General features: G+C 46.0%; 38 protein-coding genes and 3 pseudogenes (1 of these 41 running past the window's edge). 9 read left to right on the top strand and 32 right to left on the bottom strand.

Going from position 1 to position 57671, the window contains the following annotated elements; translation table 11 throughout:
* The 3 genes from ligA to Q4Q46_RS18700 form a co-directional block, all read right to left on the bottom strand.
* Positions 1 to 1001: the beginning of an NAD-dependent DNA ligase LigA gene (gene ligA / locus Q4Q46_RS18710; RefSeq protein WP_311906740.1), read on the bottom strand. Its footprint begins 1057 nt before the window's first position; only the first 1001 of its 2058 coding nucleotides appear in the window; its start codon is at positions 999 to 1001; its stop codon lies beyond the left edge, outside the window.
* A gap of 101 nt (positions 1002 to 1102) precedes the next feature.
* Positions 1103 to 2173, bottom strand: coding sequence for a cell division protein ZipA (zipA, locus tag Q4Q46_RS18705; RefSeq protein WP_311906739.1), 1071 nt, complete (start codon positions 2171 to 2173; stop codon positions 1103 to 1105).
* A gap of 23 nt (positions 2174 to 2196) precedes the next feature.
* The gene (locus tag Q4Q46_RS18700) at positions 2197 to 5613 is read right to left on the bottom strand and encodes a chromosome segregation protein SMC (protein ID WP_311906749.1); all 3417 of its coding nucleotides are present in this window, start codon (positions 5611 to 5613) and stop codon (positions 2197 to 2199) included.
* A gap of 221 nt (positions 5614 to 5834) precedes the next feature.
* Here Q4Q46_RS18700 and cysZ point away from each other — a divergent pair, with 221 nt between their 5' ends.
* Complete coding sequence (gene cysZ / locus Q4Q46_RS18695) at positions 5835 to 6614, top strand: sulfate transporter CysZ (RefSeq protein WP_311906738.1); 780 nt, start codon at positions 5835 to 5837, stop codon at positions 6612 to 6614.
* A 459-nt stretch (positions 6615 to 7073) separates the two neighbouring features.
* Here the strand turns inward: cysZ and Q4Q46_RS18690 are convergent, their stop codons facing one another.
* The 8 genes and pseudogenes from Q4Q46_RS18690 to Q4Q46_RS18655 form a co-directional block, all read right to left on the bottom strand.
* Positions 7074 to 8525, bottom strand: coding sequence for a methyl-accepting chemotaxis protein (locus tag Q4Q46_RS18690; protein WP_311906737.1), 1452 nt, complete (start codon positions 8523 to 8525; stop codon positions 7074 to 7076).
* Between the two features lie 104 nt (positions 8526 to 8629).
* On the bottom strand, positions 8630 to 9121 hold the full coding sequence (locus tag Q4Q46_RS18685; protein ID WP_028761013.1) for a DUF1097 domain-containing protein: 492 nt from the start codon (positions 9119 to 9121) through the stop codon (positions 8630 to 8632).
* A gap of 260 nt (positions 9122 to 9381) precedes the next feature.
* The gene (locus tag Q4Q46_RS18680; RefSeq protein WP_311906736.1) at positions 9382 to 11628 is read right to left on the bottom strand and encodes a xanthine dehydrogenase family protein molybdopterin-binding subunit; all 2247 of its coding nucleotides are present in this window, start codon (positions 11626 to 11628) and stop codon (positions 9382 to 9384) included.
* Between the two features lies 1 nt (position 11629).
* Positions 11630 to 12148 (bottom strand): (2Fe-2S)-binding protein, encoded by a 519-nt coding sequence (locus Q4Q46_RS18675; RefSeq protein ID WP_311906735.1) that lies wholly within the window; start codon positions 12146 to 12148, stop codon positions 11630 to 11632.
* Between the two features lie 3 nt (positions 12149 to 12151).
* Positions 12152 to 12889: a nucleotidyltransferase family protein gene (locus tag Q4Q46_RS18670; RefSeq protein ID WP_311906734.1), complete on the bottom strand. Its 738-nt coding sequence runs from the start codon at positions 12887 to 12889 to the stop codon at positions 12152 to 12154.
* A complete protein-coding gene (locus Q4Q46_RS18665; protein ID WP_311906733.1) occupies positions 12889 to 13905 on the bottom strand; it encodes an XdhC family protein in 1017 nt (338 codons plus the stop codon). Before Q4Q46_RS18665 ends, Q4Q46_RS18670 begins: the two co-directional genes overlap by 1 nt.
* 387 nt (positions 13906 to 14292) lie before the next feature.
* Complete coding sequence (locus tag Q4Q46_RS18660; RefSeq protein WP_071939561.1) at positions 14293 to 16032, bottom strand: methyl-accepting chemotaxis protein; 1740 nt, start codon at positions 16030 to 16032, stop codon at positions 14293 to 14295.
* A 146-nt stretch (positions 16033 to 16178) separates the two neighbouring features.
* Positions 16179 to 16797 (bottom strand): annotated as a pseudogene (locus Q4Q46_RS18655) (MBL fold metallo-hydrolase).
* 255 nt (positions 16798 to 17052) lie between these two features.
* Between Q4Q46_RS18655 and Q4Q46_RS18650 the strand changes: the two are divergent.
* Positions 17053 to 18342 carry an alpha/beta fold hydrolase gene (locus tag Q4Q46_RS18650; RefSeq protein WP_311906732.1) on the top strand — a complete coding sequence of 430 codons (1290 nt, stop codon included), beginning with the start codon at positions 17053 to 17055 and terminating at the stop codon, positions 18340 to 18342.
* A 213-nt stretch (positions 18343 to 18555) separates the two neighbouring features.
* Here Q4Q46_RS18650 and Q4Q46_RS18645 read toward each other — a convergent pair whose 3' ends face one another.
* Genes Q4Q46_RS18645 through Q4Q46_RS18635 form a run of 3 tightly spaced genes read right to left on the bottom strand, consistent with a single transcriptional unit; the run spans position 18556 to position 22213 of the window.
* Positions 18556 to 18939, bottom strand: coding sequence for a cytochrome c3 family protein (locus tag Q4Q46_RS18645; protein ID WP_311906748.1), 384 nt, complete (start codon positions 18937 to 18939; stop codon positions 18556 to 18558).
* A 42-nt stretch (positions 18940 to 18981) separates the two neighbouring features.
* The gene (locus Q4Q46_RS18640) at positions 18982 to 20619 is read right to left on the bottom strand and encodes an HAL/PAL/TAL family ammonia-lyase (protein ID WP_261272891.1); all 1638 of its coding nucleotides are present in this window, start codon (positions 20617 to 20619) and stop codon (positions 18982 to 18984) included.
* Positions 20620 to 20659: 40 nt separating this feature from the next.
* On the bottom strand, positions 20660 to 22213 hold the full coding sequence (locus tag Q4Q46_RS18635; RefSeq protein WP_311906731.1) for a flavocytochrome c: 1554 nt from the start codon (positions 22211 to 22213) through the stop codon (positions 20660 to 20662).
* 165 nt (positions 22214 to 22378) lie between these two features.
* On the opposite strand from Q4Q46_RS18635, the gene Q4Q46_RS18630 reads away from it, so the two are divergent.
* On the top strand, positions 22379 to 23905 hold the full coding sequence (locus Q4Q46_RS18630) for a sigma-54 interaction domain-containing protein (protein WP_311906730.1): 1527 nt from the start codon (positions 22379 to 22381) through the stop codon (positions 23903 to 23905).
* A gap of 114 nt (positions 23906 to 24019) precedes the next feature.
* On the opposite strand, the gene Q4Q46_RS18625 is transcribed toward Q4Q46_RS18630, so the two are convergent.
* Both Q4Q46_RS18625 and Q4Q46_RS18620 read right to left on the bottom strand, forming a co-directional pair.
* Positions 24020 to 25189, bottom strand: a complete 1170-nt coding sequence (locus Q4Q46_RS18625; protein WP_311906729.1) for a porin — start codon at positions 25187 to 25189, stop codon at positions 24020 to 24022.
* A 248-nt stretch (positions 25190 to 25437) separates the two neighbouring features.
* Positions 25438 to 27564 (bottom strand): DNA topoisomerase III, encoded by a 2127-nt coding sequence (locus tag Q4Q46_RS18620; protein WP_311906727.1) that lies wholly within the window; start codon positions 27562 to 27564, stop codon positions 25438 to 25440.
* Positions 27565 to 27730: 166 nt separating this feature from the next.
* On the opposite strand from Q4Q46_RS18620, the gene Q4Q46_RS18615 reads away from it, so the two are divergent.
* Positions 27731 to 28018: a hypothetical protein gene (locus Q4Q46_RS18615; protein ID WP_311906726.1), complete on the top strand. Its 288-nt coding sequence runs from the start codon at positions 27731 to 27733 to the stop codon at positions 28016 to 28018.
* Positions 28019 to 28217: 199 nt separating this feature from the next.
* On the opposite strand, the gene purF is transcribed toward Q4Q46_RS18615, so the two are convergent.
* The 9 genes from purF to fabB all read right to left on the bottom strand — a co-directional run bounded on the left by purF (position 28218) and on the right by fabB (position 40591).
* The gene (purF, locus tag Q4Q46_RS18610) at positions 28218 to 29732 is read right to left on the bottom strand and encodes an amidophosphoribosyltransferase (RefSeq protein WP_006085457.1); all 1515 of its coding nucleotides are present in this window, start codon (positions 29730 to 29732) and stop codon (positions 28218 to 28220) included.
* Between the two features lie 57 nt (positions 29733 to 29789).
* Positions 29790 to 30278, bottom strand: coding sequence for a CvpA family protein (locus Q4Q46_RS18605; protein WP_028761030.1), 489 nt, complete (start codon positions 30276 to 30278; stop codon positions 29790 to 29792).
* A 115-nt stretch (positions 30279 to 30393) separates the two neighbouring features.
* Positions 30394 to 31152, bottom strand: coding sequence for a cell division protein DedD (gene dedD, locus Q4Q46_RS18600; protein ID WP_311890751.1), 759 nt, complete (start codon positions 31150 to 31152; stop codon positions 30394 to 30396).
* Entirely contained in the window at positions 31145 to 32416 is a 1272-nt protein-coding gene (gene folC, locus Q4Q46_RS18595) for a bifunctional tetrahydrofolate synthase/dihydrofolate synthase (RefSeq protein WP_311906725.1), read from the bottom strand. The genes dedD and folC overlap by 8 nt, the downstream gene beginning before the upstream one ends.
* 44 nt (positions 32417 to 32460) lie before the next feature.
* Positions 32461 to 33246 (bottom strand): tRNA pseudouridine(38-40) synthase TruA, encoded by a 786-nt coding sequence (truA, locus tag Q4Q46_RS18590; RefSeq protein WP_006085461.1) that lies wholly within the window; start codon positions 33244 to 33246, stop codon positions 32461 to 32463.
* A gap of 102 nt (positions 33247 to 33348) precedes the next feature.
* Complete coding sequence (locus Q4Q46_RS18585) at positions 33349 to 36891, bottom strand: FimV/HubP family polar landmark protein (protein ID WP_311906724.1); 3543 nt, start codon at positions 36889 to 36891, stop codon at positions 33349 to 33351.
* 178 nt (positions 36892 to 37069) lie between these two features.
* Entirely contained in the window at positions 37070 to 38086 is a 1017-nt protein-coding gene (locus Q4Q46_RS18580) for an aspartate-semialdehyde dehydrogenase (protein WP_106650935.1), read from the bottom strand.
* Positions 38087 to 38088: 2 nt separating this feature from the next.
* Positions 38089 to 39219 (bottom strand): 4-phosphoerythronate dehydrogenase, encoded by a 1131-nt coding sequence (locus Q4Q46_RS18575; protein WP_311906723.1) that lies wholly within the window; start codon positions 39217 to 39219, stop codon positions 38089 to 38091.
* Positions 39220 to 39379: 160 nt separating this feature from the next.
* A complete protein-coding gene (gene fabB / locus Q4Q46_RS18570; RefSeq protein WP_311906722.1) occupies positions 39380 to 40591 on the bottom strand; it encodes a beta-ketoacyl-ACP synthase I in 1212 nt (403 codons plus the stop codon).
* A gap of 138 nt (positions 40592 to 40729) precedes the next feature.
* Between fabB and mnmC1 the strand changes: the two genes are divergently transcribed.
* The gene (gene mnmC1 / locus Q4Q46_RS18565) at positions 40730 to 42772 is read left to right on the top strand and encodes an FAD-dependent 5-carboxymethylaminomethyl-2-thiouridine(34) oxidoreductase MnmC1 (RefSeq protein WP_311906721.1); all 2043 of its coding nucleotides are present in this window, start codon (positions 40730 to 40732) and stop codon (positions 42770 to 42772) included.
* 95 nt (positions 42773 to 42867) lie between these two features.
* Here the strand turns inward: mnmC1 and Q4Q46_RS18560 are convergent.
* From Q4Q46_RS18560 to prmB, 6 genes and pseudogenes are all read right to left on the bottom strand, one after another.
* Positions 42868 to 43643 (bottom strand): annotated as a pseudogene (locus Q4Q46_RS18560) (RNA methyltransferase).
* Positions 43633 to 43917, bottom strand: a complete 285-nt coding sequence (locus tag Q4Q46_RS18555) for a YfcL family protein (protein ID WP_006082230.1) — start codon at positions 43915 to 43917, stop codon at positions 43633 to 43635. Before Q4Q46_RS18555 ends, Q4Q46_RS18560 begins: the two are co-directional and overlap by 11 nt.
* 5 nt (positions 43918 to 43922) lie before the next feature.
* Positions 43923 to 45101, bottom strand: a complete 1179-nt coding sequence (locus tag Q4Q46_RS18550; RefSeq protein WP_006085469.1) for an ATP-NAD kinase family protein — start codon at positions 45099 to 45101, stop codon at positions 43923 to 43925.
* A gap of 100 nt (positions 45102 to 45201) precedes the next feature.
* The gene (locus Q4Q46_RS18545) at positions 45202 to 46377 is read right to left on the bottom strand and encodes an MFS transporter (protein ID WP_311906719.1); all 1176 of its coding nucleotides are present in this window, start codon (positions 46375 to 46377) and stop codon (positions 45202 to 45204) included.
* Between the two features lie 104 nt (positions 46378 to 46481).
* A complete protein-coding gene (gene aroC / locus Q4Q46_RS18540; RefSeq protein WP_006082233.1) occupies positions 46482 to 47576 on the bottom strand; it encodes a chorismate synthase in 1095 nt (364 codons plus the stop codon).
* A 124-nt stretch (positions 47577 to 47700) separates the two neighbouring features.
* Positions 47701 to 48645, bottom strand: coding sequence for a 50S ribosomal protein L3 N(5)-glutamine methyltransferase (gene prmB, locus Q4Q46_RS18535; RefSeq protein ID WP_006082234.1), 945 nt, complete (start codon positions 48643 to 48645; stop codon positions 47701 to 47703).
* Positions 48646 to 48725: 80 nt separating this feature from the next.
* On the opposite strand from prmB, the gene smrB reads away from it, so the two are divergent.
* A complete protein-coding gene (gene smrB, locus Q4Q46_RS18530; protein WP_261272875.1) occupies positions 48726 to 49256 on the top strand; it encodes an endonuclease SmrB in 531 nt (176 codons plus the stop codon).
* Positions 49257 to 49370: 114 nt separating this feature from the next.
* Here the strand turns inward: smrB and sixA are convergent, their stop codons facing one another.
* Positions 49371 to 49841 carry a phosphohistidine phosphatase SixA gene (gene sixA / locus Q4Q46_RS18525; RefSeq protein WP_006082236.1) on the bottom strand — a complete coding sequence of 157 codons (471 nt, stop codon included), beginning with the start codon at positions 49839 to 49841 and terminating at the stop codon, positions 49371 to 49373.
* A 169-nt stretch (positions 49842 to 50010) separates the two neighbouring features.
* Between sixA and Q4Q46_RS18520 the strand changes: the two genes are divergently transcribed.
* From Q4Q46_RS18520 to Q4Q46_RS18510, 3 genes and pseudogenes are all read left to right on the top strand, one after another.
* Entirely contained in the window at positions 50011 to 52800 is a 2790-nt protein-coding gene (locus Q4Q46_RS18520; RefSeq protein ID WP_311906718.1) for an insulinase family protein, read from the top strand.
* Positions 52801 to 53083: 283 nt separating this feature from the next.
* Entirely contained in the window at positions 53084 to 57370 is a 4287-nt protein-coding gene (locus tag Q4Q46_RS18515; RefSeq protein WP_311906717.1) for an EAL domain-containing protein, read from the top strand.
* A 107-nt stretch (positions 57371 to 57477) separates the two neighbouring features.
* A pseudogene (locus Q4Q46_RS18510) lies at positions 57478 to 57671 on the top strand (hypothetical protein); the annotation flags it as partial.

Raw genomic sequence — 57671 nt, 5'->3', positions numbered from 1 at the left:
TCTTCCTGTGCGGGGAATTTATAGGCAATCGCCCAGCGGGGAGATTTAGCCACAAAACCTAAACGTTGCTGCTGGGCAATATCGTTAACTTTCATCACGACGCCATCGATTTCAAAGGCTAAATCGCCGCGACGAGTGAGAATGTCTTTATAGTAGTCATAAACTTGGCTTAATTCAGCGCAGACTTTAATTTCGCTACTTACGGGTAAACCCCACGATTTAAGCTGCTGTAACTGCTCGAAATGGGTTTTAGCTAACGGATGAGAATCCGGCTCAACAACCCCTAACGCATAGGCATAAAAAGCCAATGAACGGGCAGCGGTAATTTTACTGTCGAGTTGTCGTAAGCTGCCAGCGGCGGCGTTACGGGGATTAACAAAGAGTTTTTCATCCTTGGCGCGCGCCCTGTCATTCAAAGCCTCAAAGGCCGCTTTTGGCATAAAGGCTTCACCGCGCACTTCGACGAGTTCAGGGAAATCATTCCCGCGCAGTTTAAGCGGTATCGATTTAATGGTTTTAACGTTTTCAGTGATATCTTCACCGACAGAACCATCGCCGCGGGTCGCGGCGCGCTCAAGTACGCCATTTCTATACAAGATACTCACGGCAAGGCCATCGAGTTTAGGCTCGCAGCAAAAACTCACCTCACCCACTTTATCGGTGACACGTTTGTGGAAAGCACTGAAATCCGCTTCATCGAAGGCATTATCTAAGCTCAACATAGGTTTAAGGTGAGTGATTTGATCAAATTTGGCGAGCGCCAATCCGCCCACCCTTTGAGTCGGTGAATCAGCCACAATCAAATGGGGATATAACGCCTCAAGCTTGAGTAAACACTGCATCAACCTGTCGTACTCAGAATCAGTAATGCTCGGCGCATCATCCACATAGTAACGAATGTTGTGCTCGTTCAGTGATTGACTGAGCGCCTGCATCACCTGCGATGCGTTTTCAGGGTTAACGTCTTCTGACACTAGTGTATCGAGTTGAATGTCTTGCATATTCTTTATCCAGAATGCTTTAGATCACAAAAGTAGATCATAAAAAATGAGGCCGCAATCGCGGCCTCATCAATGTATTAACCGCCAAATTGCGGCGTCGGCTAAGCGTTAGCGCGAATACGGTGTAAATAATCTTGCTTAGTAAACTCGCCCCAAGGCAAACGTTGACCGTCGAGCACCACGGCATCGATCTCCTCAGCGAGTTGGCGCGCAGAGTTAAGCATAATCGAGAAGTTCATTAAAGCATCGCCGTAGCAAGGTAACGTCATGAAAAATACCACACCTTGAGTACTGAACTGCTCCATGTTGTCCGGATCAAACACGCCAGGTTTTAGCATGTTAGCAATAGAGAACAAGACTTTACCATTGCCCGCGTTATCCACATGGCGATGGAAAATGTTCATATCGCCATATTTAAAATTCAAAGTTAAGAAACAAGGTAGCAGTTCAGCGCCGTTCAGCTGTTGGCCATCTTTTGCGACCACATGTAAAACCAGCACGTCGCGTGGCTCACCTAACTCATCTTCAGCGGCTTGTTCAACATGCGCTACTTGTTGATGATCTGTTTTATATTCATTCTCTTCAAACAAAGCAGTTTGCTGCGGCGCGGCACGTAGCGCTTGTTCTTGCTCAGCGGCTTTTTGCGCCACAATAGCAGCATGGGATTGACCCATTTGCGGCACTTGCGTGCCCAAGACGGGCTCTTGGCGCGAAACTTTAGGACCGCGGTGTTGCTCTTTTGCAACTGGTGGCTGCAAGCTAAAATCAGGCTGAGCTGGAATAGGTTCGTGTTTCGTTTCTACCTTAAGCTCTGGTTTAAGCCCTTGTTTAAGTTCTGCTTTAATTTCTGGCGATGTCAATTCTTGCGTCTTAGTCTCTAGCTTCACTTCCTGCTTCAAATAAGGATTGGCCGCGAGAGTCTCGTTGTTAGGCGCAAGTTCGCCAGCTTTACGCACTCGCACAGCGCCAATACCGTCGGCATCAAATCCTTCGGCATCAATTCGCTTAGGGATCGACTCACCTTTCTCGGCCTGTTTCTTATAAAAATTGCCCATTGGACTATCTTTCAATGACTTAGGTTGTTGTCTTCTGATAGACCAAAATCCATGCACCAGCACAGCAACTATGGCTATGGCGCCTAAAACAAACAATACTAGTTGCAAATCTTCCATTGGTTACCCTGTCTTTGTTCTAGTTATCCAGCGTCAGCCATCGCCACCGCTTGCTCTATGTCTACCGCGACTATACGAGACACACCGGGCTCGTGCATAGTCACGCCTATAAGTTGATCAGCCATTTCCATGGTTATTTTGTTATGGCTGATATAAATAAACTGTACGCTCTGTGACATTTCTTTCAGTAATCGACAGAAACGTTCTACGTTGGCATCGTCTAATGGCGCATCCACTTCGTCTAGCATACAGAAGGGAGCAGGATTCAGCCTAAAAATTGCGAATACCAATGATAAAGCGGTTAAGGCTTTTTCACCACCCGAAAGAAGATGGATTGTGCTGTTCTTCTTACCTGGCGGCTGCGCCATGATAGTGACGCCAGTTTCTAGTAAATCATCGTCCGTTAACGCTAAGTAAGCTCGACCGCCACCAAACACCTTTGGAAATAAGCGTCCGAGATCTTCATTGACTGAGTCAAATGTCGTCTTAAAACGGCTGCGGGTTTCTTTGTCTATCTTACGGATCGCTTCCTCTAAGGTCGCCAGTCCCTTATTTAAATCGTCATCTTGATGATCAAGATAGGATTTACGCTCACTTTGCTGTTCAAATTCTTCGATAGCCGCCAGGTTAATCGCACCTAAGCGAACAATTTTCTGCCGTATTTGATCTAAATCACTTTGCCACTTATCAGGCATGCCCTCTGCGGGCAAGTTGCCGAGGATTTCAGACAGAACAATTTGCTGTTCCTGTAAGGCTTCCAGCTGACTATTGGCTTGGCCTTTTATTCCTTCACGACGTAACTTTAACGTGCTCAGGCTTTGAGTCAAGCCCTCAAGCTTACCAAGCTCTTGTTTTTGCTTTATTCCTATACTGTTTAATGTCTCTGTGAGCCCACTTTGCTGCTGACGGACGTTTTTTAAGCCCTGTTGTTGCTCATGTTGTTGCTGCAATAACTGCGTTAACTGCTCAGTTAGCTGCACACTATTTTGTACGCCACTCAATTGGGCGACTTTGGCAAGTTCGGCTAACACTAACTCACGGGTGTGGATAAGTTCATTGACACGCACTTGCTGTAATTCAATTTGTTCGGTACTGACGGCCATGCGCATCGTTACAGCTTGTAAGGCCGAAGTCGTGGTCGATAACTGACGTTCAACCTCTGTAATTCGCGCTTTCAATGCTTGATGGCGCACGCTATCGGCCTGCGTGTCTTGGGTGAGTTGCCGCTGAATATCAATACTCGCCTGCAACGCATCATCAAGTTCTGTTTCTTGCTCTGCCAATACTTCGCATTGCTCGCTCAAGCGTTCAAGGTCAATCAAGCTCACGCTTAATGCCGCTTCAAGTTTGCTCTGCTGCTCAGCGCGCGCCTTCAGTTGCTCAGTTAAGCCACTGAGCTGCATAGACTTTGTCGCTTTATCCAACTGTAATTGATGCGATTTTTGCGCGCCAGCAGTCAATTGTTGCCTTTGCTGCTGCAAGATAGCCGCAAGTTCCGCCATTTTATCTTGCTGAACGTGCAGAGATTGCTGTAAATCGAGGATGTTTTGCGCTAGCTGAGCTTGCTCTTTGCTGAGCTGCACCAGTGACTGAGCGCCCTCAGTCTTAGTGATTAAAAAACCTTGACCGAGGAGATATCCGTCGGCGGTGACAATCCGCTCATCACTCTTTAACTGTGGCAGTAGTTGTTTTGCCGCGTGAATATCTTTTGCCCACTTAAGCCCCGCTAACCAAGGGGCAAGATTCACCTCAGCTTGTAAGTACTCACTTTGGGTGGATTGCGACGTTAACGCTTGAAACCCCATTTCGGTTTCAGTGACGCCAACGGGCAAGGTCAACAAGCCATTTAGGGCGAGTTCGGCCGCGGTTTCCCAACCATTTTCAACAGTTAAACTCTGCCATAACTGCGGTTTATCACTTTGCTGTTCCTGCTTAGTCAACCACTGCTCAACCAGCTCATGGCGCGCTTTGGTCGCAGTTAATTGCTGCTGAATCTGCTCGGCACTGTGGCGGGCGTCATCTAAAGCTTGCGTGCTTGCGCTAACCATTTGTTCTTGCTGATGATTAATCTCGGTTTGTAGCCTAGTGGCGTCTGCAAGAGACGCTATTTCTTGTTGCAGTGGCGTGATGTTTGAGGCGAGATCGCTGTCCACTAAAGCGACGAGCTGCGCTTGCTGCTCACTGCTTTGCAGCTGTTTATGCTGCAATAATTGCTGTTGATGCGCTAACTGACTGCGGCGCAGTTCAAGCTGTAACTTATGCTGCGAAACATCCACGGCCTGTTGGCGCGCCACTTCGGCCTGCTGCTGACTGCGCTCTATGCTCATTTCCCATTGGGATTGCAGCTCATCCATGATTTCTTGCTGTTCATCATGCTGCGGCCCAAGCTTGGCAAGCTCAAGTTCTAACGCGCTAAGACTCGCTTTATAGCCGTTGAGCTTATCGGTGTTTTGCAGGATCTGCTCTTTCACTTGCGCCAACTGGGTTTCGAGCTGGGCATCACGCTGCTTTTGATTCTGTAATTGTTGTTCTAACTTAGCGATGTCGGTGCCCGTCAGATAATAGGCTTCGACCGCGCGTTGTTCTTGCTCCGCTAATTGGGCGAGTTGCACTTGCAGTTCAGTGGTTTGCAATTCATCGGTTTGCGCCAGCGACTGCGCCGCAGCTTGCTGCACTTCGATGGCACGGATTTGCTCAGACAGACTCGCCATCTGATCTTGCAACTCTTGATAGCGCATCACGAGGAGTTCAGCATGGGTCTTGCGCTCGGCCTGTTTTAGCTCACGATATTGCTTAGCCGCCTTGGCCTGCTGCGCCAGTTTATCTAACTGTTTGCCGAGTTCACTGCGAATATCGCCTAAACGCTCGAGGTTTTCGCGGGTATGGCGGATACGGTTTTCGGTTTCGCGGCGGCGTTCTTTATAGCGAGAAATCCCTGCGGCTTCTTCAATAAAAGTGCGCAAGTCTTGGGGTTTAGATTCGATAAGGCGGGAAATAGTGCCTTGCTCAATAATGGCGTAACTGCGCGGACCAAGGCCTGTGCCCATAAACAAGTCGGTAATGTCTTTACGGCGACACTTTTGGCCATTGAGAAAATACCAAGACTCACCGTCTCGGCTCACCTGACGCTTAACGGCGATTTCTTCGTAACTGGCATACTGACCCGCGAGGCGACCCTCTTTGTTTTCAAAAATAAGTTCAACACCTGCCACAGACACAGGTTTTCGTGCGCTTGAGCCGTTAAAGATCACGTCGGCCATCGAATCACCGCGCAAGTGTTTCGCCGAACTTTCACCCAATACCCAACGCACGGCATCGATCACATTCGATTTACCGCAGCCATTTGGGCCAATAATGGCGGTTAATGCCTGTAAAAAAGGAATTTTAGTGGGATCGACAAACGACTTAAAGCCGGCAAGTTTTATCTGTTTTAATCTCATGGTGCCAGTTAGCGCGTCTCTGAAGTCTGGCCCGAAAATGAGCCCAGTGGTGCAAATACATTTATCGGCCAACTTTAACAAAGCAGGCTGCATTTTGTAACGCTTTTTATTGAATTCATGCGGCTTTTAGCTTGTCATCTGCCCATGAGTTGATCACAATCGCAGTTATCTTTATATCAGGCTGTCTCTCAAGCTGTAGCCCAACTTTTTGGAAAGACGATATGACACAGAAGAAAACCTTGCCCTTCCCAGCCAAAAGCGGCGTTAATTATTTTCTCGATGGCTTTGGTTTAATTACACGTAAAGGCCTGCGCAGTTTCGTGTTTATTCCCTTGATGATCAACCTGCTGCTGTTTGCGGGCGTCATTTATGTAGCAATAGGCCAGTTAGATACGCTATTCACTTGGATGAATGCCCAGTTGCCTGACTACTTAAGCTGGTTAAACTTTTTACTTTGGCCGCTCGCAGTCACCACTATGCTGGTGATGCTCGCCTTTATATTTAGCTCGGTGATGAACTGGCTCGCCGCCCCCTTTAATGGTCTGTTGGCTGAAAAAGTCGAGCAGCTGTTAACTGGCAAGCCGCTGAATACCGGTTCTGGCATCGATTTAATCAAAGACTTACCGCGTATCCTTGGGCGTGAGTGGATAAAACTCAAATACTATCTGCCCCGCGCATTGGTATTTTTATTGCTGTTTTTAGTGCCTATGGTGGGCCAAACGCTGGCGCCAATCCTATGGTTCCTGTTCAGCGCTTGGATGATGGCGATTCAGTACTGCGATTATCCCTTCGATAACCACAAGGTCAGTTTTAAGGATATGCGCTTTGCCTTGAATCAAACCCGTGGCACCAGTTTTAGCTTTGGTGCCACTGTGACACTGTTTTCGATGATCCCCATCGTCAACTTTATCGTGATGCCTGTGGCGATTTGTGGCGCAACGGCCATGTGGGTCGACAAGTATCGTGAAGCCTACCGCAATCATGCAATCGCACCAGAATAATTAAAGATACCAATACTTATCTAAAAAATATGTTTTTATGACTAAGTTCTATAGTCATTATTAGGTTAAGTTGATCTTTCGAAAGCGATGATTAGACGTTATATGTTGCTTCGACAATGGTTACCATGACATCAATCTATGCCAAGATTGATGTTTACCGTTGCACGCATATTCTATCCATAACACTTTTTAAAATTGATCAATTACCCAATAATTGATAATCAAGACTACCATTATGGTAGAACCTGATCTCAATAAAACCAATTTGTTTTTTCGATAATGACAATTGCTCTATTAACCATAGATAGCCGATTTTGTAGACGTTTTGCAATAATTCGATTAATTCATCCTCAGGCATATTTGCATCATTGATATTTAACATACGATACCAATTAAACTCTTTAAAAGGTGACAGAATTTCAGACTCTTGCACTTAAGGTAACAACAAAGCGTAACATCTTAGTCAGTGCGGTACTGCTTTAAAATGCCATCTAACTCGACCGAAGCATGGTGCAGATCATTGGCTAAGGTCACACTGCGCTGGGCCGTTTGTTTGATAGTTTCCGACTGATGGCGGATTTCATTCAATTGTCCGGCAATATCGCGCGCGGCGACACTCTGCTCTTCCGCCGAGGCGGCAATTTGGCTGCTCATATCAAATACCGCATTGACCGATTGCGCCATGCCTTGGACATCATCACCGACGGCGATGATCGCGCTGCGGCCTTCATCGGCCTGATCGACTATCTCCATGGTAATGCTAGATAAACGACTCGTGCCAGATTGTAAGCCTTCAATCATAGACTGAATTTCTACCGTGGCCTGTTGAGTTCGGCCCGCTAAGGTGCGCACTTCATCGGCGACCACGGCAAAACCACGACCCTGCTCACCGGCACGCGCCGCTTCAATGGCCGCATTTAGGGCTAACAAATTGGTTTGCTGCGAAATACTGTTAATCGTCGTGACCACGGCATCAATACTCGCCGCATCCTTGGACAATTGTTCCACCGATGAAAACGCCGCGCCAATCTTAGTTGAAAGTAAGCCAATACTTTCCACTGTCTGGCTAATTCGCCCTTGGCTAGCCGACATTTGGGTTGAGTTTTCTTTAGTCTGCAGCGAAGTGTTGCTCGCGTTGATAGAAACTTCTTCAATCGCTGAAGTCATTTGCGCCATTGCCACGGCAACGGAATCGAGGAATTGATGTTGGAACCCAATCAGCTCATCACTGGTGGCCGCCTGTTGATTAAATTCATCGGATGCTAATGACAAGGTTTGTGCATTTTTGCCAATCGCCGACACCATTTCACTCATATTATCGGCGCAGCGGTCAATTTCGCGGGCAATCAAACTGAAATCGTCAGTGCCAAAAAAGTTTAATCTAAAGCTCAAATCACCGTCGGCTAAGCGTTTGATGGCTAAGTACATATCCCACAAGCCACCGCCGAGTGAGGTCGAAATCCAGTAACTCAGTTGGAATAAGGGCAACAAGCCCACGAATGCTAACCAGAACATAAAGTTAGCATCGCTACGCGCATCGGTTTCCCACTCGTGGACATTCTGCGTCAGTTGTAAGGCTTGACCTGACACACTGGCGCTGGCCGTCACTTTATCCCCTTGACGCTGCGCATCACTTTGCCTTGAAGTTACAGTTAACCCGTATTGGCTGGCAAATTGAGATAAGGCGTCAGCTTGTAGCTTTTGCGCCGTTGCAACTTGCGCTAAGGTATCGACGCTAGCTTGAACCCGAGCGATTGAGGCCTGCTCAAGGTTACGGTGCGCATGTTGATAGTTGACAAGCGCCACGGCGGCCGTGATCAGCGCCACCATAGAACACACTACCCAAAACTTTCCGTTGAGACTGAACTTGATCAATATGGCATCAATGGTACGAAACTGGATTTGTTTCATCTTGGTAATTCCTAAGAACAAAATGCTATTTGGCACTAAATCAGCAGTATAGCTCAGATTGTCACGACAACTATGTCAGTCATAAGATCTGAGCAGGTATTATGCTAATCCGCGCTAGCAACTTGGTTACGTGTGGCGGCAGACCACTTTTGTGTCAGAGTAACCAACTGCCCCGTTAACAGGCTCATGCTAAAACCTAATAAGCCACCAATGATCAACGACGGCACGACATTGGCCACATCACCCGCCATAGCAAAGGTAGTGCAACAGCCAATAAATGCGCCGGGAATAAAGCTAAGCTTTTGATAACTTGCCTGTAAACACATGGCCGAAGTGGCTATGCCGGTAAAAATATACCCAAATACGGGCGAAATAAAAAAGCTGCTACCCGAGATAATGAGCCAAGCCCAAAATACACCGGACAGGTTTGTGCACCACGCCATCATCACGCCCTGAAAGCCAGCCTTAGGTTGAGCAAAAAAAGTGCTACAACCTAAAAAGCCGATCCAAGTGACCAGATGAAAAGCATCTGCGACGCCACACCAAATAGCCGCCAATAGGCCGGCAGAAATAGCGACTTGCCAACGATTTTCCATGGATGACCCCTTTAGTAATTCTATTCACGGAAGTTTAATACCCTTGGGCGCTCTAAAATGTGTATTTTGAGGTAGCTTGGGTAAACATATTGGTTAAATTACCTCTATTTTGGTAACAAAAACCTGATCTATTGCTAATTTTCGGCATTAATGCCCGTAAAATCGCTAACAAGCAAATTTTTTGTGGTAAAAAAACGAAAAAAGCGCTTATTAGGCGCTTTTTTGTTCAAACGGCTTTCAGTTAACCCTCTTGCCGACACTTACACTCGCAATAGTTTATTCGCGGGAAGATCGCGGATCCTCTGCCCCGTCGCCGCAAAAATCGCATTGGTTAAACTCGGGGCAACGGGCGGCACACCCGGCTCACCCACGCCTGCGGGCGGCGCATCGGATGCAATAATGATGATCTCCATATCGGGGGTTTGGGGAAGTCGCAGCAAAGGATAATCGTGGAAATTCGATTGCTGCACTTTACCCTCTTTGTAAGTGATTTCACCCATCAAGGCTAAGCTCAGACCAAATATAATCGCACCTTCTGTCTGGGCTTTTACCCTATCGGGGTTAACTATCGTGCCCGCATCGATAGCTGCGATGGCATTCAGTACTTTAAGCTGTTTATCCTCGGACACTTCCACCAGCATAGCCACAGCAACGTAACTGACAAAACTGCGATGTACGGCAAACCCCCAGCCCTGATTTTTACCCGCCTTGGGCGCCTTAGCTTGGGCTTTTTCGACCGCGTCGATTACCTCCAAATAGCGACTAACGTCCACGGGATGACGATTGAGCTCTTCGCCATAGTTGCCATATTTAAAGCCTTGGTTATCAAAGGTCTCACGCCTTGATTGCCCAAGTAAGCTGCGCCACATATCGGGACAAGACATCTGAGCTCTGTGAGCCATTTCATCGACAAAACTGCCGACACTAAAACCGTGCTGAATGTTACACACAGAGCGCATCCAACCAATACGGCTGTGCGCCTGCGCTTTTACCGCTTCGTATCTTAAATTTGGCAAAGCAAAGGGCACATCCACAAAGCCTAAATCCAACTCACCGCCAGAGGGATATTCCACCCCTTCGGCAAAGGTTGAACTGATCGATGGGAATCCCGTACGGGCTAAAAGCGCGGTCGGTTTGTTGCTGGCATCAAACAGTGCCTGATAGGACTGGGCGCTGATAGCATGGTAATAACCGTTTTGAATTTCATCTTCGCGGCTCCAACTCACCTTAATTGGACGCTTGAATTGCTTCGATAACAGCGCTGCTTCAACGCTAAAATCAGGTTTAGATTTACGCCCAAAACCACCACCCAATAGGGTGACATTCACTTTAATCGCATCTTCTTCCATACCCAGCGCAGCGGCCACATTTTGCTGGGTACTTTGCGGGGTTTGGGTCGATGCCCAGATTTCACAACCCTTTTCAGTCACATGGGCAGTAGCTACGGGCGGCTCAATAGAGGAATGGATTAAATAAGGCACGGTATAAACCGCTTTTAACGTATTCGCCTCGGGCCAGTTTTTGATTTCATCACCAGCTTGACGCACGACATTACCGCTTTGCTGTACCCGCTCGACCAGTGACTTCAAATAAAGACTTGAATCATGCTGACCGTTGTCGGCCTGAGTCCAAGTGACTTTTAAGGCTTTGCGCCCTTCGAGGGCACTCCACGTGTTTGTGGCGATAACAGCTACGCCGCCCAAAGCCTGAAACGCGGGAGCGCCCTTAGCTGCGGGCAAACGATACACATCCACTACCCCGGCCACTTGACGCGCTGCGGTATCGTCCAAGCTTGCCACATCGCTCCCAAGCACGGGCGGGCGCATGATGCTGGCGTAGAGCATGCCCTCGAGTTTGATATCGTAACCATAAATCGCGCTGCCACTTAACATGGCATCCATATCCACGATTTGGCGTGATGCGCCAATCTGCTTGAAATCTTTAACCTCTTTAAAGGTTAACGACTCAACGGCAGGAACTAGCTGCTCTGATGCGGCTAACGCTAACTCACCGAACTTGGCCGAGCGGCCCGATTTAGCATGCAGCACTTTATGGTCGGCGGTATGCACCTCGCTCACGGGGACTTTCCAGCGCGCGGCGGCGGCTTGCTCTAGCATGGTTCTTGCCATCGCCCCCATCTGGCGCATACGGTCGTAATTTTCGCGAATACTGCGGCTACCGTCAGTGTTTTGGCTGGCATAACGTTTATCGGCTAAGCCTTGAATGGGTACGATTTTATCCCAATTCGCTTCTAACTCTTCGGCTAAGACTTGCAGAATGCCGGTTCTGATCCCCTGTCCCATCTCGGAGCGATGACAAGTGAGGTACACTTTGTCGTCTTCACCGATGGCAATAAACAGATTCAGCCGCGCTTCTTTATCCTGCGCCAGCGCCATGGGGCTCCAAGTTAATCCACTCGCCCCTAATGCTAATCCGCCACCCACTGCGCCAAACAGTTTTAACACATCGCGGCGGCTTAAATTTTCTACGGCAGTAAAAGTACTCATATTAGCCCTCCTGTTTGGCATAGTTTTGCAGTGCCGCTTTAATCCGCGGGTATGTACCGCAGCGGCAGAGATTACCCGACATGGCCGAGTTAATTTGTTCTTCAGAAGGTTTCGGATGCTGCGCCACTAACGCCGCAGCCGACATCAGTTGGCCCGCCTGACAATAGCCGCACTGGGGCACGTTATGTTCGGCCCATGCATTTTTAAGCTTTTGATTATCAAGGCCTTCAATTGTTGTTAGTTGTTTTCCCTGTGCCTGCCCCAAACTGGTTAAGCAGGCCCGCACGGGTTGGCCGTCTAAATGCACAGTGCAAGCACCGCATAGCCCTGCACCGCAGCCATATTTAGTGCCCGTGAGCCCTAAAATATCCCGTAGTGCCCACAGGATGGGCATTTTAGGATCAGCATCTAAGGTAAATGATTTACCGTTGATGGTCAGTGTTTGATTAGAAAGTGTCTGAGAGGAAGCGGCGGTATTCGCTTCCTTGACGACTGCTTTGGTTGATAAAACTTCTGCCATAACTCACTCCTTAAGTGCCAACCACGACGCAAGATCGGCTTGGGTATCAATATCAATTGCGGCGCGGGGTAGTGTTATAGCGACTAACGCTCCCTGCTGTGCTTGTTGTTTTAAAATAGATTTCGCCCCGCGATCACCACTCAAGTGGGTGAACAAAGGCAATGTAGAGGCATTAAAAATAGCAGGTACACCTAAATCATCCAAATAATGGGCGACAACGTCTTTACCCGTTTCATGCCATGTCAAAATCAGTTGGCGATAATCATCGGCGCTCAAGGCCACTTGGTCAGCGAGCGTTAGCAGCATGGCATCAAAGCCTTGCTCCTTAGCATAACTTGCCGCCAAACTCACAGAGGAGGCCAAACCCGTGTGCCACTGCGGATTAATCAAAATATCAAAGGAGTGGCGGGAGTTAAGTTCGGCTAATAATGGTTGCAATACGTGCTGGTGAGCACCGAGTATGACTAACAAAGGCGTATGCTGGGGCGAATGTGTGTCTTGGCGCTCCAAATCTAAATCTTGGTAATGAAGCTGTTGTAAACGCTCAACATGGGTACTAATGATGGCTTGTTCACTGATTCCAGTCGCGCTAAGCGATGGTATAAGCTGCGCTAACTTAACCCCCTCAAAGCGCTTACTTTGACCCGCCGCAAGTACCACGATCAACAGCCGCTTGGATGAGCATGGCGCCTGCTCTGCCAACGTTAGCACAGCAGACTTTGGCACTGGCGGCAATGTCATCAACGCATTATCTCATCGAGATGTTTTAAGGTCGCACCATGGAGTACGCCGTGGCATTGGGCCAAAATACTTAACGCCACTGCGCTCGGTAACTCGCCGCCAAGGGCAAGCCCTGCGGGGGCAGAAAACACCCCAGAAAAAGATTCAGTACTCAGCCCTGCCATCCCAAGCACTTTATCCCGTCTATGGGCAGGGCCAAGCAAGGCGACATAGGCGAGTGGGTGGGCTTGAATGACCTTCAATGCCGCAGCATCTAAGCCCAAGTTATGATTCATCACCACAGCGCAATCCAATTGAGCGATATGATTCGCGGTTAATTCCCCCGCGGTAAGTTTCATTATATGGGCATGGGGGAAATCCGCCGCTCTGGCATAGGCGGTACGACCATCAAAGACCGTCACTTGCCAGCCTAAGGTATCGGCCATGGCGGCAATAGGCTTAGCGTCGATACCACCACCAAAAATCCCAAGGTGGAATCTCGGTCTCAGCGGAATAATCAGCGATTCTCCCGCCTCTTGGGTGAAGACGCCTGTGCGGACAAAATCGCTGGCGGGGAACGGTGTCAACGCTTCGGGGTAGAAAGCGGCCTGATATTGGCGCGCATCCGTCCCCGCTTTGACTAATGGCAATTGATAAAAACCCGACCGACCGTGGCGAAATGCCTGTACTAGCTCAATCAAACCAAGATCATGATTCTCTTTTAAGAGTGGGATCAACATGATATCTACTATGCCGCCACAGCCGAGTCGATAGCTGGCATCGGACTCATCGCTCGCGTCATAGGTCACGCACGTGACTTGCTTTGTCTGCATGGCCTTTTGGGCATGGCGGCGGAGATCGGCTTCTAAGCAGCCGCCACTTAACATACCCACGCCTTGACCGAACTCATGAAACAACATCATGGCGCCGGGTTTGCGATAGGCCGAGCCTTGAATTTGGGTGATCACCGCAAGCACCCAAGCGTCATCCGCCAGCGGTAACCAATGCTCTAGTAAATCTTCGATTTGGTGATCCATCCGCAAGGACTCCATTGGGTTAGGGATATTTGAAAAGACTTAATGCACTTTTTACTGTCGACACTATCGAAACAAATAACCGTCGAAACTACAAACTGTCAAAACTAAAAAATCGCTGGTTAAGATCGCTGATGAATATCACAGCTATCGACGTCTATTTTGGTATCAAGGTTTGATGCGAGTTTCATTTGTCGATAAAAAAGCATCGCCAAACGCTCGGTATTAAACACTTGGGCAACCAAGTTAGCAAAGGCGTGTACGTATTGAAAGGAGTAATAGATGTCAAAAAGTGTCGAAGCAGAAAATATGTTCAGGGGAGGATTCAAAGGGGAAGGATTGACATCCGTGTCTTGAGTGGAGTTAGTTCGTAAATCAACCACATCTCATCTAAAACTGATATTCCCCCGCCTTAGTGCGCAGTATCTGAGATTGATTATCTAGGCTAATTGAGGTCGATTCTATCTGCTCGATAATCTGTGATACTTCACGGGAATTATCGCGGATCACCATCATACTCGAAGCGATTTCTTTAGAAACCAAGGACTGTTCCTCAGTTGAAGCGGCAACCTGAGTATTGATCCCATGAATCGCTTCCGTACTGTGACGAATGTCCTCAAATACAGCCACGATACGTTGCAGCTCTACTCCCGCCTTTTGCATAAGCGTCGCGGCTTGAGTCACAGATGTGCCCACTTGATTTGTACGACTCTGAAGGCTTGCGACAATATCATCGATTTCTTTAGTGGAATCTTGGGTTCGCTGGGCTAGTGATCTAACCTCATCGGCAACCACAGCGAAACCTCGCCCTTGCTCACCGGCTCTTGCGGCTTCAATCGCGGCATTCAGTGCCAGCAAATTCGTCTGCTCTGCAATCGCCTTAATCACACTCAACACATTACTGACTTGGGTGCTTTCGTTCACTAAATGCGACATAGAGTCTTGAGTATTGGTAAACTCAGTTTCTAATACCGACATGGCTTTCAACGCTTCCGATACCGTCTGTTTACCCACAGTGACATGCGCTTCATTTTCAGCGGCGCGACTTTCAGCGTTCGACGTGCTCTCACTCACATGCACTAACGTCGTGGTCATTTCCTCCATCGCACTGGCGCTGGCATCCAGTTCTCTCGCCACCCGATTTGAGCTTTCACGCGAAACTTGAATGGATGCCTTGGTTTGCTTCGCTAAATCAGCGACCTCTTTTGCAATACCATCCGTTGTCGATAAGGAACTAGCAAGGGAAGAGATAAACAAGTTGATTTGATTAACGATCTCGCCAATCTCTCCCTGAGTAGTAACGGAGATCCGCCGCGCAAGATTTTTAGATCGCTGAATGTCGAGCAACTCACTACAGGTCTGCACTAAGGGAGTCACAATCCGACTCTTAACGATAATGAATCCACCAACGGCCGCTAGAATCACGATGAACAATACTAACTGTGACCAGTTTAATGCCGCATGTAAGGAGTCGAGTCGACCATTAACTTCACCATCGGTACGTTTATCCAACGCCGTAAAGAACTCATCAATCGGCTGCATGATCTTGGCTTTTTCTCTATGGTATTGGTCGCTATGTAGTAACTCCCTCGCCATGGTTAAGTTCGGCTCGCCTTTTATCGTGTAGGTTTGGGTGTTGGGGTCCATAAAGATACCTTTGACGGCATTCATGGCTTTCACTTCGAGGGCGACTAACGCATCTGAGTTTTTTTGGGCTTGTTCGAGGTAACGGAATTCTTCATCGGAAAAACCGAGGGACTTCATTTGCTCTTTTATAGCAATTCTCGCGCCGTCTGGCTTTGGCTTATCGCCATAACTCAGTACCAAATCCCAATAAATCTGATGGTACTTTTCGGGTCTGGGTTTCTCACCATTACGGATAGCCAAAATATCCATATACATTTTTTCGTATTTTTCATCACCAGTGACGGCGTAGGTACGGGCGAGACGTGTTAAGTCATCGGAACCTTGCCTTAATTCATCGGCAAGTTGATAGGACTGATATCGGATGCTGGCGGCATCATTAAAGAGATCGATTTTAGACTTCACATTGAAGCTCAGTGCCGCAGAAATCACGGCACTCGCGACTATGGTCGAAAATACCACACTCATCATGGTTTTTGTTTTCATACTTACCCCAATAGACAGAAGAACTGCTTTAAGTCTAGAAGGAAAATCAGAAAACATGGGTAAAAGTGGGACAATCAATGGAAATAATCATTTGATTTGCGAGTGATTATCGCTCACAAATCACGCAAAGATTAATAGCATGACACTTAAAGTAAAAGTTGGTCCGCGACAAAAGGATTATGTTCGCGCTCTTCACCAAAGGTCGACATAGGGCCATGTCCAGGGATAAATTCGACTTCTGTGCCTAAAGGCCACAGTTTTTCGGTGATCGAGTGAATTAAATCCTGATGATTTGATTGAGGAAAATCAGTGCGCCCAATTGAGCTTCTAAACAAAATATCCCCCACCCACGCCAACTTAGATTGGGCAGAGAAAAGGGCAATGCAACACAGACAAACTTTGTTCACCCACTTGCACGTTATCGCCGTCCTGCAGGTATTGATCCGGTTCAAAGGCATCGCAATGGGGAAAACCGAAGTTTTGGCTTTGCTTAGGTAAGTTGTCAATCCAAAATTTATCGGCGATATGTGGACCGATAATCGGCACATTGGCCGCTTGTGCCAAAGCTTTTGCCCCACCTACATGATCGATATGCCCATGGGTAAGGATAATTTTGTCGAGAACGAGTCCAAGTTTTGTTACTTCGTTTTGGATCCTGTCAATATTGCCACCAGGATCCACGACCGCAGCTCGCTTGGTTTTCTCACACCAGATCAGGCTGCAATTTTGCTGAAAAGGTGTCACTGGAATAATCTGATACTTCATAGCTTCAATCTCGTGTTATCCATAAGCGATAGATTACGCTAAGAAACTCATCATGGCTCAAATTTAAAATGGAAAAATTGATCTTCACCAAAAGCTAATCAAATAATCCTAGCCTGCTGCATAAACTATTTGGTCTATACCCAAGGTAGTTGAAGATACGTGTTTCAACTAGCCTAGGTTGCTGCATCTTCAGGTTATTTGGGTATACAATCTGCCAATCACAATAACATGATCCTCTGCCATTAAGGTTGTTTGATGAAACCCGATATTATTCTCGCCGGAGTGCTGGCGAAGAAACACACTTTTACCTTACCCCTCAACTATCAAAATCCGATTGCAGAGCAAATCCAAGTGTTTGCCAGAGAACTCTGTAGCCCAGAAAACAAAGATAAAAAGCTACCTTATATAGTGTTTTTCCAAGGCGGCCCGGGATTTGCGGCCATGCGCCCCGCCAGCAACAGCGGCTGGATCCGCCGCGCATTAAAAGAATATCGGGTGTTATTACTCGATCAACGCGGCACAGGCTTATCAACACCGATTAATTACCAAAGCCTGCAACACTTAGAGCCCGCAGCTCAAGCTGAGTATCTGAGCCATTTCAGGGCTGACAATATTATTCGAGATGCCGAGACGATTCGTGCCCAGCTTTGCCCCGCCGATAAATGGGCGATTCTTGGCCAAAGTTTCGGCGGATTTTGCGTATTACATTATTTAAGCGTCGCCCCTCAAGGTGTCAGCGAAGCCTATATTACAGGTGGCATACCGTCATTAACCCGCAGCGCCGATGATGTCTATCTTGCGACTTATCAACGCGTACTGGCGAAGAATAAACAATTTTTCCAACGCTTCCACGATGCCCAACATTTAGTCACTCGCTTAGCAAAACACTTGCTTGAAAACGAAGTGTATTTAGCCACGGGAGAACGCCTCACTGTTGAAATGTTGCAGCTGCTGGGTATTAATATCGGAATGGAGCAAGGTCCTGAATCGGTTTACTATTTACTTGAGCAAGCCTTAATCAACACGGCTTCAGGGACAGTCGTGAACCCGTTATTTTTAAATCATTTCGGTCAAATGCTCGATTACAACACTAACCCGATTTTTGCCCTGCTGCATGAGGCCATTTACTGCCAGCACTCAGCTTCACAATGGGCGGCACACAGGGTAAGACAACAATTCCCCGCCTTTAACTATCAGCAAGGTAAGCCGTTTTTATTCACCGGCGAGATGATTTATCCTTGGACGTTTGACCAATTCAGTCACTTAGTACCGCTTAAAGCCGCAGCTGAAATCCTTGCCCATAAATCAAATTGGCCTGCACTGTATAATCTTGAACAACTGGCGCAAAACCGCGTCCCCGTTGCCGCGGCCATTTACAGTGAAGATATGTTTGTCGAGATGCAATACAGCCTTGAAACCGCGCAACAGGTCGGCAGGCTAAAATATTGGCTAACATCAGAATATGAACACAACGGCATTCGCATGGATGGTGAGCACATACTGGATAAGCTCATCAGCTTAAACCGAGGCGACACCTTAAGATAAAAGTTAATTTTAAGGGCTAATTAAGTTAACGCTGACATTATAAACCCGCTCCTCATCTATTGAGTGATTTTGGCAAGTTTCAACGACCTATTTCCGTAAGAGTAAACCGTTTTGGTTTACTCTTTTTTTTGCAAAAAAATGCACTCACCTTAGGCGAGTGCATTGACCAAAATAGTCAAATAGACAGGGAAGTAACGTGTAACAGTCTTAGAACTATCGCTTCATCTTCGGGTAAGTAAATTCATGGCATTGATTGCAATAAACTTTACTTTCTTTATGCTCCTGATGACAGTAAGTACATGGTAAATCAGTACCATAATGTAAACTATCATGCGGATTGGGCTCGACCGAATGTCCGGCGCCTTCAGGTCGCTTAGTCAGCTTAGCCACATCCTGAGGAGAGCCATGACAGTTAGCGCAGACTGCTGCATCAGGTATGCTCTTACGCTTTAAATCACCATGGCAGGCAGTACAGTCAACCTTACCATTAGTGCCGGTCATCACATCCTTATGATAATCCTTAATATTCATAGAATTAGCTGTTATTGGCAGTATGAGCATGCAGCCAAGTAAAAGTGTATATAAGGGTTTTAACATCATACTCTTCCTATGGCGGGGCAAACTGCCCCGTATAACATATTAATAATTAGCGATAAATTCAGTTGAGGCTTGGATATCAGGCGTGAAAGGGCGATCTTTTACTACAAATGGCACTTTTTCACGATATGCCTTGTACATGGCTTCGGTAGCTTTACCTAAATGAAGATCTGGATTGGACAACTTGCGTAGATCAATCGCTTGACTTGAATGCAGCAGCTCTAAACCGTAAATCACACGGGTGTTATCGACAATCTGAATCAAATTGTCAGCGGCAAACTTAAGGTTAGTGAAAGTATCTTCAATGCCCCCCGCAATTGAGATCCCATCAAATGACACTGGGGTCGCCAACTGTTTATTACGAACCTGCATATCTACAAATGCTTTTTGAATCGCGCCAAAAGCATGCCCATTATTTCCTGGAGCACTTAAAAAGCGTGGCAGCTTAGTGAAGTGATCATCGGATAAATGGACAGTGCGCATGACACTGTTATGGGATACATGTGTTAGTGCCACACTCAAATTTTGTACTGCTAGTGCGACAGGTAGAGGTTCAAAGTTAGTGGTTGGGAACACGCCACCTTGACCTTCGACCATGTACTTAGCAACCTGTGGAAATTTCGCATATTCATTGGATGCACCAACAATAACGGCAGGATTATCATCCGAATGATTTATTTGAATATTGATCACATCATTAAGCTCAGCCAAAGCATGCTCAGCGCTCGCTAACGTGTATGCTGTCGTTCTATAACTTAGAGGGTCCTGCAGCGGACGTTCATCATTAAGCTGCCATAAATAGCTACCATCTAACTGTTTTAGAATGTCACTAGTAGTGGCTTTGATATAAGGGAAAGGACGAATATCATTGGTTTGTGGTAAAAATGGAGCAACATTACCGTTTAATCCTTCAAGGCTTAATCCAAACAGTGTCGGGGATACGGATAATAGCTGTTTTGCCGCTTGCTGCCCTTGCATTGCATAAGCTACGGCAAAAGCATTGTTAGACAAAATAGATAACGCATCTTTCCCCATAGGCACAAGTGGTGTAATTCCGGCATCCGCCATTGCATCCTTACTGCTAACACGTTGCCCCTTATAAAATACTTCCCACTCACCAACCATAGCCAACCCGACATGAGATGAGAGCAAAATATCCGCTTCACCTACAGTGCCATTTACTGGAATGACAGGCGTCAATCCTTTATTGAGATAAGCTTCATAAAGTTCAGCAACAAGAGGTTGAACCCCAGTTTGTCCTGCGAGCATAGTATTTAAGCGCACCGCTAAGGCTAATCGTGTTAAACGGATAGGTGCTGCGTCACCGACTCCTGCACTATGGGCACGAAAGGTACTGTAGTTAAAGTTTCGAGATGCCTCTAGTACTGCATCACTCAGCTTGCCATTGGCATCAAATAACTTGTGGTCTTTGTTCAAACCAACGCCCACTGTTAGACCATAAACTGGCTTACCTAAACGAGCAGCTTCCATCAATAAGCCATTAGCCTTAACAAGTTGAGTTTTAGCTTGGGATGCTATTTTAACTTTAGCGCCATCGGCAATCGCCCATGCTTGTTCTTGCGTTAGATGTTTGCCATCAAGGACGACTTGCTCCATCGCTAAAGCACTCCCTGAGAGAAGGCTCAAAGTAAACGATGCCATCAAAACAGATTTATTCATTATCATTCTCCAATATATTGTTATTTATAATAAAATTTAATTATTCTTGCTTAAGCACTATCGCTTTTGCCGCTGCACAATTTCGGCCTGCGTTACGCCCTGTGACAACCCCCTCAGCAACAGCACAAGCACCTAAACGGCTAGCACCATGGATCCCACCCGTAGCTTCGCCTGCCGCATACAGCCCTGGAATGGCTTGGTTGGTGACTAAATGCAGTACTTCTGATCGGGTATTCACTTTAACGCCGCCCATGCAATAGTGAACTTTTGGCCACATACGGACGGCATACCAAGGTCCTTTATCGAGCACTATGGCCTCTTGCATTGGACGCGCGAACTCTTTGTCTGAGCCACTTTTTACCGCCTCATTCCAACGGGCGACTTGCGCCTTTAGTGCGTTCACTGGCATTCCATAGATAGTCGCAAGTTCCTCTAAGGTGTCTGCTTTACTAATCACCTTATATTTCAGTCCCCAATCTAAGGTTTGCGCCTTACTAGCCCCTTCTGCATTAGTGAAACCAATAGGATAAACAGGCTGACCATGTTCATCACGGCGAGTCATGATGGCGTCAGCTCTAGCTTTACGATCTGCAAGTTCATTGAAGAAACGTTCACCAGTACGCACATCCACCACAATACCGTGGGGATAGGTCGCAATCGTGTTGAACTGGGATGCGGTGCCAAAGCCTTTTTCATCGGGAGATGCCCATGGGCCGAGTTGAATTTGGTCTAAATGAATAGGGTTAGCGCCCAGGAGCATCATTTGCTTTAGCGCTTCTGACGTTGCGCCTGCATGATTGGTTGAATCTAAGTCATTATTTAACTCAGGTAACTGCATCATGCGATATTCAATATCGCGACCAAAGCCTCCCGTTGCCATGACAACACCACAACGCGCGCCTATGCGACGTATTTTACCGGTTCGCTCATTAGGAAAATAAAAACCTTCACGAACTTCAATCCCAATCACGCGACCATCGAGATCTTTCACAAAGCTTTCGAGCTTGGTCTGATTTCTCATCACCACGCCTTTATCTCTCGCGGCGTTAATCAGCGGTCTGATGATACCTGCCCCTGAACTTTCAACTGTTTGCAAGACTCGTTGTATTGAGTGACCACCAAAATGCTGCACGAAAGGTTTCCACTTAACCCCATGTTCAATCAACCACTGACAGGATTCAGCCGTGCCATTACACACCAGTTTTAACATCTCAACATCATTCATGCCCCGACCTGCTCGCATCATATCGGCGACCATTTCATCGACAGAATCATTAATTCCAGCCTGTTTTTGCAACTCAGAGCCCGCCACAGCCATGGCACCGCCATTGATTGTTGAGTTACCGCCAAAGACAGGCATCTTGTCCACAACCATAACGCTCACACCAGCCTCTCTAGCTTGTAATGCTGCTGACATCCCAGCAAAGCCGCTGCCGACGACCAGCACATCTACAATCTCGTCGAATGCTTCAGGAGCTGCATCGCAACTTGCTGTTGCAGGTAAGGCTATTGCAGCCCCAAAGCCCGCAGCCATCACAGCCCCACCTTTTAGCAACTGCCGACGGCCCGTATCAATATCTTGAGTTTTACTCATGCTTACTTCCTTCAATAATTGCTGGAACTTGTCAGCATGGAAGTGCATGCGCTGTGCCAAGCACCTAAAAAGAGGTAATTAAGTGGGGAACTTTGATTGGAGGCACGGAATCACGAAATATAAAGATCTACAATCACGATACTTAATGATTAACATGAAATATCAATGGAAAAACACTTTTATCACGAATCGACACTGAGATTATGCAGTAGCCTACAACTCGAAAAGTCCCTGCAAAGTTACTTCGAGTTTATTCGGGATGAACTGCCTATTGATGGGCTATATATTAATATTTTTCGCAAACAATTTAATGACATACAATTTATTGCTCATGTCAATGCTAATCAATCCTGTACCTTAGATAGGCAAATATCTATCCCTGAAGAACTGGCTCAGTGCTTAGATGATCCTCAACGCCCGCGCGTGAGAATTGTTAATGATATTGAGCACGACCCAATCACTGCTTTAGTTGCACCTAAGGTGATCAGTGGTATTCATTCGCTGATCATTTTGAGAATGTCTATCGAAAATACCCACCTTGGGATAGTCGGATTTTATGCCAAAACGACAGGCGTTTTTCGCCCTCGTCATGCTGATTTAATTGCTCCGCATATGCATGCATTAGCCTTAATCACTGCACTCAATTTACGCGGGCGTAACTTACTTAAAGAAAATGAAGCACTCTCAAAGCAGAATGTGAATCTTCGCAGAACACTGGATGTCCAAAATGGCGTAGTGGGAGCCAATTCAGGCTTGAAACACGTCATGCAGCAAGTGCAATCTATTGCCAAGATTAATACGACCGTCCTAATGCTGGGTGAAACGGGGTGTGGTAAAGAAGTGATAGCCAATGCTATTCACGAACTTTCTGAACGTTCGGACAAGCCCTTTATCAAGGTCAACTGCGGCGCCATTCCAGATACTTTGATTGACTCCGAACTCTTTGGTTATGAAAAAGGGGCATTCACTGGGGCTGAGTCCCGTAAAATTGGCTACTTCGAACAAGCCAATGGCGGCACTATCTTCCTCGATGAAATTGGTGAGCTACCACTATCCGCACAGGTTCGATTACTCCGTGTACTTCAAAATAGCAGTATTACCCGTGTAGGTGGGCATGATGCTGTACAGCTTGATATTCGTATAGTGGCTGCCACCCATAGAAATTTACAAGCTATGATACACAGAGAAGTGTTTCGGGAAGATCTTTGGTATCGCTTAGCTATTTTCCCTATTGAAATCCCTTCATTAAGGCAAAGACGTACAGATATTCCTTTACTAGTACAGCACTTTATTGAGCAACTAAGTTCAAAGTTTAACCTGCCTCAATTGCCAAGAGTTACACCGGAACAATTGAATATTCTGAATCAATACGCTTGGCCAGGAAATGTCCGAGAACTCATTAACGTGCTCGAACGGGCGATAATACAACAACCTTCAGGACCGTTAGATTTTGGCTTCCTTGCTCCACATCAGGGTGAGGAAATTACGACCCAAGCAAATCAAACCGTTATCATAGATCCAAACTATGCGAGCGATAAACTTGTGCCCCTTGATGTTATGACCAGAAAATATATTAGTCATGCACTGCGAATTACAGGTGGAAAACTCTATGGTCCAGGAGGTGCGGCTGAGTTATTGGACATCAATGCTAATACCCTGCGCAGCAAGATGAAGAAACTGGGTATTGTGTAATCTTTCATCGGCAACGATGACTCTATAACAAAAAGAAGACGTCGGTTAACGCGGTACACAAATAACAAAGGTCACATAAGTGACCTTTGAAAACTCAATGGCTAACAATAGAATCTAGAAGAAGTAACGAATACCCACTGCATAGTTGTTATCTTGCAGATCTTCATAGGCTTTATCATCCATGCTGCTGAAATCAATTTTTGCCTCGACATACATAATGGTATCGCGGCTATAACGATAGTGCAGACCTAACACAGCAAATTGGCGTGTCCATTTTCCTTGGATCGCTGTATCTTCATCAGTATCAAGATCTTGATATGTCAGTAATACACTCGGAACGAAACCATTATCATACTGGTAAGCAACAATAAACTCTGCTCCAGTTGAGTCATATAAATCTCCACCCACTAATTCGTTTTGCTCACTTTTATGGGCGTTAAAACCTACATATAAACCGTCTGCATCGCGACCAGGAGAATATTGATAGAAACTACCGTATTGTGCACCAATACCAATAATTTGGTTTGTGTTATCAACCTCTTTACCCGCAAGATTCCCAGTAAAATCACCACGATTAAATCCCGCTAGCACTTTAAATTTATCAGTAAAGTTGTAAGTTACACTTGCACCGTAGCTAGGTTCGAAACTCAATTCTGAACCATCACTCAACGAATGCCCTTGACTATCATACAAGGCAACATCGCTGTTTTGTTTAGAGGCATACTGCACTGCAACATGTAGATTACCGAAAGTATTACGATATTGCAGCGCAGCATCGGCACGTCCTGCTCCAGTTAAACCACCGTCACCGAAGGTATAAGCTCCCACAGACCAACCTGTAAAAGCATTGAGCACATCGGTTGTGTAAGCAACATCATAGTAAGCCCCCCATTGCTTACCAAAACTGATCTTTCCCCATTTCTCATGGGACATCCCAACATAACCCAATCGATTAAATAAAAAATCTGAATTTTTGGATGCCGATAACTGACCACCACCTTGGCCTTGCGTGTATATAAGGCCGTCATCACTGGTCACCATATTGATACCCCATTCCGTATGGGCAAAGGAGCTCCAGCCATTTTTCTCTTGACGGTCGAAACGAAAACCAACACGAGAAAAATTATCTATAACAGAAGTTTCATGACCATCATTTAACGCAGCAAACCCTAACCAACCTATCATGTTAACGCTGTTAGTTTGGTCATTATACAACTCAACGGCTTGAGCAGGTCCCATTAACAATAAGCTTGGGATCATCAAAGCGAGCAATGTCTTTTTCATTTCATCTACCTTTAAATTCAGCGAAACCATATATAATCACATGATTTATTTGATATATTATTTTCCCCAATCAATAGTAAGCAGGTTATATGCCACCGGGAGGAAAAGCTGAAAATCAAGGTGTTTTTTAGATACGGATCAGGCAATCTCGAAATATCGTGATTATCGGTTGTTAAATACCGTTAGATAAATTAAATGTCGTTATTACATCAAAAGACAATAACGACATATATGCAACAAGTGTGTCATTACACTGCTGTTGTAGATTTGCGGCAATTATAAGCTGAACGACTAGTTGATCGAGTTACCGAACTTTTGGAACTGGTCTTTTGGGAAGCATATTTGTTGGAACCATCGTTTTTTGTTGTACCTATACCTTTCGCTGAACTTGATTTTTTAGAATACGACTTACGATAACCGGATTTATTACTTGCCGTTTTACGATAACCTTGGCCTTGTAAACCATTAAGCGCGGTTGGCAGTTGTGCGCCTGCATTCTGGATAAGCGTGGATAAGGTGCCGAGCAGTGGCTGCATAAAGGCTTGATAAGAGGTTTCTTTATGGCAAATGCCGTTCAGGCTCGCTTCCCAAAGCGCTGTCATATCCGGCGTAGTCGCACTCGCGGGCAAGCTGTTAATCAATCCTTTCCCCACGTCTGTCGAGACAATAGATTTACCTAAGCGTTGTAAAAAAACGCGTTTGAACAGCAATTCGATAATACCTGCACGGGTAGCCTCTGTACCTAATCCGTCGGTTTCTTTGAGAATTTTACGGATCTCAGGGTCGGTTACGTAACGGCTTATCCCCGTCATAGCACCAAGTAAAGTGGCATCGGTAAAGGCTTTTGGTGGCTGAGTATTTTTCTCCAGCAACTCGCCTCGAGTACAATGCAAAGCCTGCCCTAGTTTCAGAGGCGGTAATTGGCCGATAAACTCGTCATTCTCCTCATCGTCCTTGCCCGCGCTTTCTTCCATCGACTTGTTGCCACTCGCCTTACTGCCATTTGGCTCTTGGCGGGCAAAGAGTTGCTTCCAGCCAAGAGATTTATCCTGACGCGCCTTGGTATTAAATAAGCCGCCCTCAATTGTCACTTGTACTGTGGTTTCACTGTAACAATAGGCCGGATAAAACTGGGCTAAGTACTGGCGGGCAACATGAAGATATAACTGCCTCTCACGCTGACTTAAGCTGGATAAGTTAGCCGTTTTCTCGGTAGGAACGATGGCGTGGTGGGCATCCACTTTTTTATCATCCCATGCCTTAGATTTAAGCCGTGGATCGGGGGCATCGGCGCCTTGCAGTAACTCAGCGGCACCGCTGCTAATCGCCTTAAGAACCGACGGCGCTAGGCTATGTTGCTCGACGGGCAAATAACGGCTGTCGGAGCGGGGATAAGTAATGAGTTTATGGCGTTCATACAAACTCTGGCAGGTATCAAGCACATCCTTAGCACTCATGCCAAACCGTTTTGCCGCATCAATCTGCAACGCGGATAAGCTGTAGGGCAATGGCGGATTCTGTTTCTTGTCCTTAGCCACTAATTGAGTCACTAAGGCAGGTTTATCACTGATGCGACTCACCACATTTTGCGCTAACCCTCTGGCTAGTACTCGCCCTTCTTCGTCCATGTACGGCTGACAAGCTTCGCTGGGTTGCCACTTAGCGCTGAAGGTTTCCTGCTTTTCAGTCGCCAAATGCGCTAGCACTTCATAGAAAGGTTTAGATTGAAAATTGGCAATCTCTTCATCACGGCGCACCACTAGCCCGAGTAAAGGCGTTTGCACTCGCCCGACGGACAATACGCCTTGATAACCAACCTTTTTACCTTGGATGGTATAAGCGCGCGTCATATTCATGCCGTAGAGCCAATCGGCACGACTACGGGCTAAGGCCGATGTGGACAAAGGAATAAATTCGCGATTACTGCGCAGCTGCGTTAGCGCCCGTTTTACGGCTTGTGGGTTTAAGTCGCTGATCAGTAAACGCTGAGTTTGATGTAACTTGTCACCCCTCACGCCAAGATAGGCAATCACTTCATCCACGAGTAACTGCCCTTCCCTATCGGGATCGCCCGCATTGACCAGCATGTTGGCTTGTTTGACTAATCGTTTTAGCACTGTGAGTTGACTGCGAGTTGCGGCCTTAGGTTTTAGTTGCCACTTGTCTGGCACTATTGGCAAGTGCTCGAATTTCCACGACTTAAATTCGGGATTATAGGCATCAGGTTCTGCTTGTTCGAGCAAGTGACCGACACACCAAGACACGCAATCGCCATTGGCGGCTTCGATAAATCCATCGCCTTTTTTATGGGGTTTAGGCAATACATCGGCAATGGCCCGCCCTAGGCTAGGTTTTTCTGCGATATAGAGGATCATACAAACACCAAGTACTGGATATAATTACAGTATAATTTAGCCCAAACGCCCGTTGAGTGCAAATTTCTGTGACAAACCGAGCTTAAATACCAACGATCAAGTGTAAATTCAATTGCGAATAGTTCTCAACAACAACTAAGATACACTGAAATTTAGAGGAGTGGCTATGAGACAATTTGCAATAAATGCACGGCAGACGATGACAATCAGTCCAGCATTGATATTAAGATTCAATCAGTTACTGTTATTTCATAGCCTGATGTTACTCGCGACAAGCATGCTCACCAGCACTTGGCTGGGACAAATGAAAATCATCGACATGCCTTTAGCATGGGGATTCATGTTAGTAATGCCCATTGCGGTGAGCTTATCGCTACTGCTAAAACATCAAGTCACCCGCCATAGCTTAAGCAGCTTATTCGGGGTGTGGATGCTGCTGTGGATATGGGGATAAACACGACAAAACCTATGGCTGAAAAGATCAGCAGCCTCGCATGCGGATGTCGAGAACAAACACTCATAGATGTTCCCCCTCGCCCAATCGCGATACCTTTCCCAAGTGGCGGTTAACGCTCCATAAAAAAGCCATAAAAAAAGCCATAAAAAAAGCCAGTGACATTATCACTGGCTTTTTATCCGCCTAACGTTTCACCTTATGGGTGACAGACGTTATGCAGCTCTAAATTAGTACCGATATCTTTATTGCGATCCGCTTTAGCATCGTCATTACGCAGTTGCGTCAAGTGATCTAAATACGCTTGATCTACATCGTTAGTGATGTAATGCCCATCAAAAACAGAGGTTTCGAAACGTTTAATCGCTGGATTTTCCATTCTTACCGCTTCGATTAAATCAGGTAAGTCTTGGAAAATAATGCCATCGGCACCAATTAACTTGGCGATTTCATCGGCATCACGGCCATGGGCGATCAACTCGTTTGACGTTGGCATGTCGATACCGTACACGTTCGGGAAACGAATTTCCGGCGCGGCAGAGGCAAAGTACACTTTCTTAGCACCTGCTTCACGGGCCATTTCGATGATTTGCTCAGACGTCGTACCGCGAACGATAGAGTCGTCCACCAGCAAGACATTTTTGCCTTTGAACTCAGTGTTAATGGCATTCAACTTACGACGCACTGACTTCTTGCGCTCCTGTTGACCCGGCATGATGAAGGTACGGCCAATATAACGGTTTTTCACAAAACCTTGGCGGTACGGTAAGTCCATGCAACGGGCAATTTCCAGCGCGATATCGCAAGAGGTTTCAGGAATAGGAATAACCACGTCGATATCGTGATCGTACCATTCCTTCTTAATCTTCTCGCCAAGCTTAGCGCCCATGTTGACGCGACTTGCATATACAGACACTTTGTCGATCGTCGAATCTGGACGGGCAAAATAGACGAATTCGAAGATACAAGGTGCATAGCTAGGCTCGGCTGCACATTGACGGGTATACAGCTGACCATCAATTGACACGTAAATCGCTTCACCTGGCGCCACATCACGCATCACTTCAAAACCGACGGCATCGAGTGCCACGCTTTCAGAAGCAACCATGTATTCAGTACCCGTTGGCGTTTCGTGCTTGCCTAACACCAGAGGACGAATACCAAATGGGTCACGGAACGCGACTAGGCCTTGACCAATGATCATGGCAACAACCGCGTAGGCACCACGAGCTTGTTGGTGTACGTTAGCGACCGCATCGAACACTTCTTCCGACGTCAGGGTCAAACTAGTGGTTTTTTGCAGTTCGTCGGCCAACAGGTTCAGCAACACTTCAGAATCCGAAGTGGTGTTCACATGGCGACGTTTTTTGATCAGCCCTTCGGCTAATTCGACTGTATTGGTTAAGTTGCCGTTGTGGGCTAAAGAGATCCCAAATGGCGAGTTAACATAGAAAGGCTGCGCTTCAGATGCGCTTGAACTGCCCGCTGTTGGATAACGCACATGGCCAATACCTGCATTACCTTGTAGGCGTTGCATGTGTTTGACTTCAAAAACGTCTTTGACCAGACCATTGGCTTTACGCAGTCTGAAAGCACCACGATCAATGGTCACAATACCTGCCGCATCCTGACCTCTGTGCTGCAACACTGTCAGTGCATCATAAATGGTCTGATTAACCGATGATTGGCCAACTATTCCGACGATACCACACATGGGTAAGCTTCCTCATTGTAAGATGTTCTATCACTTAGGATTATTTTATTTTCTTTCTTATAGTTTGGGTACAAAGCTGGAGGTATTTTCCAAATAGTCAAAAAACCATTGAATAACAACGCCAAATTCGGGTACTAGCACAGAATCTTTCCACCATTGGGAGTTGGGAGAGCCTGTAAAAGCATCCATGAAAAACAACAAGGCGCTCACAATAAGCGCGCCTCGAATAGCACCAAAGCATAGGCCCAAGAGCCTATCAGTGCCAGATAATCCGGTTTTGACAACAAGTTGTCCGAGAATATAGTTAACTAAGGCACCGAGTACCAAAGTGGTAATAAAGAGGATGGCAATAGAAACACCATTACGCAGCATCTCATCGTTCATTTGTGTTAAGTGAACGGCAAGATCTTGGTAAAATTGGCTGGCAACAAAGAAAGCCGCAAACCATACCACTAAGGACATGGCTTCTTTGGCAAATCCACGGATCAGACTGATGAGAGTCGATAATCCGATGACGAATATGATAGCGTAATCAATCCAAACCATTGAGATGGCTTTCCGACATGGGCTTTAAGACGGCGCGATTCTACCAGAGACTGAAACGATTCTCACCCCTAGTGAGGTAAATAAATCATTTTCAGTCTCGAGTCTTGTATCACCATTAAGATTCTAAGGGATTAAAAGGAACAATCCAGCCCTTGAGACGTGTAAGGTTTTCCACCTCAACTTGTACTTTCTTCAGCTTTGCCTCAGACACATCGGGTCCGACAAACACTTTAGTTAATACGCCATCTTTAGGGTTTTCAGGAATAGTGTACGCTTTAAAACCACTCTTACGCAGCTGTGCAACCAAAGCTTTAACATTCGTTGCGTTGTTAAAACTGCCAAGCTGCAAAGTAAAGCCACTTTTTAAGCTGTCACGGCTTGCAGTACTGGCTTTAGGCGTTTCTGCTTTGGGCTTTTCAGTCTTAGCGACGGTTGGCGCTTTAGTCTCAGCTTTTTTAGCGGGCTCCGTTTTTACCGTCGCCTTAGGTGGCTCTTTTTTAGGTTCTGGTTTCGCTTCAGGCTTTTTAACTTCTGCTTGCTTAACCTCTGGCTTTTTCACCTCAGCTTTAACGTCCGCCTTAACGTCTTGCTTAGCGATGACAAGCGCGGCTGACTTCTCACTGTCGGCATTATTGCCTGTCTCAGCTAAGACGGCATCTGCCCCGCTTAACGCAGCAGTGTCTTCGGCCGACAAGACTTCAAACATATCATCGTCGGCTTTTTGCTGCTCAATCACAGTCGGACGCAAAGGTATTTCGGAAAATTGCTCTTCTTGGCGATCTTTCTTGCCATCCAAAATATCTGGCAAAAAAATCACTCCAAGCGCAACCAGCACCACAGTGCCGACTAAACGATTATGAAACTGGCTAGACAAAACGGACTTCCTGCATAAATTGAGACTTAAAACCTGCCACAGTGTAAAAGGAGCCAAACACAATTACCACATCATCTGGGTTAATTTGCGCTTTTAATGCCGACCATGCCTCAGCTATGCCCTCAAACTCAAATGCGCTGGCCTCGGGTGCTAAGGTTTTGCGCAGCATGGCAGAACTCGCGCCACGCTCACCTTGAAGGCTCACTAAATACCAAGTGTCGACCAGAGGATGGATCACAGGCAACACGCCCGCAATATCTTTATCCTTCAACATGCCACAAAGGGCAAATACGCGTTTACCTACGACCATTGGCGCTAGTTGCTGCACCAAAAAACGCGCCGCATGGGGATTATGCGCCACATCGAGTAGTACTAACGGCTGCTCACTCACCCGCTCTAATCGACCAGTTAACCGAGCAGTGCTAATACCCTCGGCAATAATAGCGGGCGCGATATTCGGCCACCCCTGTTCAATTACAGCCAATACCGTGGCCGCATTAGGTAGCGGCAAGGTCGGTAACGCTAAATCGTGCAGTTTGAGCACTTGGCCTTGAAAGTCCCATAAACTACCATGAACTTGATAACTGAATTCGTTGCCGACGCGATACAAGATGGCGCCAACCTCATTGGCAACATCATTGACGGTATGCGGCAAGTTGGGCTCGCCGACAATCGCAGCTTTACCGTGACGGAAAATACCCGCCTTTTCTCGGCCGACGAGTTCGCGGGTATTACCGAGATAACTCTCATGATCTAAATCGACCGAGGTCACCACGCTGATATCGGCATCAATAATATTGGTGGCATCTAACCGTCCACCTAAACCGACTTCTAAGATGACTACATCCAGCTTAGCGGCTTTAAACAGTATCAGGCCCGCAAGCGTGGCGTATTCAAAAAAGGTCAGGGAAATCTCGGCGCGCGCCGCTTCAATTTGCTCAAAGGCGGCGACAAAGTCGCTATCACTGGCGTCGCTGCCATTAATACGCACTCGCTCGTTGTATTTCAGCATGTGCGGCGAGCTGTATACGCCCACAGTCAAACCGGATAATCGCAGAATATTTTCCAGCATAGCGCAAGTCGTGCCTTTACCATTTGTGCCTGCCACTGTGACTATCTTGCTTTGGCCTAAATCTAATAGACCCAAGGTTTGCGCGACCTTAGAAACACGGGTTAATCCCATATCGATTTCGGTTGGATGTATGGATAACAAATAATCCAACCACTGTTCCAATGCTGCATTTGACGCTGGCGCTGTTAGCATGTCCGTACATCCTCGTATTCGATTATCTCTCAAATAAGAACTTTTCAATCCAACATGAATAATGGCCCAAGGGCGAGTTTAGGCAATTGATATTGTTCTGGATAAGTCACATCGACTAAATAAAGCCCATGGGGTTTAGCCGTCGCTGCGGCTTGATTTCTGTCTTTTAAGGCGAGCAAATCACCCATCCACGTCAGCGGCTGATTGCCTAAACCGATTTCTAACAATGAACCGACGATATTGCGCACCATGTGATGCAAAAAGGCATTCGCGGCGATATCGACAATCACATACATGCCTTGGCGCGTGACATTGACACAATGCACATTACGAAACGGCGTTTTTGACTGGCACTGGACTGCGCGAAAGCTGGTAAAATCTTGCTCGCCTAAGAGTGCCTGCGCCGCTTGGTGCATTCTATCGGCATCAATATCGCCGTGATAATGGCTGACACCATGGCGTAAAATCCCAGGGCGAAAACTGTGATTATAAATCACATAACGGTAGCGTCTGGCGGTAGCCGAAAAGCGCGCGTGAAAACTGTCGTCGACTTCTTTAACCCAACGCACGGCAATATTGTCGGGTAAATTGGCATTTACCCCTAAGGTCCATGCGCCTTCATTACGAATGGCATTGGTTTCAAAATGAACCACTTGTCCCGTGGCATGCACGCCCGCGTCGGTACGGCCAGCGCAGAAGACGCCGATAGGCTCGTTGGCCACTATCGATAACGCCCGTTCTAATTGCGCTTGTACTGAATCGACTTCGGCCTGACGTTGCCAGCCAAAATAACCATTGCCGTCATATTCAATACCTAATGCAATCCGCATCCACTTTTCCTCACAATTGATTTAGCGGCGCATTTTATCACAGCAGCCCATAAAAAAAACGGCGCTGAAGGCGCCGTTAGGTTGAAACTCTCTCAATCGGGATTAACTCATCTCTTTGAGTAAACGTCCGGCTTCATCTTGCTGGCGCTCATTACCATCAATTTGCACTTCTTTGAGCAGGGCTTTGGCGCTGTCGCTGTCGTCAATTTCGATATAAGCGCGAGCTAAATCCAGCTTAGCGTTGACTGAGTTTTCTTCATCATCGACATCAATCATAGCGGCGTCACCGATTAAGGCTCCGACATCACTCATTTCCACGTCGACTTCCGAATACAAATCGGTATCTGTGCCGTCTTCATCGGCATCATTCAACAACTTGTCGATGTCGATAAAGCCGTTTTCATTTTGGAAATTCGTTAAATCATGCTCAGGAACAAACTTCTTCTGTGCTTTACGCGACTCTTGGGCATCGAGTGCAGCTAACGCTTCATCGACAGTGAGATCATCGACGAGTGAGAAACTGTCTTCCGACGTCAGTACATCTTCATCGCCATCAAAATCGGTATTGGCCGTGAAAGCAGCGAGTACATTGTCGTCGCTTAAATCGAGGCCTTGCTCAGAATCGTCAGCATCCTCTTGGGTATCGAGTTTAAAATCTTCACTAAAATCAAGATCGTTACGCGTCGCCTTAATCGGCTTCTCTTGAGTCGCATCATCCAGAGCCTTAGCATCAGCTAGCGAAGCATCGGCATTAGGCTCGACATCATCGACATCTGTTTCAGCGGCGGCATCGGCTGGCGTCGCAGCAGGTTTGGCCTTAGGCGCAAAATCAAGCTCTGAGTCCCAATCGAGCACGTGGGGATCCTTGCTCTTATTGGCTTTTAAATCATTAAAGAAAGAAGACTCTTTTTCCTTAACTCTCGCTGCAGCGGTAGCGGCTGCCAAAGTGGCTGCGGCCGAAGTCAGGGCGTCAGAATCATCATCTTCACCCAACTCTTCGACTAACGAGAAAGTATCATCAGTGCCATCAATCGAATGGGATGCACCAATACCTTTGAGTAAGTTATCTTCGTCTGTGGTGGTATCGTCCGCGTCAAGCTGCGCCGTTTCCATATCGAAGTCGAATTCATCTTCATCGGCATCGAGTTGTTCTGGCACATCAAATTCAGCTAACAGCGCATCTAAATCTTCATCGCCTGCCGCTTCGCCCTTGATATCTTCCGGTAACGAAGCTTCTAGCTCTGCGGCAATTTCTGCACTGATATCATCATTTTCTGCATCAACTTTGATTTCAGGCTCAGCATCAAAACTTGCCAGCAGTGAATCGATATCATCGGATTCATCTACGCCTAATTCATCCAGTTCATCGTCTAACTCGGCGGCAATTTCAGCGCCAAGATAGGGTTCAACTTCGGGTGCTGCAGGTTTATCGAAATCAGCTAACAGTGCATCGATGTCGTCAGTGTCTTCTGCACCCAGTTCATCCAGCTCTGCGTCTAACTCGGCGGCGATTTCAGCACCAAGATCGGGTTCAGCTTCGGGTGCTGCGGGTTTATCGAAATCAGCTAACAGTGCATCGATATCGTCTGTGTCTTCTACACCCAGTTCATCCAGCTCTGCGTCTAACTCGGCGGCAATTTCAGCGCCAAGATCGGGTTCAACTTCGGGCTCTGCGGGTTTATCAAAATCCGCTAACAGCGCATCAATGTCGTCAGTATCTTCTACACCCAGTTCATCTAACTCTGCATCTAACTCGGCAGCAATTTCAGCGCCAAGATCAGGCTCGACTTCAGGCTCTGCGGGTTTATCAAAATCCGCTAACAGCGCATCAATGTCGTCGCTATCTTCTACACCCAGTTCGTCTAACTCTGCGTCTAACTCGGCAGCAATTTCAGCGCCAAGATCAGGCTCGACTTCGGGCTCTGCGGGTTTATCAAAATCCGCTAACAGCGCATCGATATCATCAACCTCTTCGCTGCCCAGTTCATCATCTAACTCATTATTGAGTTCTGCGGCGATGGCAGCACTGAGATCTTCATCATCAGACGCAACAGCGTCTGGTGCTTGTGCAATCTCAGTATCTTCTGCAGGAACACTAAACTCGGCAGGTAATGCATCAAGATCATCGTCATCCGCGATGGCTTCATCGGCAGGTTTAGTATCTTCTACTTCAACGTCGTCTTCTTCAGCTAAATCGCTCGCAAAGTTTCGCTCTAATTCGCTTAAATCCTCTTCAGCCTCAGCGCTGTCTTCAGAAGTGCTGTCATCAGAGCCTAGGCCCGCTAAGAGTGCATCAAGATCGGCTTCCTCAAGAATATTGCCAGATTTAGGTTTCTCCTCAACAATATCCTCTTCCTGATCGCCCATGGCTTCTGCCCACAGATCATCAAGAGATTGCCCTTCGTCTTCAACCTCAGGTTCGGCTGAGAGACCAGGATCGACAAACATTTCAGACGCCATATCCATCTGATCGTTTGAGTCAGTTAAATCTTGCTCTGGTTGTAAATCGACGCTGCCCATATCCAGCAGGCTATCGATAGAGTCCGCATGGTCGGTATCTAAATGCACCGCCATATCATCTAAATCGTCATCATCCATGTCCATTATGGCTGCACCAGCAACGCCAGCAGCACCGGCGGCCATAACCGCTTCTTGCGCCTGCATTTCCCGACGTTCTTTATTACGCTTACGGCGTAGGAACCAGAACACTGCCAGTAACAAGAACAAGGCAGGGATCACAGCGGCAGCAATCATTAACACTGGACTGTTAAGGATACTACGCCATAAATCATCGGGTTCAGCGGCGACCTCAGCATCTGCTTCAGGAGTATCTGTTGCCATCTCTGGCGTTTGGGCAGCTTCAACTTCGGCTTTTAAAGCTTGGTTTTGCAATTTGCTGGCTTGCAGAGTTTCCTCTAGCACGGCAATGCGTTGATTCAACTCTTCAACTTTCACTTTTAGCGCTTCAACATCTGAAGTGCGGACAGTGAGTTGATCTTGGGTACGAGCTAATTCATCGGTTAATGACAGATTTTTACTTTCGGCCGCTTCTAAACGCGACGTTACATCAGAACTCAGCATCTTAGGCTTGTCTGGCGTCGGCGTTTCTACCACTGGCGCTTTAGGCGGTGTCACTTTAGTTTCAGTAATTTTAGTTTCAGCAATCACGGCGGGAGCCGTCACAGGTGCTTGCGTAGTGACTTTCGCAGCAGGTTTCTGCACCGCTTTTGCTGGCGCACGGGATTGTCTGTCGCTTTGTTCTGCTCTTGCAATCGCCATGCTATTAGGAATCGACAGCATGACTTCTTTAGACGGGATCAGCAGGATCATGCCACGTTCTAAACTGTTGTAGCTGGCCGAGTTAAACGCATGGGGGTTAGCATCGTATAGCGCTGCCATCACTTGATAGACGCTGACGCTGGCATCGGGACGGACTTTTTGCGCTATGCTCCAAAACGTGTCTCTGGATGTCGTTGGGCCATATTGATGATTAACTTGACGGATCTGTCCGTCTGGACCCATGATTTTTAAGGGTTTTAATCTTGGCGTATCTGCTGCAACGGCGGGATCAATAAAATAAGCGGTAGAAGAAACAGCTAAAACAGTGGCCATTAGACCCACAAGATACGAAGTGCGAAATTTCATCAATCCTTCCCTTTGAAGCGCTATAAAGTTATCTCGCTGATAACAGGCTTTAGGCAATTGTATTTATTGAGATTACTATAAACCAGAAATCCCTGCCCTGCTACTGTTCACAATTGTAAAACAAAAAAAGCCTGCTGACAGCAGGCTTTTTCAATGGGCATAAAATGCAATCTCGTGCTTAGTAATAATCTCTCACTAAGATCTCGGCAATTTGCACACTGTTCAAGGCTGCGCCCTTACGAATATTGTCTGACACCACCCACAGGTTAATCCCATGAGAATGAGAGATATCCTTACGAATGCGGCCAACATAAACCGGATCGGTACCAGCACCATCGGTTACAGCCGTTGGATAGTCATCATCTGACTCAAACAATACCACTCCTTCGGCATTACGCAGTAAAGCTTTAACGTCTTCTGCATCGACAGGCTGACGGGTTTCGATATTAATGGCTTCAGAGTGACCATAAAACACAGGTACACGTACCGCGGTCGCATTCACTAAAATCTCATCGTCACCGAAAATTTTCTGGGTTTCCCAGACCATTTTCATTTCTTCTTTGGTATAGCCGTTATCCATAAACTTATCGATTTGCGGCAATACGTTAAAAGCAATTTGCTTTGGATAGACTTCAGCGTCAGCAGGTAAACCTTGCAGTAATTTAGTGCACTGATGCGCTAACTCTTCAATGGCTTTTTTACCTGTACCTGAAACTGACTGGTACGTTGCCACGTTAATGCGGCTGATACCATAGGCATCATAAATAGGCTTAAGCGCCACCAGCATTTGAATCGTTGAGCAATTTGGGTTAGCAATGATATTGCGATTGCGGAAATCAGCAATAGCATGCGGATTCACTTCGGGTACGACCAAGGGAATATCGATGTCGTATCTAAAGTGCGAGGTGTTATCAATCACAACACAACCTGCTTCAGCGGCAATCGGGGCCCATTTGGCGGAAACATCACCACCTGCAGAAAAGAAACCAATTTGAGCTTGGGTCCAATCGAAGGTTTCTACGTCGAGAATGGTAATTTGTTTGCCATGAAAGCTGACCGTTTCACCGGCGCTGCGGCTACTGGCTAAAGGGTACAAATTTGCAACCGGGAAATTACGCTCTTCGAGGATCTCTATCATTGTTTGACCCACTGCGCCCGATGCACCTAAAACGACAACATTAAATTCCTGTGACATAGCTACTGACCGACTCCTGAAAAACCTAAATTGGACAACCAATCTACCTCAGATTGACCGTCATAAGCCAGCGCCAATGCACTAAATTCGCGTCTATGTTGGTGATTTTTTCTCATAGTGTCGAAGCCATTCTCATTTAAGAATGTATTTCTGAACATCTTGTCATCATCGCGCAAATTATAGACAAAACGCGCGAGCTGCAATAACGCTTTTTCATTCGGCGCTGTCGCAAGTTCAACCGCCTTAATGTTAAAGGTTGGCAAGAGATCCAGCAGGCTTTTATCGGCAGTAATATTCAACAACTGACACAGGTTTTGGTAGAGCATAAAAGTGCCACGCGCCTTACCTTCTAAGCTATAACCTGCGATATGCGGCGTAGCAAACTCTGCCAATGGTACCAACTCGGGCAAAGGTGTTGGCTCGCCTTCCCACACATCGAGCACTAATTTAAGATCGTCACGTTGCAGCTTCACTTTGATAAGCGCCTGATTATCTATCACATCACCGCGGCAGCAATTCACTAACCATGTATTGGGTTTGAGTGCCTTTAAGCGCGCCTCATCGAACAAATGCTTGGTTTTATGCTCGCCAGTGCGCGTGATGGGCACATGTAAACTGATGATATCGGCCTGCGCCATGATGGTTTCTAAGCTCACAAAACTGCGCGGATCGCCCTCTGCAGCTTTGATGGGATCGTTAAGCAACACCTTAATACCATAGGCTTGCAAGCATTTAGCTGTTGCAGTACCGGTATTGCCCGCGCCCACGATGCCGACGACCTTGCCCTTAAGCGGCGAATTAAAGCGCTGCGCTAACTCCAGCATAGCGATAAAAGCAAACTCCCCGACAGCAGTCGCATTGCAACCTGGTGCATTAGAGAAGGGAATATTTCGCTCAGCAAGATAGGTTAAATCCACATGATCTGTACCTATGGTGGCACTGCCGACAAATTTCAGCTTGTTATTGCCTGAGAGCAACTCGGCATTCACTTTGGTGACCGAGCGCACTAATAGCACATCGGCCTCGCGTACTTGCTCGGCGGTTAACGTGCGGCCGTTAACAGGAATAATGTCCCCGAGATCGCCAAATAGCGGTTCAACATAGGGCATATTTTCATCGACTAAAATCTTCATGGGCACCTGATCGGATAAAAGTGGGAATGGAAGGCATCAAGATGCTCGGTATTCTAACAAGACTAATGGGATAAATCCTTGTCGATGCAACAGGTTTACAAAAATCGCCCATAAAAAAGGGAAGCCTAAGCTTCCCTTCTATCGCGTTTGATAAACAAACTTATTTGAATTTACGCATCACTAGCGTGGCGTTTGTACCGCCAAAACCAAAGCTGTTACTCATGACTGTATTCAGCTCAGCATCGCGATATTCACGAACGATAGGCATGTCTTTCGCCGCGTCGTCCAGATTTTCGATATTGATACTTGGGGCAATAAAGCTGTTTTCCATCATGATTAAGCTGTAAATCGCTTCATGTACGCCTGCAGCGCCTAATGCATGACCTGTCATAGACTTAGTCGATGCAATCGGTGGGCACTTGTCTTTGAAGACTTCACGTAGCGCTTCTAATTCACGCACGTCGCCCACTGGCGTTGAAGTGCCGTGAGTGTTGATGTAATCGATTGGGGTATCAACATCGACCATGGCCATTTGCATACAACGCACTGCGCCTTCGCCAGATGGCGCCACCATGTCATAACCGTCTGAAGACGCGCCATAACCAATCACTTCAGCGTAAATTTTTGCGCCGCGAGCCAGAGCATGCTCTAACTCTTCAACCACTAAAATACCGCCGCCGCCAGAGATCACAAAACCATCACGGTCTGCATCATAGGTACGAGAGGCTTTTTCTGGTGTGGCATTGTACTTAGTTGACAGTGCGCCCATAGCATCAAAGCCCATGGTCAGCGTCCAATCCACTTCTTCAGCACCACCGGCAAACACCATGTCTTGCTTACCCATTTGGATAAGTTCAACGGCGTGACCAATACAGTGAGCGCTGGTTGCACAGGCTGAACTGATAGAATAGTTCATGCCTTTAATTTTAAATGGCGTGGCTAAACAAGCACTGGCGGTACTCGACATGATGCGAGGCACAATATACGGACCAACACGTTTAACACCTTTTTCACGCAGTGTATCGGCAGATTGTACTTGGTTAGACGATGATGCACCGCCTGTACCGACAATCAAACCCACACGGTGATGAGAATACTGCTCTTCGGTTAAATTGGCATCGGCAACCGCTTCTTGCATGGCTATGTAGGCATACGCTGCCGCATCACCCATAAAACGCAATGCCTTACGATCGATATGCTCAGCTGGGTTTAACTTGATGTCACCCCATACATGGCTACGTAATTGCATCTCTTCAAACTGAGCTGAATGCGTAATACCACTGCGGCCCGCTTTCAGTGACTCGGTCACTTCTTGCTTGTTATTACCGATACTTGAAACAACACCCATTCCGGTGATCACGACTCTTTTCATTTTATTGCTATCCATTGTGTACATGTCAGTACCTACTTTTCGCTGAGCCAATAGTATCTGTTTTGACTCAATTAAGTGGTCAGCTTTCCATAAAGGCGAGTAAAATAATGCCCATTATGAGACCGAGAGTAAATTTCTTTGACTGCTGAGCCCAATAAACCTTGCCAAATTAAGCGTGATTACCCGCAATTAATCAACCTTTATCCCGCAACCGCTGACACTGATGCACACTATCTCAGCAAGTTGAGCATTTATCAGCAGCGGGTATTTGAGGCTCATTCACAGCAAAAAATCTTAGTATTAGGCCAAATTGGTCTAGGCAACGGGCTTGAACTCTTATCTTGGTGGCGCGCTCATTCGCACCTTAGCCAACGTTTACTTTTAAAAGTGTTCGAACCCAATCCGATTAATGCTTACGAACTTAAATTACTTTGGGATCAATCCACCTGTTTAACCAAAGAGCCTGAACTTGAGCCACTTGCCCAACGCTTACTTAATGCAGAGCCCGCGGCTATTATAGGTTGCCAGAGATTAATTTTTGATGACGGTCGTTTCACAATCGACCTGCACTTTGGTGATATTCAATCCCAGCTCAGTTCACTCATTCATTCTCCACTTCACCCCGTTCAGCACTGGCTGGTATTGCCCCATCTGCAAAATGGGTTGAATCAGCAAAACCATTGGCAGATGGCAAAACTCAGTGACGATAGCGCGACCATTGCCACTATTGAATCAAGCGAATCAAGCGGATTAAACGAAACAACAATCAATCGTTTCCAAGCCTGTGGCTTTGAGATGAGGGATTTTACCTGCACTGAAATACAGACAAACCATCAGCCTGATGCCATTTTGTTACACGAGCGCCACGTCTTACGCCAGCAAGATGCCAAAGCCTATGCCTTTAATCCTATGGCTGCAATCTTACCCTCGGACACGTCCAGCACGATTGCCATAATAGGCGGTGGCTTAGCCTCGGCGCATTTGGCGCTGTCTTTGGCCGAGCGAGGCCAAGGCACGCAGCTGTTTTGTAAAGATGCCAAGCTTGGCCAAGGCGCTTCGGGCAATCGTCAAGGGGCGATTTATCCACTGCTGACACCGGAAAATGACGAGCTTAGCCGCTTCTTCCAACAGGCATTTTTATTTAGTCGACGTCGAGTGCAGGCGCTGACGTCTGTCCCCGCACCAAATCAAACGTCGATTTCCCATGATTTTTGTGGCGTATTGCAAACTGCCCACGATGAACGCAGCCAATTACGACTCGATAAAATCATTCAAGGCCAACTCTGGCCAAGTGAAATAGCCTACGCCGTCGATGCTGAGCAAGCCAATGCAATTGCCAAGATCAATCTCGATAAGCCAGGTTTTTTTTATCCCTTAGGTGGTTGGGTTTGTCCATTTGAATATGCCGAAGCTGCAATACAAAAAGCAAGGCAACTGGCAGATGTCAGTGTCTCGCTCAATACCGACATCCTTGCCATTGAACGCCAAGCCGATGGCTGGGTTTTGTTGACTGAAAAAGAACGTTTCGGGCCTTTTGCACAACTTGTACTCGCCAATGGCAGAGAATTGACGCAGTTTGATGCCAGCAACAAATTACAAATTAGCCCCTTTCGTGGCCAAGTCAGCCATGTGCCCGCTCAGTTTCAATTGAGTCAACTCGCGACTGTACTGTGCGCCAACGGTTATTTAACCCCGAGTCACCAAGGACTCCACTGCCTTGGCGCGAGTTACGTTAAAGAACCTGAACATTTAGACTTTTGCCCGCAGGAACAGCAAGAAAACCTCGCCAAAATGCACGAAAGTTATCCGAACCAAAGCTGGCTTGCAGATATCGACATGAGTGGCAACAATGCCCGTGTTGGCGTGCGTATGGTGACGCGGGATCATTTCCCTATGATGGGCTGCGCGCCCGATGTGGCGAAAATCCTTGAGGATTATGAGCAACATCAACTCACTAAAGAGAGTCGCCACTACTGGCAAACCACGCCAGCGCCAGTGCATCAAGGACTGTATATTCTTGGTGGGTTAGGCTCGCGGGGACTCAGTTCTGGGCCACTGGCCGCCGAATGTCTCGCCGCGCAACTTTGCGGCGAACCAATACCGCTTGATAAAGCCACCCTGTGTAAACTCAACCCCAATCGCATGTGGCTGCGAAAATTGCTCAAGGGTAAAGCGCTCTAGGTAATCAATCGCTAGAAAAATAACGTTTTTGAGCGCTATAAAAAAGGGATTAAGCCATGGCTTAGTCCCTTTTTTAAATGTTTTCTGTAAACCACTTAAGCGGCTGTAACGACTATTGCGTTGTCACTGCTGTGGGTTCAAGGCTGCTAGACTCAAGACTGCTAGCTCCAACATGTCGAGGTTTTCGCGGCGCTCTGGGCACTTTTACCCGAGTACGATTGTTGTTATCGCGACTCTGACGAATAAGCGCATCACCGCTAAGACTGGGTACTAGGCTCGATGTCAGGCTTGCAGCCTCACGGTGAGATTTCGCCAATCTGTCGTATAACAGCACATTGACCGACGCAGCAAGATTCATACACCCGACCGTAGGCACATACACTACGGCATCGGCTTTATCGATAATCTCTTGGCCAATGGTGCCATCTTCAGGACCAAACACATAAAAGGCTTTCGCGGGATGGACAAAATCCGGCAGCGGCGTCGCGCCAACCACCAAATCCACGCAGATGAGCTTAGTGTCCGCCGGAATCGAGGCGAGTAATGAAGTGACGCCCGTAAGCGGAATGCGCTCTCCAGCATCCTTAGTATCGACATGGTATTGCACTGCACCCGAACGCGCGGCTAACTCGTAGCGCCTGCCGGTATAAAATACGCCGTCAACGCCATAACAACCCGATGCGCGCATAATGCCGCCGACATTAACGGGCGTTTTAGGATTCACTAAACCGATAAACACTGCGCTGTCATCGAGCGTTTGCTCACTGGCTAATTCAGCACTCGGCATTTCTGTACTCGTTACTTCGGTATTAGTCACTGCAGTATTAGTCACTTGCTCGTTGTCAGTCATAGGCATAACGCTAGGCAACATCAAATTCGCCTACAATCCTTGCATGCAGCTGTGCCCATGCCTGTTCAACCAAGGCATAATCGGCATCATTTAATTCTTGGCGCGCGAGTGCTAAACAATCGGTCATTTTCAACATAAGGGCATCGAGATCGGTTGCACCCTGCGCTTCAAGTTGTGATAACACAACGGCGACATGACCCTGTAAATAGCCACAGGCAAACAAAGCATCGTCATCACCATGGCTGACTACACTGGCGATCCACTGTTCTAATGCGTCTTCGTAATGCTCTAACATTGGGTCTAACTCTCCATTAATACTGGATTGGCCGACACATCTGCTGCGACCAATAAATCTGGATTGGCCACCTGATACATGACGTAATCATGGTAGCCCGTCGTCACTTTATAATAGCCGCCAAGCTCGCTATCTAATTTAGGGTCGCCACTATCCACAATTAGTGGTCGTCCATCAAGTGCTTTTAGCTTAGTTTTTGTGGCAAGGATAATAATATTGTCTTTTCCGATGCGCCGAATGAGCTCAGGCGACAACTGTTGATTGCCGCGTCCTAAGATATGGCCTTGACCGCCAATCAGAGTGATCACCAACTTAGTCGGCTTATCTTGGGTCAGTTCAAGTAATTCATTCGCGGTTAAGTCACTGCCAACAAGGTTTTTATCTTGAATGAGATCAACACCGAGCAGGGTATTGTTCAGAGCTAACTCTTCCATCACAAAGGCAACCGTACTACCAGAGCCCATGATGTACAGCTCATCTTCCATTTGATTAATCACATCGGCGGCGATATCGGCCAGCACGAGTTCATCGACTTCCTTACCGCCCATCTTCACCGCTTGCACATAACGCGGCTCGGCGGGCACTAAAAGTTCACCAAATCGTTTGGCGCGCACTGTGCCTTGGCGAAAAGCCACTTCGTCGATATCCATCACATCGGCGGACATCAAACTAACAAGTTCACCATCGAGCAACATTTTGACCACCATGCCAGAGGCATGGGGCGTAATACCGTAAACGCCGGAATGAATTTTCACGCCAGCGGGCACACCAAGCACGGGTAATTTGTCATCGATAGTGGCTTGCTCAAACACGGAGTAAACGTCGCGTGCCGTGCCATCACCACCGGCAAAGAGCAGTAAATCCAGCGGTTCATCCAGCAGCGCACGCACAACGGCCTGCGTATCCAGTGCCTGTGTTTTATCCGGGGTTTGATACACCACTCGCGTGGTAAAACCCAGTGACTTTGCTGCGTCTTCACCCATGATGCCCGAAGCGGTAATAACCTCGATGTCATCAGCATAATCACGGATAACCTCAAGGGCCTGCATCATACGCAAAGCGGCTTTGGGTTCGGCGCCCAAGGCAAGCGCCTCTTCGGCAACGCCATCGCTGCCCTTAAGGCCAACACTGCCACCTAAGCCAGCCAATGGATTGATCACTAACCCTAAACGAAACCGAATCACCTTTTACCTCACTTAACGCAATCTTGGTATTTTTATCTTTATATTTTAGTATCTTAATAGATACTTTTTAATCGTGATTGATATTGCTAGATTGACATTATTAGGCCGCATGGGAGGCAACGCCAGGTTTATCCCTAGGAATAAAGAATACCGCCAGCATAGCGGCAAAAGCGCATCCTGCCGCAAATACCCAAGACCAAACCGCCCCGCTACCATCGCCCCAAATATAGCCGCAAATCCAAGTGCCGAGCGCGCCGCCCACTCCAAAACTTAAGCTGGCATACAGGGCTTGACCTTGGCTTCTGTGACTCGCATCGAAATGCCTGTGCACAAATTGAATCGATGCCGCGTGAGTTAAACCAAAGGTAAAGGCATGCAATAATTGACTAAAACCAAGCCACAATACGCTGTCCACTCCGAATGCAACCAACAGCCAACGCAAGCAAGTCATACCGATACTGACTATCAATAGGGTGTTAACGCCATAGCGGCCCAGTAAACGCGGCGCGAACATAAACATCACGATTTCGGCCATAGCGCCAAGGGCCACAAATATCCCCGCTGAAGATTCTGAGTAACCCGCTTGCTTTAAATATAAGACGAAGAAGCCGTAGAAAGGCCCTGCGCTCATTTGCAGCAACATAGCCGAGAGTAAGAACCAAATAATCGCTCGATTCCATTGTAATGGCGGCCGCACTTGACTGGTGTCACGCACTAAACGATTTGCTGGTAATGGCAACGCACTAGCTAACATGCCGATAAATAATGAAAAACCGATATAAGGCAGCACTTCAGTGCCCCACTGGCCAATCGCAAAGCCCGCACCGACAACCAGGCAGATATAACCGACACTGCCCCAACTGCGAATTTGACCGTAGCGACTGGCATTCTCGCCTAAGGTTTCTAAGGTGATCACTTCAAGCTGGGCAAGGATTGCGTTCCAAAAGAAGGTATAGAGGGCCAGACTCAGCGCCATATACACAAAACCGCCATGGTAGAAGAAACTCAAATACGCCAGAGCGGCGGCTCCCGCGCCCATTTTTATCAGCTCAGCACGCATCCCCGTCCGGTCAGCCACTTTGGCCCACACATTCGGGGCAACGATACGCGTCGCCATCAGGATGGCGAGTAAAAAGCCAATTTCTTGAGGATTAAAACCGCGATTTTCGAAGAAGACCCCAAGATAAGGGACCATAGTACCAAGAATAGAAAAGAAGAAAAAATAGCAGGCACAAAGCCAGCGTAATTGCCGGCTTGTGCTGGAAGAAGTTGACATTAACGCATTCCCTTTATCTCATGCCACTTGTTGTATCGTTATCGCATACCATCTATCACATGCGCCTATCTCATACCCCAGTCTCATGCTCCTATCGCATACCCCTATCTCATTCCGAGAACGGGCGTGTGACTGCGTACATCCTGATTTTGCGCTCTGTGTCTTAGCAAGTGATCCATCAACACAATAGCAAGCATAGCTTCGGCAATCGGTACAGCGCGGATCCCAACACAGGGATCGTGACGACCTTTAGTGACAACTTCGGCCATTTCACCCTGCGCCGTCATACTTTGGCCCGGCACACTAATGCTTGATGTGGGTTTTAAGGCAATATGGGCAATGATCGGCTGGCCCGATGAAATTCCACCGAGCACACCGCCCGCATGGTTAGATTCAAAGCCTTGAGGTGACATTAAGTCACGACCTTCGGAGCCCTTTTGAGTCACGACACCAAAACCATCACCAATCTCAACGCCTTTGACGGCATTGATGCCCATCAGCGCGTGGGCAATATCGGCATCCAATCGATCAAATACTGGCTCACCTAAACCCACTGGCACACCTGTCGCGATAACGGAGATTTTCGCGCCAATGGAGTCACCGGATTTTTTCAGCTCACGCATGTATTCATCAAGCGCTTCAAGCTTGCTGGCATCGGGGAAGAAAAAGGCATTTTGCTCAATTTGGTCAAGATCAATAGTCTGCGCACAAATAGGACCTAGCTGGGACATAAACCCATAGATCTCGATACCGTGAACTTGCTTCAAATACTTTTTAGCCACAGCACCCGCCGCAACGCGCATCGCGGTTTCACGGGCAGACGAGCGGCCACCACCACGGTAATCACGCATACCGTACTTTTGCTGGTAGGTATAATCGGCGTGTCCAGGGCGGAATAAATCTTTGATATTAGAGTAATCTTGACTACGTTGATCGGTATTTTCGATCAAGAGTCCAATTGAGGTACCCGTGGTTTTACCTTCAAAAACGCCGGATAAAATCCGCACTTCGTCTGGCTCACGGCGGGCCGTGGTATATCGGGATGTCCCTGGACGACGGCGGTCAAGATCATGCTGCATATCGGCTTCGGTTAATTCAAGCCCTGGTGGGCAACCATCAATAATGCAACCCAGTGCAACACCGTGACTCTCACCAAACGTCGTCACTACAAAATTTTGACCAATACTGTTTCCAGACATCCGCTTTGTACACCTTAGGTTATTTGTTCATCGCTCCGTGTCCAGCGACCACTGGACAATTTATTTTCCCGCTGCAAGCCTAACTGGCAGCGGGAAAAGTCTCAACCTAATTTGCTATCTTAGGTTATTCTGCGTCGCGATAAATGCCGAACACTGACTGATTTTCGACCAGTTGATCGCGGGTCAATACAAATACGCCATCGCCGCCATTTTCAAAGTTAATCCAAGTGAACGGCACTTCTGGGAATTGCTCAATCAAATGCACCATAGAATTGCCCACTTCGACTACGAGTAAACCCGTTGGTGTGAGGTATTGCGCGGCATTGGCCAGTATGCGTTTGGTTAAATCTAAGCCGTCGCGACCTGAGGCTAAACCAATGGCAGGCTCATGATGATATTCATCTGGCATGTCGCCAATGTCTTCAGCATCCACATAAGGTGGGTTTGAAACAATCAAATCATACTGAGGACCTTCTGGGATGGCCGAGAACAAATCCGATTGCATCGGGAATACTCGGTCCATCACACCTAAGGTTTCGATATTGATTTGCGCCACATCTAAAGCATCTTCGCTGATGTCCAGCGCGTCAACTTCGGCATCTTCAAATTCGTAGGCACAGGCAATTGCGATACAAGCGCTGCCAGTACATAAATCTAAAATACGCGTTACTGGTTTGCCATATAACCAAGGGCTAAAACGGTTAGCGATCATTTCAGCAATCGGTGAACGTGGCACTAACACGCGCTCATCGACGTAAAATTCAAGTCCGGCAAAACGTGCTTTGTTGGTCAGGTAAGGCACAGGTAGGCGCTCTCTGACACGGCGAATAATCAACTCGACAATTTTATGCTTTTCACTGCTGGTCAAGTTGCTTAAAATCACTTGCTGGCCGATTTCTTCGGGTAAGTGTAAAGCATGGAAAACTAAGGCGATGGCTTCATCCCACGCGTTATCAGTACCATGACCATAATACACATTGGCGTCGTTAAAACGGCTCACGGCCCAACGTAACATATCGCCAATAGTGCGTAATTCTGTCACAGCTTCATCTACAAAGATCTTATCCAAAACGTGCTCCCGCTAGTTTGTTCGCGAACATTGTAACTGAACTCTATTCAGAAACCATAGGATTCAATAGAATACCCGCCATGAATAAAGACGACGACAAAGAAGGCTTGGCGATGTTCTCAGCGCTTATCGATGGTATTAAACCCATCACGCAAAATAAGCGACACTTTCGCACGCCCTTAAAAACCAAACAGGAAATAGAACTGAAAGAGCAGCAACTGCATGCTAACAGTTATTTCTCAGATACTTATCAGCCGCTACTGCCAGTACAAGGGCCGATGCGTTGGTTGGCGGAAGGGGTTGATAGCATAGAACTCAAACGCCTGCGACGTGGAGATTACCAGCCAGATTTACTGCTGGATTTACACGGCTATCGCCAATCGGAAGCCAAACTTGAGTTAGCGGCACTGATCCAAGCCTGCGTCAAACAACAAAGCCTGTGCTGCTGCATTATGCACGGCTACGGCAGTGGCATATTGAAACAACAAGTTCCCATGTGGTTAGTGCAGCATCCTATGGTGAAGGCTTTCCATCAAGCGCCTAAAGAATGGGGTGGCGATGCGGCATTATTAGTGCTGATTGATATTGGAGAGCAGCCGCATAGACGTTAACTCGCTATCGGCTTCAGAGATTAACGTTTCAGATTTGGCAATTTAGAGATTTAGCAAAACAAACGGCCCACATAATGTGGGCCGTTTGTTCTGTAAATGGGATATAAATCTAAGCTAGCTAATGCTGTGTGGCGCATGCTGCCATACGATTGAAGCTTGCTCGGCATGTTTATCAATGAGCGTAATGCCCGAGGTGGCAAATAACGGCGGTTCAACACCTGCCACTAACTCACTGACCAAATAGCCCAATAACGGCATGTGAGCAATCACTAGCACTTTATCCGCCTTGTATAACTCAGCATAGGCTACAACTAACGCGGCTACATTGGCGGGATCGCCTGAAGGAACGAGATCATCAGCGACTAACCACTTACGCGGCTCAGGAAAATGCTGACTCAGCTCCTGCCACGTTTGCTGCGCACGTAAGTAAGGACTCACCAAAACGAGATCGAAATCAGTCACACTGCGAGCCAACCAGTTACTCATCAACACAGTATGGTGCCTTCCTACATCGGTCAGTGTTCTGTCTCTATCAGACTGAGCATTAAATCCGGCGTCACCATGTCTCATCAAAAATAGCTGCATACTTCTCTCGCGACTCAAACTTGTTTTTGTTTTATCCCAATTGTAGCCCTAAAATCCATTTCAACAAACCTTGTAAGACTTAATCTTTAGTCGATAAACACAAGAGATATTTGCTAAAAACCATTAAGACTATCAATATATAACAAGCTATCGTTATCGGAGTGTCTCTTTGCAAGCCTCTCAGTCCATTTATAAAAGTCCAAACGATCACCGTCAGTATCGTTATCTTGTGTTAGATAACGCGCTTAGGGTGTTATTGGTTGAAGATCAAGATGCCAGCCAAGCGGCCGCATCTATGGCTGTAGGCGTGGGTCATTTTGATGATCCCGCAGATAGACCCGGCATGGCGCATTTTTTAGAGCATATGCTCTTTCTTGGTACCGAAAAATTTCCCGACTCAGGCGAGTACCACGCCTTTATCAACCAACATGGCGGCAGCAATAACGCTTGGACGGGCACAGAGCACACTAACTTCTTTTTCACCATCAATGAAGACGTGTTTGCCGACTCCTTAGACAGATTCAGCCAATTTTTTATCGCACCTAAATTTGACTTAGAACTGGTCGACAGAGAGCGCCAAGCCATTGAATCTGAATTTAGTTTAAAACTGAAAGACGATATCCGCCGTACCTATCAAGTGCTGAAAGAGACAGTCAATCCGCTGCATCCTTTTTCGAAATTTTCAGTCGGTAACTTAGTCACCTTAGGCGGAGAGCAAGCACAGGTACGTAGCGAATTACTCGATTTCTATCAAAGCCACTACAGCGCCAACTTAATGACCCTGTGCTTAGTCGCGCCGCTTTCCCTCGACGAATTAGAAGATTTAGCCTGCCATTATTTTAGCGAGATCCAAAACTTGAACTTAGTGAAAAACTATCCTCAAGTGCCGCTGTTTTCAGAAAATGAGCTGTTAACCCAAATTGATATCGTGCCGCTTAAGGAGCAAAAACGCTTAAGCATCAGCTTTAATTTCCCTGGCATTGACCACTACTACAAACGTAAGCCTTTGACTTATATCAGCCATATTTTAGGCAATGAGAGCCATGGCAGCTTGTTGTCCTATCTTAAAGAGCAGGGACTTGTGAATAACTTGTCCGCGGGCGGCGGCGTAAATGGTTATAACTTCAAAGATTACAGTATCGGTTTACAGTTAAGCGATAAGGGACTGGCGAATCTTGATGAGATTATCAGCTGCTGTTTTGAGTATATTGAGCTCATCAAAACCCAAGGTTTAGATGAATGGCGTTATTTAGAGCGCGCAAACTTACTCAAAATGGCGTTTCGCTACCAAGAGCAAGTTAAATCACTCGATTTGGCCAGCCACCTCAGCATCAATATGCATCATTATGAAGTCGAAGATTTGGTCTTTGGTGACTATCGAATGGATGGGCTGGATATTCCAGAAACCATAGCCCTACTCGAGCTAATGACGCCCCACAATATGCGTCTGCAGCTTATCGCGCAATCGGTTAAAACGGATCGTAAAGCCAACTGGTATCACACCCCCTATAAAGTGCGCCCTATTGCACCTCAGTCCCTCGTTCGTTGGCAAGTGAGCAGTATTCGCCCAGAATTACAATTACCTGCTGCAAACCCATTTATCGTCGCCGACTCCATTCCTCGACCAGATAAGAGCGATGTCGATGTACCAGTGATCGTTGCAGAATCGACGGGATACCGTATTTGGCACAAGAAAGACGATGAGTTTAATGTGCCCAAAGGCCACATGTATTTGTCGCTGGACTCAGAGCAGGCGAGTAAAACACCAAAACATGCCGCCCTCACCCGCCTGTATGTTGAAATGCTGCTCGATTATCTGACTGAACCAACCTATCAGGCCGAAGTTGCGGGCTTAAGTTACAATATTTATCCGCATCAAGGTGGCATTACCCTGCATTTATCGGGCTTTACCGGTAATCAAGAAACCCTGTTGGCCTTGTTAATTCACAAAGCCAGAGAGCGTAATTTTACTGAAGAACGTTTTGCCCTAATTAAATCTCAACTACTGCGCAGTTGGCAGAATCTAGCGCAGGCTAAACCTATTTCACAATTGTTTACTAGTCTGACTGTCACGCTACAAAAAAGCAGTTATGAGCCTGCCCGCATGGCTCAAATGCTCGAAAACATAAGCCTTGAAGATTTGCATAACCATGTACGTGCCTTTTACGAGAAGATCTATCTTGAAGGGTTAGTCTACGGGGATTGGTTAGTCTCTGAAGCACAAGCTCTCGGTAAACGCTTAGAGCACATTTTATCCTTGGTTTCGACGCCAAGCGCCGAGTCCACCAGAGAATTAGTCAATTTAACGGGCCAAGGCACCTTACTTAGAGAACTTGCAATAGATCATCAAGATAGCGCGATCATTGTGTATTACCAATCCGCAGTAGCAACGCCAGAAAAAATGGCACTGTTTAGCTTACTAAATCATACTATGTCGTCCACCTTCTTCCATGAACTGCGAACTGAAAAACAGTTAGGCTACATGGTTGGCACAGGTTATCTGCCGCTCAATCGCCATCCAGGACTCATTTTTTATATCCAGTCACCTACGACTGGACCACTGCATTTATTAGAGGCGATAGATGAGTTTATTGCCGACTTTAATTACGCCGTGATGCAAATCACCAACGAAGAATGGGAAAGCACTAAGGTCGGTCTTATTAGTCAAATCATGGAGCACGATGCGAACCTCAAAACTCGCAGCCAACGGTATTGGGTCAGTGTCGGCAACAGAGATTATCAATTTAACCAAAGGGAGCTCGTTGTAGACGAAATCACTAAGCTCACCCGCACTGATTTACTCAAATTCATGATGCGTAAAATGCGCACCAAACACAGTGACCGCTTAGTCTTATTTAGCACGGGTGAACAGCACAGAACCCAAGCGGCGTTGCAGTCAGAAAAAATGATCACAGATCTCAAAACGTTTAAGCAAACGGCAGAGAAGTTTAATTTCTAAACAAAAACACTTTTACACACACATTTGTTCACAAAGTTGGACAAACAAACAAAACCGCTACAAATTGGCCCAACTATAGTTGTATCTATCACGGTTGGGCGTAATACTAATGTAAAACATGGCTAGTCCATGTTCTACCCCTTCTACTGCGGACAATTTTGCTGCATCTACATGCTGTTAAAAGGATTTTTTATCGATACCGCTTTGACAAAGCCCTCACTTTCTGGAAAAGTGATGTAACACAATTGTTTCATGGCATCCTCGGATAATAAGAATAAACACTATGCCTAAAGCACTCTTTAAAATCGTCTTGCTCGCTTTCTTTGGCTTGCATGCATTCGAAGACGTAAACGCATCTCCCTTTTCTGACAAATCTCCAATTATTCTCCAATCACAATCTTTTGGTGTCCAGCAAGGACTTTCCCAAAGCACAGTTACGTCTATCGTTACGGATAATGATGGCTACATTTGGATTGGCACGCTTAACGGACTAAATCGGTTCGATGGAAAAGAGTTTAAACACTTTTATGCTGATAATAGCGCTTCTGGTTTACCCAGCTCTTTTATTCGAAGCCTGCTAATCACTGAAGAAGGTGATCTACTAGTTGGTACTGACAAAGGACTTGCTATATATGATAGAAATGATGAATCACTTAAATTTATCGATGTGAAAAATGAATATTTGAATGGTGAAATATGGAGTTTATCCAACAATGACTTTACTAAAGAGATTTTAGTTGGAACCAATAAGGGCATACTTAGCCTCAACTTAAAAAATAAATCTCTAAGCTTAGAGTACATTGAAAAAGAATATTTCGAAGTAAAGAAAAGTGTAAACATTGGTGATGACATATTTCTTAAAAGTTATGATGGTAAACTTTACAGGATAGATGGTAGTAATAAAGTAAAAATTATTGATAACGTACTTGATATAGAAAAGGAAAATAAAACCCTATATATATCAACAGAAAATGGACTTTACACCTATAGTGATAAAAGGGTATTAAAACTATCAAACAGCAAATATACTTTATTAAGTCGATACAATAGTGATATTTATGGAATAGATAAAAACAAAATATACTCGGTAAATAATGAACCCTATCTGATTGGGAAAACGGTAGAGGAGAAAGAAAAAAGTAAGGAAACATATCTATTTTCAACGGCTGACTACCTCATTATCGGAATGAACAATCAAGGGTTTGAAATAATAAGAAAGTCAAACAATCTTGTTTTAAATACAGATCTAATAAAGGATAATGTTTGGCACATTAGTAAAACATTTGATAGCAAAATATTAGTATCATCTGATGATAGTATTCTTCGATGTTACGACATAAATTTGAATTTAATAAAAACTTATCAAACAGGCATTACCGGCTATAAAAATTCTGTAATGACAAAATATGGAATTTACATTGGAAATGAGAAAGGTGTAATTTTATTACATAGCAATGGCAATATAAGTAACATAATAGAAGGTGAACAGATAACAACTATTGACTTAATCAATAACAATGAAAACATTATAGTTGGAACCGCTTCAGGGAAAGCTTTAATCATAAAAGATAATCTAATTTTAAAAAAAATAACAACTAATAAAAAAGATCCAGTTTTTGAAATCCTTTACATTTCAGATGCTGATATTTATTTAGCAAGCCAAAATGGTCTATATCATTATACTGATAATGAAACCAATAAAATAACAGATGAACTAACCTATAGCATTACAAAGTTTAGAAATGAAATTATATTTGGTACTTCAACCGCAATTAAGAAATACAACCCCATTAGCAAAAAAACAAATAAATTATTCTCCGACAACAAAGAAATCTACTCCATATTAACTTTGGACAACTACATTTTCGCATCATCTCTTGGGCAAATTGTTTTAATTGATGGTGATAGTAATTATATTTTCTCAACAAATAATGGAAGTCAATACGAGTATAATACTAGAAGTAGCGTAGTCATTGATAATGAAAATATTTTTTTTGGGGGCATTGATGGTTTAAGCTTGATATCTAAAGATATAATTTTAGACCATATTAAAAACTCACAGCCACCAGAGACCTTCATCTCTGGATTACGTATTTTCAACTCCGTAATAGCTGGGGATGGTGAGTATTTCAAAGGTTCAATAAGTAAATCAAAGAGTATACAACTAAAATACTCTGATTATCCATTCACCATAACATTTAACTCACCAACATCAGAACCCTCTACTACGTCTTATTACTATAAAATGGATGGTCTATCAGATGAATGGATAGCATCAAATAAAATAAACTCAGCAACCTATACGAATTTATCACCTGATGAGTATATTTTCAAAGTTTATGCAGTTGATTCATTAACGCAGATAAATGGTCCAGAAAAAGAATTAAAAGTTATAATTACACCACCTTGGTGGCTATCAACATTAGCAAAGTCAATTTACTTCATTATTATAGTAATAACATTTTTAGGAATTACAAAATCAATTTTAAGAAAACGAGAGGTTCAACGCCAAATAGCGCTCAGCGAAGAAAGATTAAAGCTTTCCCTATGGGGAAGTGGTGATGAAATGTGGGACTGGGATATAGAAACTGGCAACATTTTCCGCTCGAATATCTGGGGAGCACTTGAATTTCCGCGTGATGGACATCGCTCGGGTAAATCGGATGAAGAGAGTAATATACATCCAATGGATCAAGAACGTGTTCGAGAAGCGCTCAATAAGCATTTTTATGGTGAAACAGATCATTTCGAAGCCGCATACCGAGTAAAAGGTAAAGACGACAATTGGGTATGGATCTTAGACCGTGCCAAAATTGTAGAGCGGGATGACAAAGATAATGCCCTGCGTATGACAGGTACAATTAAAAATATTAGTCAATTTAAACAAAAAGAAGAGCAACTAAAACTCTTTGAAAAAGCCATTGAAAATATTTCTGAAGGCATGTTTATCCTCGACGGTGAATACCGTTTTGTCGAAGTTAATGAAGCTTGCTGTAAGATTTCATTACGTAACAGAACTGATTTTATTGGCAACGTACTCACATTTGATTTATATCCTGAAACCTTCTCCACCCAAATCAGGACCATGTTGAAGCAACAAGGTCGCTGGGCAAATGAAGTCGAAGCCGCAAGAGGAGATAAAAGTCACTTCCACATGGAGCTGACTATCGATGCTATCTATGATGAGTTAGGCGAATTGTCACACTATGTCGGGGTTTTTTCGGATATTTCGAGACGGAAACAGCAAGAAGAAGAGCTTAGAAAACTAACCAATAATGATCTCTTAACCGGACTCCCAAATCGCTCCAACTTACAAGTGACCTTAAGTAACCTAGTGAATCGAGAAATAGCCCATGCGCTAATGGTGCTTGATCTTGATAATTTTAAACGTATTAATGATTCCTTAGGTCACCAGATTGGAGATACATTATTAAAGCTCGTTGCAGCTCGCATTAAGTCATTACTTTCCAAAAACACCAGTATTTACCGTCTAGGCGGAGATGAATTCGCCATTGTATTAGATAAAGGCTCAGATATAAGCGCCAGTGCTGCGATTGCTAATCGTATTATCGAAGGGTTAAAACCCGCTTTTGAAGTAAGTAATGAACAACTAGTCCTAGGATTAAGTATCGGTATAGTGCTATTTCCAGAAGATGAGCAAAGTGAGCAAGCATTACTGAGGAAAGCTGACATTGCTATGTACCATGCAAAGTCAGCAGGAGGTAATTGCTATCAGTTTTATTCAGAGTCATTAAATCAACATGCGATTAGGCAGTTAGAAATAGAGAATCTCATCCGTGAAGGCTTAAAAGATGATCTATTTGAAGTTTATTATCAGCCTAAGGTTGATCTTAAGCGCGGTAAAATTGCAGGCATGGAGGCTTTAGTTAGATTAAATCATCCTGTACATGGCTTGATACCCCCTAATGATTTTATTCCACTTGCCGAAGAAAACGGTTTAATTGTTGAAATTGGTGAAATCGTCTTACGCAAAGCCTGTTTCGCAGCGCAGAAATGGCGTGAACAAGGAATATTCAGCGGCAGAGTCGCCGTCAATTTATCGTCACGTCAATTTGCACTCCCCGATATCCAACAACGAATAGAGTCAATTTTAAGACTCACCAAACTCCCCGCTTGTCACCTTGAATTAGAAATAACTGAAGGTACTGTCATTAAACAGCCGGAAACGGCGATTATTGTCATGCAGCAACTGGCTAAAATGGGCGTCAGTTTGGCACTGGATGATTTTGGCACTGGGTACTCGTCCCTTTCGTACTTAAAACGTTTCCCGATTCATACTTTAAAAATTGATAAAGCTTTTGTTGACGATATTGATAAGTCTGATCGCGATCTCAAAATGGTCGATTCTATTATCACTATCGCCCATAACATGGGGCTTTCTGTTGTGGGAGAAGGGGTAGAGCAGACTGCGCAATTAAACATTTTACGAGCACTTAACTGTGAAGAGATCCAAGGCTATATCTTTAGTAAGGCTATAAAAGAGACCGAGTTTACCTTGCTGCTCCAAGAAGACATGATAAAGTCAAACACTCAAAGCAACATTAATTGATCATTTAACTCTCTATTTGATTAGTATTTACAACATTGGCACAACAAGTGCAATAGCACTATCAGTGTCAATAATAAATCAATATCAACTACCCTGAGAGAATTAGAATGATTAAAGGAATCCTAGTAACAGTTACTTTATTATCTTCAATTGGTTTTGTAGCAAATAGTGTTGCTCTTCAAGGCTCCCCATATGTGAAATTTAAACCCCTTGAAGTTGCAGGCTCTCCATATGTGAAATTCAAACCCCTTGAAGTGGCGGGTTCTCCATATGTGAAATTCAAACCCATTGAAGTGGCGGG

Source organism: Shewanella vaxholmensis (assembly GCF_031932135.1).
Classification (GTDB): domain Bacteria; phylum Pseudomonadota; class Gammaproteobacteria; order Enterobacterales; family Shewanellaceae; genus Shewanella; species Shewanella hafniensis.
This window is presented reverse-complemented; position numbering and strand designations above follow the sequence as displayed.

Coding starts and splice junctions, on each gene's coding strand:
- zipA (WP_311906739.1), bottom strand. CDS start 2,173: ATGGAAGATTTGCAACTAGTATTGTTTGTTTTAGGCGCCATAGCCATA.
- Q4Q46_RS18700 (WP_311906749.1), bottom strand. CDS start 5,613: ATGAGATTAAAACAGATAAAACTTGCCGGCTTTAAGTCGTTTGTCGAT.
- cysZ (WP_311906738.1), top strand. CDS start 5,835: ATGACACAGAAGAAAACCTTGCCCTTCCCAGCCAAAAGCGGCGTTAAT.
- Q4Q46_RS18690 (WP_311906737.1), bottom strand. CDS start 8,525: ATGAAACAAATCCAGTTTCGTACCATTGATGCCATATTGATCAAGTTC.
- Q4Q46_RS18685 (WP_028761013.1), bottom strand. CDS start 9,121: ATGGAAAATCGTTGGCAAGTCGCTATTTCTGCCGGCCTATTGGCGGCT.
- Q4Q46_RS18680 (WP_311906736.1), bottom strand. CDS start 11,628: ATGAGTACTTTTACTGCCGTAGAAAATTTAAGCCGCCGCGATGTGTTA.
- Q4Q46_RS18675 (WP_311906735.1), bottom strand. CDS start 12,148: ATGGCAGAAGTTTTATCAACCAAAGCAGTCGTCAAGGAAGCGAATACC.
- Q4Q46_RS18670 (WP_311906734.1), bottom strand. CDS start 12,889: ATGACATTGCCGCCAGTGCCAAAGTCTGCTGTGCTAACGTTGGCAGAG.
- Q4Q46_RS18665 (WP_311906733.1), bottom strand. CDS start 13,905: ATGGATCACCAAATCGAAGATTTACTAGAGCATTGGTTACCGCTGGCG.
- Q4Q46_RS18660 (WP_071939561.1), bottom strand. CDS start 16,032: ATGAAAACAAAAACCATGATGAGTGTGGTATTTTCGACCATAGTCGCG.
- Q4Q46_RS18650 (WP_311906732.1), top strand. CDS start 17,053: ATGAAACCCGATATTATTCTCGCCGGAGTGCTGGCGAAGAAACACACT.
- Q4Q46_RS18645 (WP_311906748.1), bottom strand. CDS start 18,939: ATGTTAAAACCCTTATATACACTTTTACTTGGCTGCATGCTCATACTG.
- Q4Q46_RS18640 (WP_261272891.1), bottom strand. CDS start 20,619: ATGAATAAATCTGTTTTGATGGCATCGTTTACTTTGAGCCTTCTCTCA.
- Q4Q46_RS18635 (WP_311906731.1), bottom strand. CDS start 22,213: ATGAGTAAAACTCAAGATATTGATACGGGCCGTCGGCAGTTGCTAAAA.
- Q4Q46_RS18630 (WP_311906730.1), top strand. CDS start 22,379: ATGGAAAAACACTTTTATCACGAATCGACACTGAGATTATGCAGTAGC.
- Q4Q46_RS18625 (WP_311906729.1), bottom strand. CDS start 25,189: ATGAAAAAGACATTGCTCGCTTTGATGATCCCAAGCTTATTGTTAATG.
- Q4Q46_RS18620 (WP_311906727.1), bottom strand. CDS start 27,564: ATGATCCTCTATATCGCAGAAAAACCTAGCCTAGGGCGGGCCATTGCC.
- Q4Q46_RS18615 (WP_311906726.1), top strand. CDS start 27,731: ATGAGACAATTTGCAATAAATGCACGGCAGACGATGACAATCAGTCCA.
- purF (WP_006085457.1), bottom strand. CDS start 29,732: ATGTGTGGTATCGTCGGAATAGTTGGCCAATCATCGGTTAATCAGACC.
- Q4Q46_RS18605 (WP_028761030.1), bottom strand. CDS start 30,278: ATGGTTTGGATTGATTACGCTATCATATTCGTCATCGGATTATCGACT.
- folC (WP_311906725.1), bottom strand. CDS start 32,416: ATGCTAACAGCGCCAGCGTCAAATGCAGCATTGGAACAGTGGTTGGAT.
- truA (WP_006085461.1), bottom strand. CDS start 33,246: ATGCGGATTGCATTAGGTATTGAATATGACGGCAATGGTTATTTTGGC.
- Q4Q46_RS18585 (WP_311906724.1), bottom strand. CDS start 36,891: ATGAAATTTCGCACTTCGTATCTTGTGGGTCTAATGGCCACTGTTTTA.
- Q4Q46_RS18580 (WP_106650935.1), bottom strand. CDS start 38,086: ATGTCACAGGAATTTAATGTTGTCGTTTTAGGTGCATCGGGCGCAGTG.
- Q4Q46_RS18575 (WP_311906723.1), bottom strand. CDS start 39,219: ATGAAGATTTTAGTCGATGAAAATATGCCCTATGTTGAACCGCTATTT.
- fabB (WP_311906722.1), bottom strand. CDS start 40,591: ATGAAAAGAGTCGTGATCACCGGAATGGGTGTTGTTTCAAGTATCGGT.
- Q4Q46_RS18555 (WP_006082230.1), bottom strand. CDS start 43,917: ATGTTAGAGCATTACGAAGACGCATTAGAACAGTGGATCGCCAGTGTA.
- Q4Q46_RS18545 (WP_311906719.1), bottom strand. CDS start 46,377: ATGTCAACTTCTTCCAGCACAAGCCGGCAATTACGCTGGCTTTGTGCC.
- aroC (WP_006082233.1), bottom strand. CDS start 47,576: ATGTCTGGAAACAGTATTGGTCAAAATTTTGTAGTGACGACGTTTGGT.
- smrB (WP_261272875.1), top strand. CDS start 48,726: ATGAATAAAGACGACGACAAAGAAGGCTTGGCGATGTTCTCAGCGCTT.
- sixA (WP_006082236.1), bottom strand. CDS start 49,841: ATGCAGCTATTTTTGATGAGACATGGTGACGCCGGATTTAATGCTCAG.
- Q4Q46_RS18515 (WP_311906717.1), top strand. CDS start 53,084: ATGCCTAAAGCACTCTTTAAAATCGTCTTGCTCGCTTTCTTTGGCTTG.